The sequence below is a fragment of the Lysobacter oryzae DSM 21044 genome, assembly GCF_059568595.1.
On record NZ_JCANTQ010000010.1, the window covers coordinates 226,689 to 284,359 of the forward strand.

46 protein-coding genes, 1 other RNA gene, 2 pseudogenes and 1 riboswitch (2 of these 50 cut by a window edge) are annotated in these 57,671 nt (G+C 68.1%); of the genes and pseudogenes, 18 read left to right on the plus strand and 31 right to left on the minus strand.

Going from position 1 to position 57,671, the window contains the following annotated elements:
* On the minus strand, positions 1-519 hold the 5' portion of the coding sequence (clpB, locus tag BP05_RS07160) for an ATP-dependent chaperone ClpB (protein WP_496361912.1). The gene continues 2,067 nt to the left of window position 1, outside the view; only the first 519 of its 2,586 coding nucleotides appear in the window; the start codon lies at positions 517-519; its stop codon lies off the left edge, out of view.
* A gap of 131 nt (positions 520-650) precedes the next feature.
* Here clpB and otsB point away from each other — a divergent pair, with 131 nt between their 5' ends.
* Genes otsB through otsA form a run of 3 tightly spaced genes read left to right on the plus strand, consistent with a single transcriptional unit; the run spans position 651 to position 4,591 of the window.
* Positions 651-1,418 carry a trehalose-phosphatase gene (gene otsB / locus BP05_RS07165; protein ID WP_496361914.1) on the plus strand — a complete coding sequence of 256 codons (768 nt, stop codon included), beginning with the start codon at positions 651-653 and terminating at the stop codon, positions 1,416-1,418.
* Positions 1,419-1,457: 39 nt separating this feature from the next.
* Complete coding sequence (locus BP05_RS07170) at positions 1,458-3,230, plus strand: glycoside hydrolase family 15 protein (RefSeq protein ID WP_496361916.1); 1,773 nt, start codon at positions 1,458-1,460, stop codon at positions 3,228-3,230.
* On the plus strand, positions 3,227-4,591 hold the full coding sequence (gene otsA, locus BP05_RS07175) for an alpha,alpha-trehalose-phosphate synthase (UDP-forming) (RefSeq protein ID WP_496362322.1): 1,365 nt from the start codon (positions 3,227-3,229) through the stop codon (positions 4,589-4,591). The genes BP05_RS07170 and otsA overlap by 4 nt, the downstream gene beginning before the upstream one ends.
* Before the next feature lie 134 nt (positions 4,592-4,725).
* Here otsA and pgeF read toward each other — a convergent pair whose 3' ends face one another.
* Both pgeF and rluD read right to left on the minus strand, forming a co-directional pair.
* Entirely contained in the window at positions 4,726-5,499 is a 774-nt protein-coding gene (gene pgeF / locus BP05_RS07180; protein WP_496361918.1) for a peptidoglycan editing factor PgeF, read from the minus strand.
* A 4-nt stretch (positions 5,500-5,503) separates the two neighbouring features.
* On the minus strand, positions 5,504-6,478 hold the full coding sequence (rluD, locus tag BP05_RS07185) for a 23S rRNA pseudouridine(1911/1915/1917) synthase RluD (RefSeq protein WP_496361920.1): 975 nt from the start codon (positions 6,476-6,478) through the stop codon (positions 5,504-5,506).
* A 79-nt stretch (positions 6,479-6,557) separates the two neighbouring features.
* On the opposite strand from rluD, the gene BP05_RS07190 reads away from it, so the two are divergent.
* Positions 6,558-7,430 carry an outer membrane protein assembly factor BamD gene (locus BP05_RS07190; protein WP_496361922.1) on the plus strand — a complete coding sequence of 291 codons (873 nt, stop codon included), beginning with the start codon at positions 6,558-6,560 and terminating at the stop codon, positions 7,428-7,430.
* A gap of 155 nt (positions 7,431-7,585) precedes the next feature.
* Positions 7,586-8,437, plus strand: a complete 852-nt coding sequence (locus BP05_RS07195) for a PhzF family phenazine biosynthesis protein (protein ID WP_496361924.1) — start codon at positions 7,586-7,588, stop codon at positions 8,435-8,437.
* 67 nt (positions 8,438-8,504) lie between these two features.
* Here BP05_RS07195 and BP05_RS07200 read toward each other — a convergent pair whose 3' ends face one another.
* From BP05_RS07200 to sucC, 8 genes and pseudogenes are all read right to left on the minus strand, one after another.
* Entirely contained in the window at positions 8,505-10,169 is a 1,665-nt protein-coding gene (locus BP05_RS07200) for an NAD+ synthase (RefSeq protein WP_496361926.1), read from the minus strand.
* Between the two features lie 44 nt (positions 10,170-10,213).
* Complete coding sequence (locus tag BP05_RS07205; protein ID WP_496362337.1) at positions 10,214-10,354, minus strand: hypothetical protein; 141 nt, start codon at positions 10,352-10,354, stop codon at positions 10,214-10,216.
* 105 nt (positions 10,355-10,459) lie between these two features.
* Positions 10,460-10,552, minus strand: a pseudogene (locus tag BP05_RS07210) (acyl-CoA thioesterase); the annotation flags it as partial.
* Positions 10,553-10,848: 296 nt separating this feature from the next.
* The gene (locus tag BP05_RS07215; protein ID WP_496361928.1) at positions 10,849-11,883 is read right to left on the minus strand and encodes a ribonucleotide-diphosphate reductase subunit beta; all 1,035 of its coding nucleotides are present in this window, start codon (positions 11,881-11,883) and stop codon (positions 10,849-10,851) included.
* Between the two features lie 173 nt (positions 11,884-12,056).
* On the minus strand, positions 12,057-14,507 hold the full coding sequence (locus tag BP05_RS07220; RefSeq protein ID WP_496361930.1) for a ribonucleoside-diphosphate reductase subunit alpha: 2,451 nt from the start codon (positions 14,505-14,507) through the stop codon (positions 12,057-12,059).
* Positions 14,508-14,766: 259 nt separating this feature from the next.
* Positions 14,767-15,015, minus strand: a riboswitch (cobalamin riboswitch).
* A 57-nt stretch (positions 15,016-15,072) separates the two neighbouring features.
* Positions 15,073-16,134: a DNA topoisomerase IB gene (locus tag BP05_RS07225; RefSeq protein WP_496361932.1), complete on the minus strand. Its 1,062-nt coding sequence runs from the start codon at positions 16,132-16,134 to the stop codon at positions 15,073-15,075.
* A 436-nt stretch (positions 16,135-16,570) separates the two neighbouring features.
* A complete protein-coding gene (gene sucD, locus BP05_RS07230) occupies positions 16,571-17,446 on the minus strand; it encodes a succinate--CoA ligase subunit alpha (RefSeq protein ID WP_496361934.1) in 876 nt (291 codons plus the stop codon).
* Between the two features lie 14 nt (positions 17,447-17,460).
* Positions 17,461-18,627 (minus strand): ADP-forming succinate--CoA ligase subunit beta, encoded by a 1,167-nt coding sequence (sucC, locus tag BP05_RS07235; protein WP_496361935.1) that lies wholly within the window; start codon positions 18,625-18,627, stop codon positions 17,461-17,463.
* A 193-nt stretch (positions 18,628-18,820) separates the two neighbouring features.
* Here sucC and BP05_RS07240 point away from each other — a divergent pair, with 193 nt between their 5' ends.
* The 8 genes from BP05_RS07240 to coaE all read left to right on the plus strand — a co-directional run bounded on the left by BP05_RS07240 (position 18,821) and on the right by coaE (position 29,099).
* Positions 18,821-20,422 (plus strand): sensor histidine kinase, encoded by a 1,602-nt coding sequence (locus BP05_RS07240; RefSeq protein ID WP_496361937.1) that lies wholly within the window; start codon positions 18,821-18,823, stop codon positions 20,420-20,422.
* Positions 20,423-21,319: 897 nt separating this feature from the next.
* Positions 21,320-22,810 carry a sigma-54-dependent transcriptional regulator gene (locus tag BP05_RS07245; RefSeq protein ID WP_496361939.1) on the plus strand — a complete coding sequence of 497 codons (1,491 nt, stop codon included), beginning with the start codon at positions 21,320-21,322 and terminating at the stop codon, positions 22,808-22,810.
* Between the two features lie 146 nt (positions 22,811-22,956).
* A complete protein-coding gene (gene tfpZ / locus BP05_RS07250; RefSeq protein WP_496361941.1) occupies positions 22,957-23,733 on the plus strand; it encodes a TfpX/TfpZ family type IV pilin accessory protein in 777 nt (258 codons plus the stop codon).
* A 277-nt stretch (positions 23,734-24,010) separates the two neighbouring features.
* The gene (locus BP05_RS07255; RefSeq protein ID WP_496361943.1) at positions 24,011-24,424 is read left to right on the plus strand and encodes a pilin; all 414 of its coding nucleotides are present in this window, start codon (positions 24,011-24,013) and stop codon (positions 24,422-24,424) included.
* A gap of 145 nt (positions 24,425-24,569) precedes the next feature.
* Positions 24,570-26,288 carry a type IV-A pilus assembly ATPase PilB gene (gene pilB / locus BP05_RS07260; RefSeq protein WP_496361945.1) on the plus strand — a complete coding sequence of 573 codons (1,719 nt, stop codon included), beginning with the start codon at positions 24,570-24,572 and terminating at the stop codon, positions 26,286-26,288.
* 3 nt (positions 26,289-26,291) lie between these two features.
* Positions 26,292-27,539, plus strand: a complete 1,248-nt coding sequence (locus tag BP05_RS07265; protein ID WP_496361947.1) for a type II secretion system F family protein — start codon at positions 26,292-26,294, stop codon at positions 27,537-27,539.
* Positions 27,540-27,560: 21 nt separating this feature from the next.
* The gene (locus BP05_RS07270) at positions 27,561-28,427 is read left to right on the plus strand and encodes a prepilin peptidase (protein ID WP_496361949.1); all 867 of its coding nucleotides are present in this window, start codon (positions 27,561-27,563) and stop codon (positions 28,425-28,427) included.
* Between the two features lie 51 nt (positions 28,428-28,478).
* Positions 28,479-29,099: a dephospho-CoA kinase gene (coaE, locus tag BP05_RS07275; RefSeq protein ID WP_496361951.1), complete on the plus strand. Its 621-nt coding sequence runs from the start codon at positions 28,479-28,481 to the stop codon at positions 29,097-29,099.
* Positions 29,100-29,120: 21 nt separating this feature from the next.
* Here coaE and BP05_RS07280 read toward each other — a convergent pair whose 3' ends face one another.
* From BP05_RS07280 to BP05_RS07290, 3 genes are all read right to left on the minus strand, one after another.
* Positions 29,121-30,056: a Nudix family hydrolase gene (locus BP05_RS07280; RefSeq protein WP_496361953.1), complete on the minus strand. Its 936-nt coding sequence runs from the start codon at positions 30,054-30,056 to the stop codon at positions 29,121-29,123.
* A 179-nt stretch (positions 30,057-30,235) separates the two neighbouring features.
* The gene (gene secA, locus BP05_RS07285) at positions 30,236-32,962 is read right to left on the minus strand and encodes a preprotein translocase subunit SecA (protein WP_496361955.1); all 2,727 of its coding nucleotides are present in this window, start codon (positions 32,960-32,962) and stop codon (positions 30,236-30,238) included.
* Positions 32,963-33,191: 229 nt separating this feature from the next.
* Positions 33,192-34,109: a peptidoglycan DD-metalloendopeptidase family protein gene (locus BP05_RS07290; protein WP_496361957.1), complete on the minus strand. Its 918-nt coding sequence runs from the start codon at positions 34,107-34,109 to the stop codon at positions 33,192-33,194.
* Positions 34,110-34,131: 22 nt separating this feature from the next.
* Between BP05_RS07290 and BP05_RS07295 the strand changes: the two genes are divergently transcribed.
* Positions 34,132-34,584 (plus strand): DciA family protein, encoded by a 453-nt coding sequence (locus BP05_RS07295; RefSeq protein ID WP_496361959.1) that lies wholly within the window; start codon positions 34,132-34,134, stop codon positions 34,582-34,584.
* 303 nt (positions 34,585-34,887) lie between these two features.
* On the opposite strand, the gene lpxC is transcribed toward BP05_RS07295, so the two are convergent.
* From lpxC to rsmI, 17 genes are all read right to left on the minus strand, one after another.
* The gene (gene lpxC / locus BP05_RS07300) at positions 34,888-35,799 is read right to left on the minus strand and encodes a UDP-3-O-acyl-N-acetylglucosamine deacetylase (RefSeq protein ID WP_496361961.1); all 912 of its coding nucleotides are present in this window, start codon (positions 35,797-35,799) and stop codon (positions 34,888-34,890) included.
* A 420-nt stretch (positions 35,800-36,219) separates the two neighbouring features.
* A complete protein-coding gene (gene ftsZ, locus BP05_RS07305; protein WP_496361963.1) occupies positions 36,220-37,473 on the minus strand; it encodes a cell division protein FtsZ in 1,254 nt (417 codons plus the stop codon).
* A 125-nt stretch (positions 37,474-37,598) separates the two neighbouring features.
* Positions 37,599-38,834, minus strand: coding sequence for a cell division protein FtsA (ftsA, locus tag BP05_RS07310; RefSeq protein ID WP_496361965.1), 1,236 nt, complete (start codon positions 38,832-38,834; stop codon positions 37,599-37,601).
* Positions 38,831-39,574 (minus strand): cell division protein FtsQ/DivIB, encoded by a 744-nt coding sequence (locus BP05_RS07315; protein WP_496361967.1) that lies wholly within the window; start codon positions 39,572-39,574, stop codon positions 38,831-38,833. The genes ftsA and BP05_RS07315 overlap by 4 nt, the downstream gene beginning before the upstream one ends.
* Complete coding sequence (locus BP05_RS07320; protein ID WP_496362324.1) at positions 39,571-40,554, minus strand: D-alanine--D-alanine ligase; 984 nt, start codon at positions 40,552-40,554, stop codon at positions 39,571-39,573. The genes BP05_RS07315 and BP05_RS07320 overlap by 4 nt, the downstream gene beginning before the upstream one ends.
* Positions 40,555-40,574: 20 nt before the next feature.
* Positions 40,575-42,026 (minus strand): UDP-N-acetylmuramate--L-alanine ligase, encoded by a 1,452-nt coding sequence (gene murC, locus BP05_RS07325; protein ID WP_496361969.1) that lies wholly within the window; start codon positions 42,024-42,026, stop codon positions 40,575-40,577.
* The gene (gene murG, locus BP05_RS07330; protein ID WP_496361971.1) at positions 42,023-43,153 is read right to left on the minus strand and encodes an undecaprenyldiphospho-muramoylpentapeptide beta-N-acetylglucosaminyltransferase; all 1,131 of its coding nucleotides are present in this window, start codon (positions 43,151-43,153) and stop codon (positions 42,023-42,025) included. Before murG ends, murC begins: the two co-directional genes overlap by 4 nt.
* Entirely contained in the window at positions 43,150-44,457 is a 1,308-nt protein-coding gene (gene ftsW, locus BP05_RS07335; protein WP_496361973.1) for a putative lipid II flippase FtsW, read from the minus strand. Before ftsW ends, murG begins: the two co-directional genes overlap by 4 nt.
* Positions 44,457-45,554, minus strand: a complete 1,098-nt coding sequence (gene mraY / locus BP05_RS07340; RefSeq protein WP_496361975.1) for a phospho-N-acetylmuramoyl-pentapeptide-transferase — start codon at positions 45,552-45,554, stop codon at positions 44,457-44,459. Before mraY ends, ftsW begins: the two co-directional genes overlap by 1 nt.
* Positions 45,544-46,953 (minus strand): UDP-N-acetylmuramoyl-tripeptide--D-alanyl-D-alanine ligase, encoded by a 1,410-nt coding sequence (locus tag BP05_RS07345; protein WP_496361977.1) that lies wholly within the window; start codon positions 46,951-46,953, stop codon positions 45,544-45,546. The genes mraY and BP05_RS07345 overlap by 11 nt, the downstream gene beginning before the upstream one ends.
* A complete protein-coding gene (locus BP05_RS07350) occupies positions 46,950-48,422 on the minus strand; it encodes a UDP-N-acetylmuramoyl-L-alanyl-D-glutamate--2,6-diaminopimelate ligase (protein WP_496361978.1) in 1,473 nt (490 codons plus the stop codon). The genes BP05_RS07345 and BP05_RS07350 overlap by 4 nt, the downstream gene beginning before the upstream one ends.
* Positions 48,419-50,350 carry a peptidoglycan D,D-transpeptidase FtsI family protein gene (locus tag BP05_RS07355; protein ID WP_496361979.1) on the minus strand — a complete coding sequence of 644 codons (1,932 nt, stop codon included), beginning with the start codon at positions 50,348-50,350 and terminating at the stop codon, positions 48,419-48,421. The genes BP05_RS07350 and BP05_RS07355 overlap by 4 nt, the downstream gene beginning before the upstream one ends.
* A complete protein-coding gene (gene ftsL / locus BP05_RS07360) occupies positions 50,347-50,613 on the minus strand; it encodes a cell division protein FtsL (protein WP_496361981.1) in 267 nt (88 codons plus the stop codon). Before ftsL ends, BP05_RS07355 begins: the two co-directional genes overlap by 4 nt.
* Positions 50,610-51,563, minus strand: coding sequence for a 16S rRNA (cytosine(1402)-N(4))-methyltransferase RsmH (gene rsmH / locus BP05_RS07365; RefSeq protein WP_496361983.1), 954 nt, complete (start codon positions 51,561-51,563; stop codon positions 50,610-50,612). The genes ftsL and rsmH overlap by 4 nt, the downstream gene beginning before the upstream one ends.
* Entirely contained in the window at positions 51,560-52,006 is a 447-nt protein-coding gene (gene mraZ / locus BP05_RS07370; protein ID WP_496361985.1) for a division/cell wall cluster transcriptional repressor MraZ, read from the minus strand. The genes rsmH and mraZ overlap by 4 nt, the downstream gene beginning before the upstream one ends.
* 556 nt (positions 52,007-52,562) lie before the next feature.
* An RNA gene (gene rnpB / locus BP05_RS07375) (RNase P RNA component class A) lies at positions 52,563-52,911 on the minus strand.
* 36 nt (positions 52,912-52,947) lie between these two features.
* Positions 52,948-53,772: a 16S rRNA (cytidine(1402)-2'-O)-methyltransferase gene (gene rsmI / locus BP05_RS07380; protein WP_496361987.1), complete on the minus strand. Its 825-nt coding sequence runs from the start codon at positions 53,770-53,772 to the stop codon at positions 52,948-52,950.
* Positions 53,773-53,994: 222 nt separating this feature from the next.
* On the opposite strand from rsmI, the pseudogene BP05_RS07385 reads away from it, so the two are divergent.
* The 4 genes and pseudogenes from BP05_RS07385 to BP05_RS07400 form a co-directional block, all read left to right on the plus strand.
* Positions 53,995-55,206: pseudogene (locus BP05_RS07385) on the plus strand (penicillin-binding protein activator); the annotation flags it as partial.
* Between the two features lie 18 nt (positions 55,207-55,224).
* Positions 55,225-55,635, plus strand: a complete 411-nt coding sequence (locus tag BP05_RS07390) for a YraN family protein (RefSeq protein ID WP_496361989.1) — start codon at positions 55,225-55,227, stop codon at positions 55,633-55,635.
* A 39-nt stretch (positions 55,636-55,674) separates the two neighbouring features.
* Positions 55,675-57,072, plus strand: coding sequence for an FAD-binding oxidoreductase (locus tag BP05_RS07395; RefSeq protein WP_496361991.1), 1,398 nt, complete (start codon positions 55,675-55,677; stop codon positions 57,070-57,072).
* A 155-nt stretch (positions 57,073-57,227) separates the two neighbouring features.
* Positions 57,228-57,671 carry the beginning of a patatin-like phospholipase family protein gene (locus BP05_RS07400; protein WP_496361993.1) on the plus strand. 579 nt of this gene lie beyond the right edge of the window, so only the first 444 of its 1,023 coding nucleotides appear in the window; the start codon lies at positions 57,228-57,230; its stop codon lies beyond the right edge, outside the window.

Sequence of the window (57,671 nt, forward strand, 5' to 3'; positions counted from 1 at the left end):
CTCGGCGCGCGCGGTGAGGTCGATGGTGTACTTGTCGAGCGCCTGGCGCTGGTCCTCGGCGTTCTCCGACTGCACCGCCTCGCCGCCGCGGACCTTGTCGATCGCCGCCTCGAGCTTCTGCCTGCTCGCACCGGCGGCCTTGAGCGCGCGGCCGACTTCGCCGCTGTCGTCGAGCGCCGCGAGCACGAACAGCTCGGTGGCGATGAAGCCGTCGCCGCGCTGCTGGGCGAACTTGTCGGTGACGTTGAGCAGGCGCGCCAGGTCGTTGCCGACGCTGACATTGCCGGCCTGGCCGGTCACCTTCGGCAGCTTCTCCAGCGCCTCGCCCAGGCGCTCGCGCAGCAGCGGCACGTTCACCCCGGCTTGCGCCAGCAAGGGTCGCGTGCTGCCGCCGCTCTGCTCGAGCAGCGCGGTCATCAGGTGCACCGGCTCGATGACGCTGTGGTCGCGACCGACGGCGAGCGACTGCGCATCGCTCAGGGCCTGCTGGAAGCGCGATGTGAGCTTGTCCATCCGCATGGGAAACCTCTGGAAAAGTCGGGGCGGCGCCCGGCCGCAATGCTCCGGAAATGCGGCCGCGGCGCTGGCTTTCAAGCGCCCGGCCACCCCATCCACCTGACGCTTACATACCGGTCATCACAATGCCGTGCATGAGCGCAGACCCCGCCCGCCTGCCGCCGCCCCCGCCTCCCACCGCCCGGTGGGCCCTGTTCCTCGACGTCGACGGCACCCTGCTGGATCTGGCGAGCTCGCCCGAGGGCGTGCAGGTCCCTGCCGACCTCGTCGGCGACCTGCAACGCATGCACGCAGCGCTGGGCGGAGCGCTGGCACTGGTCAGCGGACGGCGGCTGGAGGCAATCGACGCCCTGTTCGCGCCATTGCGCCTGCCCGCGATCGGCCTGCACGGCCTGCAACGGCGCGAGGGCATCCGCGACGGGCATGCGCTTCCGCCCGCGTTCGCTTCGGTGCTCGCCGCCGCGCGCGACCTGGCCGCGAAATTCCCGGGCGCACTGGTGGAGGACAAAGGCATCACCATCGCCCTGCACTGGCGCAACGCACCCGTCGCCGAAGAGCCGCTGCACGAGTTCGCCAACTCGGCGCTGATCGACCTGCCCGGCTACTGCCTGCAACCCGGGCACGACGTGCTGGAACTGCGGCCCGATGGCCACGACAAGGGCGATGCGATCGTCGCGTTGCTGGAAAGTGACGGCTTCCGCGACCGCGTGCCGGTGTTCATCGGCGACGACCTGACCGACGAGCACGGCTTCGACGCGGTCAACGCGCGCCATGGCATCAGCGTGCTGGTTGGCACGCGGGCGGACAGCGCCGCCACGCACGCCCTGCACGACCCGAAGGCGGTGCGCGCGTGGTTGCGCGAAGCCGCATACGCGCTGTCGCCCGAGGAGGCGGCCGCCTGACCCACGGCCGCGGTGGCCCTCCGTCGAAAGGATTTGCGCATGTCCACGCTCGATCTCGGCATCATCGGCAACGGCAGCATCGCGGCACTGGTCGACGACCGTGCCCGCATCGTGTGGGGCTGCGTCCCCGCCTTCGACAGCGATCCGGCCTTCTGCGCGCTGCTCTCGCCCAGGATCGACGGCGGCGACTACACCATCGAGCTGCAGGACTGCGTCGCCGCCGAACAGCACTACCTGCCCAACACCGCGGTCCTGCGCACGGTGCTGCGCGACGGCAACGGCGGCGCGGTGGAGATCACCGACTTCGCCCCGCGCTGGCGCCACCACGACCGCTTCTTCCGCCCGGTGATGCTGATGCGGCGCGTGCGTCCGCTGTCGGGCAGCCCGCGCATCCGCGTGCTGCTGCGGCCGCTGGCCGACTACGGCGCGCGCATTCCCGAGATCACCTGGGGCAGCAACCACGTGCGCTATCTGCTCGCGGGCGTCACCCTGCGGCTCACCTGCGACGTGCCGGTGCGCATGGTGCGCGATGCCTTGCCGTTCGTGCTCGATCGCGACATCCACCTGGTGCTTGGGCCCGATGAAACGCTGACCCAACCGGTCGGGCCGTACGTGCGCCTGGCCGAGGAGCGCACGGTGGACTACTGGCGCGAATGGACGCGCTTCCTCTCGATTCCGCTGGAATGGCAGGAGGCGGTGATCCGCAGCGCGATCACGCTGAAGCTGTGCCAGTACGAGGACACCGGCGCGATAGTGGCGGCGATCACCACCTCGATCCCGGAAGCTGCGCATACGGTGCGCAACTGGGACTACCGGTATTGCTGGCTGCGCGACGCCGCCTTCGTGGTGCGGGCGCTCAACCGCCTGGGCGCCACGCGCACCATGGAGGACTACCTGCGCTACCTGTCCAACCTGGCGACGTTCGAGTCCGGTGCGTTGCAGCCGCTGTACGGCATCGGCTTCGAGACCGAACTGACCGAGGAGGAAGTGCCCTCGCTCGCGGGCTACCGCGGCATGGGCCCGGTGCGCCGCGGCAACCTGGCCTGGCTGCAGAAGCAGCACGACGTTTACGGCAGCGTGGTGCTGGCCTCGACCCAGCTGTTCTTCGACCAGCGCCTCAACCGCCCCGGTGACGCCACCAGCTTCGCGCGCCTTGAGCCGATCGGCGAGCGCGCGTTCGAACTCTATGAGCAACCCGACGCGGGCTTGTGGGAGTTCCGCGGCCGTGCCGAGACGCACACCTACTCCGCCGCCATGTGCTGGGCGGCCTGCGACCGCCTCGCCAAGATCGCGCTGCACCTGCGCCTGCCGGAGCGGGCCGCGTTCTGGCGCGTGCGCGCCGACCAGATGCACGTGCGCATCATGGACGCCGCGCTGGATGCCGAACGCGGCCACTTCGTCGACACCTTCGGCGGCCATCGCCTCGACGCGTCGCTGCTGTTGCTGGCGGACCTGGGCTTCATTGCCGCCGACGATCCGCGCTTCATCGCCACGGTCGAGGCCATCGGCCGCGACCTCAAGCGTGGCGACGCGCTATACCGCTACACCGCCGCCGACGACTTCGGCGTGCCGGAGACCAGCTTCACCATCTGCACGTTCTGGTACATCGATGCGCTGGCCGCGATCGGGCGCAAGGACGAGGCGCGCGGCATGTTCGAGCGGCTGCTGGCCAAGCGCAATCCGCTGGGCCTGCTGTCGGAGGACCTGGCCTTCGACGGCGAGCCGTGGGGCAATTTCCCGCAGACGTACTCGCACGTGGGCCTGATCATCGCGGCGATGCGCCTGTCGCGGCCATGGCGGGACGCGGTGTGAGCAGGCTGGTGATGGTGTCCAATCGCGTCGCCACGCCCGGCGAGGCGCGCGCCGGCGGCCTGGCCATCGCGCTGAAAGCCGCGATCGAGGAAGCCGGCGGGCTGTGGTTCGGCTGGAGCGGCCACGTCGCGGCGGAATCCGGGCGCATGCACGAAACCCTGGTCGGCAAGATCCGCTACGTCACCGTCGACCTGTCGGAACAGGACCGCGACGACTACTACCACGGCTTCGCCAACCGCACGCTGTGGCCGCTGCTGCACTTCCGCATGGACCTGGTCGACTACAGCCGCGAAATGTATGCGGGTTACCGCCGCGTCAATGCGCTGTTCGCGGAAAAGCTGGCGCCGTTGTTGCACGAGGACGACGTGGTCTGGGTGCACGACTACCACCTGATCCCGCTGGCGCAGTCGCTGCGCGAGCGCGGCATCCGCTGCCGGCTCGGTTTCTTCCTGCACGTGCCGATGCCGTCCTCGGACCTGCTCGCCGCGTTGCCCGACCATCGCCGCCTGTTCGAGGGCCTGTCGGCCTACGACCTCGTCGGCTTCCAGACCGAACGCGACCTCGAACGCTTCCAGGATTACGTGCGCCTGTTCGGCCGCGGCCGCGTGGTCGAGCACGGCGTGCTGGAAACCGCCGAAGGCCGCCGCCTGCGTGCCGGCGCGTTTCCGATCAGCATCGACACCGCGCGCATCAGCGAACTGGCCGCGCGTTCGGTCGGCAAGGCCAGCGCGAAGCGGCTGGCGGCGAGCCTGTCCGGGCGCGCGCTCGCGATCGGCGTGGACCGGCTGGACTATTCAAAGGGACTGCCCGAGCGCTTTCGCGCCTTCGAGCGCTACCTGGAGCGCCATCCCGAGCAGCGCGGGCGCATGACCTACCTGCAGATCGCGCCGGTCTCGCGCGGCGAGGTGCCGGAATACCGCACCCTGCGCCAGGAGCTGGAGCAGCTCGCCGGCCACATCAACGGCACCCACGCCGATGCCGACTGGACGCCGGTGCGCTACGTCAACCGCAACTATCCGCACGCGTCGCTGACCGGCTTCTACCGGCTCGCGCGGGTCGCGCTGGTGACGCCGCTGCGCGACGGCATGAACCTGGTGGCCAAGGAATTCGTCGCCGCGCAGGACGGCGCGGATCCGGGCGTGCTGGTGCTATCGAGCTTCGCCGGGGCCGCGCGCGAACTCCCGCAGGCGCTGCTGGTGAATCCCTACGACCTGGACGGCGTCGCCGATGCGATCGCGGCCGCGGTGACGATGCCGCTGGAAGAGCGGCGCGAACGCTGGCAGGCGATGATGGCCCAGCTGCGCCAGCACGACATCACCGCGTGGCGGCAGCATTTCCTCGCGACCTTGCGCGCGGCCTGACGATCAGGAAGCGATCTCGCGACCTCCGCGTCGCCGGCAAGGTGCTGGTGCAGGTGCAGCGCGCGTATTTGCCTCGGCAACGCAGCGAAGCGGTGGCCCGGCAAGGCCCGAAAGGGCAGCGTCGCCGCCCGGCGTCAGCGCGCGGGATCCATCCACACCAGCGACGCCATGCGCCCGGTGCGCTGGTCGCGGCGATGCGAATAGAACGACTGCGGATCGGCGATCGTGCACAGCGCGCCGCCGTGGATGTCGTGCGCGCGCAGGCCGGCCTTTTCCAGGCGGCGGTGGGCGAGCGCGTAAAGGTCGACGTGCCAGTGCTGCGGACGCGTGCTGGTGAAGGCGCGCCCTGCGCCCCAGTCGTTGGCCACGAACGCGTCGTAGACCTCGACCCCGACTTCGTAGCGCTGGGGGCCCGCGGCCGGACCGAGCCAGGCCAGGAGCCGATCCGGCGGCGTGCGCAGCCGGGCGATCGTGGCTTCCAGCACGCCGGCGGAGAGTCCGCGCCAGCCCGCGTGCGCGGCGCCGACTTCGCTGCCGTCCTTGGCCGCGAACAGCACCGGCATGCAGTCGGCGGTGAGGATGGCGAGTACCACGCCCGGGGTGGCGGTCACCGCGGCGTCGGCCTCGGGTTCGGCGGTCGCGTGCGTGCCATCGATGCGCACGTCATCGACGCGTACAACCCCGGTGCCGTGCACCTGGCGCAGCCAGTGCGGCGCGGACGGCAGGCGCGCGAACTCGGCCAGTTGCTGGCGGTTGCGGAGCACCGCGGTCTCGTCGTCGCCCGCGCGCAGGCCCAGGTTGAAACTGTCGAACGGCGCCTGCGACACCCCGGCGCCGTGGCGCAGCGTGGTGAAGCCATGCACCGACTTGGGCACGGGCCAGGCGGCCGGAAGGAAGGCGGGGTGCATGGCCTCAGCGACCGCCCTGCTTGGCGGCGACGGCGTCGTCATGCAGGGCGCGCACCAGCGCACGCATGTCGTCCGGCATGGGCGCACTGCAGCGCACCGCTTCGCCGCTGACCGGGTGGGTGAATTCGAGCACTTCGGCGTGCAGCGCCTGGCGGCGGAATCCGCGCAACGCCTCGATCAGCTCCGGCGTCGCGCCCTTGGGCAGCTTCAGCGGTCCGCCGTACAGCGGGTCGCCGACGATGGGATGCTTGAGGTGCTGCATGTGCACGCGGATCTGGTGGGTGCGGCCGGTTTCCAGCCTGCATTCGAGCAGGGTGTGCGCGCGGAAACGTTCGCGCAGGCGGAAGTGCGTCACCGCGTCCTTGCCATCGTCGCGCACGGCCATGCGGATGCGGTCGCGCGGATGGCGTTCGATCGGCGCGTTGGCGGTGCCGCCCGAAACGAGCGCGCCGACGACCACCGCGAGGTACTGGCGATGGACCTGGCGCGAGGACAACTGCTCGATCAGCGCGGTGTGCGCCGGCAGCGTGCGCGCCACGACCATGACGCCGGAGGTGTCCTTGTCGAGTCGGTGGACGATGCCCGCGCGCGGCAGCGCGTTGAGCGCGGGGTCGCGGTGCAGCAGCGCGTTCACCAGCGTGCCGGCGGGGTTGCCGGCGCCGGGATGCACGACCAGGCCCGCGGGCTTGTTGATGACGAAGACGTGCTCGTCCTCGTACAGCACGTCGAGCGCGATGTCCTCGGGCTCCGAATGCGTCTGGATCTCGAGCACCGCGGTCACGGTGACAAGCTCGCCGCCGCGCACTGGATCGCGCGGACGCGCTTGGTTGCCGTCGAGGCGGGCATCGCCGGACTTGATCCAGGCGGCCAGGCGCGAACGTGAGTAATCGGGAAAAAGATCCGCGAGCACGGCGTCGAAGCGACGGCCGGCGCTGCTGTCGGGAACGATGGCGGAAAGGGTTTCGGCGGAACCGCTCATGGGGGCGAAGGTTCAGGGGGCGGATCGCGGGGCTGCTATTATCCGGATTTCGTGCCTCCGGCGTCCGTCCAAGCCTGCCATGACCCCCAGCAGTAACCGTCCCGCTCCGCGCATCCTGTTCTGCCTGCTGCTGATCGCCGCCCTTGCCGGGTCGGGCTGCGCCCGGGTCAAGGGGATGTTCAAGGACGAAAACGCCAACGAAGGCCAGCCGGTCGCCGAGCTCTACGCCAAGGCGCACCGCCTGATGGTCCACGGCAACTGGGCCGGCGCGGAAGTGGTGTTCAAGCGCCTGGTCGCCCAGTACCCGTACGGCCCCTACACCGAGCAGGCGCTGGTGGAAACCGCATACGCGCAGTACAAGGCGGGCAAGCACGACGACGCGATCACCAGCATCGACCGCTTCATCCGCACCTACCCGACCCACCGCAACACCTCGTACATGTACTACCTGCGCGGCCTGGTCGACTCGACCCGCGAGACGGTGTTCATGCAGCGCGTGTGGCGCCTGGACCCGAGCCGCCGCGACCTGGCCACGCCGCAGCAGGCCTACAACGACTTCCAGATCGTCACCGAGCGCTACCCGAACAGCCGCTACGCCGAGGACGCGCGCCAGCGCATGGCGGACCTGCGCAACGTGTTCGCCCGCCACGACCTCGACGTCGCCCTGTACTACCTGCGCCGCACCGCCTACGTGGCCGCGGCCGACCGTGCCAAGCGCGTGCTCGAGACCTACCCGCAGAGCAAGTACCAGAACGACGCCGTCGCCACGCTGGCCGCTGCCTACACCGGCCTGGGCAACCAGACCCTGGCCGATGACGCCAAGCGCGTCCTGCAGCAGAACGATCCCAACCATCCGTACCTGCGTGGCGATTGGCCGGATTACCCCAGCAACCTGCGCAAGCTCAATCCGTTCGCCGGCGAGAAGTCCGCGCTCGACAACGACAAGCGCTGAGTCACCGGTTCCCGCGCGCACACACGCCGCCTTCGGGCGGCGTTTGCGTTTGCGGCACGTGCGCCACTCCATGCGCGGAACGCTGCGTGTCCACGGCGCCCGCCCGCGCCCGGCCAGGCGGAGCACACTCGCCCAACTCCCAGCGTGCCCCGACCATGACCGAACCCGAACTGCTTCGCTACGCCGCATTCACCGACCAGCCCGCGGGCGGCAACCCTGCCGGCGTGGTGCTGGATGCACGCGGCCTGGATGCCGCGCGGATGCAGGCGATCGCGGCCGAGATCGGCTATTCGGAAACCGCGTTCCTGTCCCCGCGCGAGGATGGCGGCTACGACACGCGCTACTACTCCCCGGAAAAGGAAATCACCTTCTGCGGCCATGCCACGATCGCGGCCGCGGTCGCGCTGGCGGAACGCACGGCGCCAGGCAGGCTGCGCCTGCATACCCGCGTCGGCGAGGTGGTCGTCGACACCCAGCGCGGCCAGGGCCGCACCACCGCGACGCTCACCAGCGTCGCGCCGCGCGTGGAGACGGTTCCCGACGCCGTCCTGGACCAGGCATTGGCGGCCCTGCGATGGTCGCCACCTGAGCTCGACCCGGCGTTGCCACCGCGCATCGGTTTCGCCGGCGCCCGGCACCTGATCCTGGCCGCGCGCACGCGCGAGCGCCTGCGCGATCTCGACTACGACTACGCGGCGCTGAAGCGGCTCATGCTGGCCAACGACCTCACCACGGTCGCGCTGCTATGGCGCGAATCGTCCACGCTGTTCCACGCGCGCAATCCCTTCCCGCCGGGCGGCGTGGTCGAGGATCCTGCGACCGGCGCGGCGGCCGCCGCGTTCGGCGCCTACCTGCGCGAACTGCGCCTGGTCGCGCTGCCCGCGACGGTGGCGATCCGCCAGGGCGTCGACATGGGGCGACCGAGCTTGCTCACCGTGGACATCGGCGAACACGGCGGAATCCGGGTCAGTGGAGAGGCGGTGCCGGTCGCGGCACAATCGATCTGACGCGGGGACGTCCGCGCCGCGACAGGCCATACGCGCGACGGACTCCATCGCGCCGCAGCGCGCCAACTCACTTGCCGTCCGCGTACCCATTGGTGATCGGATACCGCCGTTCCCGCCCGAACGCACGCCGTGACACCTTCGGCCCGGGCGCGGACTGGTGCCGCTTCCACTCGCTGATCCGCACCAACCTCAACACCCGATCCACCGTCGCCGCGTCAAAACCCGCCGCGATGATGTCCGCACCCGACTGCTCCAGGTCCACGTGCCGGTACAGGATCGCGTCGAGCACGTCGTACGGCGGCAGCGAATCCTGGTCCTTCTGGTTCTCGCGCAGTTCCGCCGAGGGTGGGCGATCGATCACGCCCTGCGGGATCACCAGGTCGCCGACGGTGTTGCGCCAGCCCGCCAGCGCGAACACCTCGGTCTTGTACAGGTCCTTCAGTGGCGCGTAGCCGCCGCACATGTCGCCGTAGATGGTGGCGTAACCCACCGCGTATTCGCTCTTGTTGCCGGTGGTCAGCAGCAGGCCGCCGAACTTGTTGCTCAGCGCCATCATGATCGCGCCGCGGCTGCGCGACTGCAGGTTCTCCTCGGCGATGTCGACCGGCTTGCCCGCGAACTGTTCCGACAGCGCGTCGAGGAAACCCTGGAACGGCTTTTCGATCGGCACGGTGACCATGCGCACGCCCTGGCGGCGGCACTGCTCGTCGGCCAGGTCGTTCGACAGCCCCGCGGTATAGCGCGAAGGCATGCGCACGGCGGTGACGTTCTGCGCGCCCAGGGCATCGACGGCGATGGCCAGCACCAGCGACGAATCGATGCCGCCGGAGAGCCCCAGCCAGGCGTGGGTAAATCCGTTCTTGGCGAAGTAGTCGCGGGTGCCGCGCACCACCGCGCGCCAGGCCAGCGCATCGCGGCTCTCGTCGCCGTCCTCCACCCACTGCACCGGCGCGAACTTGCGCGTGGCCGGATCGAAGTCGACCACCAGCCACTGGTCGGTGAACGCCGCCGCGGCCGGGTGCACGGTGCCGTCGCCATCGGCGACGACCGAGGCACCGTCGAACACCAGCGCGTCCTGCCCGCCCACGACGTTGAGGTAGGCGACGGCGGCACCGGTTTCCCCCACGCGTTGCGCCATGAGCTCGTCACGTTGCACGTGCTTGTCGCGCTCGAACGGCGACGCGTTCGGCACCAGCACCACCTGCGCTCCGGCAGCGACCGTCTGCGCGATCGGTTCGGGGAACCACAGGTCTTCGCAGATGATCAACCCGACCTTCACGCCCTTCGCCTCGAACACGCAGATATCGCGATCCGGATCCACGTCGAAGTAGCGGCGTTCGTCGAACACCGCGTAGTTGGGCAGCTCGCGCTTGCGATAGGTGTGGGCGATGCCGCCATCGCGCAGCACGCTGGCCGCGTTGTAGACGATCGCACCGGCCGCCTGCGGCCAACCGACGATGGCGACGATGCCGGTCGCCGCGCGGGCGACGCGTTCGATCGCCGCTTCGCAATCGGCGAGGAACGCGGGACGCAGCAGCAGGTCCTCCGGCGGGTAGCCGCTCAGCGCCAGCTCCGGGAACAGCACGACGTCGGCGCCGTATTCGTCCCGCGCCACCGCGATCATCTCGACGAGGCGGTCGGCGTTCCTGGCCACCGCGCCCACCGGGAAATCGAACTGCGCCATCGCGATCCGCAACGCCATGCCCTGCTCCGGCTTCAAACGTGCGCGCATTCTATCGCGCCGCGACATTGCGCTCGTTCCGGGAGGCCTGGAACCTACCGTCCCAGGATCCAGACGCTTGCCGTCGGCAGTGGTGTTCGGGGCGCCGGCTTGCCGTCGGCATCCAGGGCGATCATCACGAAGCGGCCGCGCGTGTACAGATGGCGCGTCCCTGCCTGCGCATCCTCGGCGTGCATTCGTGGGATGGGTTGAGCGCAGCGAAACCCATCAACCACGCTGGGGGAAGCATCGATGGGTTTTGCCTGCGGCTCAACCCATCCTACGTCGCTACGTCCCATGGTTCAGGCGTCTGCCGCCGCCAACGGTGCCACCGACGCCGGCTTGCCGTTGGCATCCAGGGCGATCATTACGAAGCGGCCGCGCGTGCACGGATGGCACGTTCCTGCCTGCGCACCCTCGACGTGCAGTGCGTAGGATGGGTTGAGCGCAGCGAAACCCATCAACCACGCTGGGGGAAAGCATTGATGGGTTTCGCCGATGGCTCAACCCATCCTACGTCGCTGGTCCGTTCGTGCCCGCACAACGGCACGGCGGGCGTAGTCCGTAGGATGGGTTGAGCGCAGCGAAACCCATCAGCCACGTCGCGGCGCTTGTCGATGGGAAAGACCGGTTGGCCTGGTCGGGAAACACGATTTCCCACGGGCGCGCTTCCAGTGGCGCGGCTGCATTTTCAGAACGCCTCCTCGAACGCCACCGCCCCGCTGATCCCCACCTGGTACGCGGAGACGCGGCGCTCGAAGAAGTTGGTCAGTTCCTGCACGTCCTGCAGGTCCATGAACGGAAACGGATTGCCCGCGCCGAACTCGGGCGCCAGGCCCAGTGCGGACAGCCGCAGGTCGGCGACGTACTCGAGGTACTGGCGCATCTCGCGCGGCGACAGGCCGAGCACGCCTTCCTGGAGCGGGCCACCGGAGAGCACGTCGTCGGCGAAGCAGGCTTCGACCTCGATCGCTTCGCGCAGCATCGCGCGCACCTCGCGCTCCATGCCCGCGTCGAACAGCCCCGGCTCCTCGCTGCGCACGGTGTGGATCACTTCCAGCGCGAACGCCATGTGCCCGGACTCGTCGCGGAACACCCAGTTGGTGCCCGCCGCCAGGCCCGGCAGCAGGCCGCGCGAACGCAGGAACCAGACGTAGGCGAAGGCGGCGAAGAAGAACAGGCCCTCGATGCAGCAGGCGAAGCAGATCAGGTTGAGCAGGAAGGCGCGGCGCTGCTCGCGCGTGTCCAGGCGTTGCACGGACTGGATCGAATCCATCCACTTGAAGCAGAACTCGGCCTTGGCCTTGATCGACGGAATGTTCTCGATCGCCGCGAAAGCCTCGCCGCGGCGCGCGGGGTCGGGGATGTAGGCATCCAGCAGCGTCAGGTAGAACTGCACGTGCAGCGCTTCCTCGTACAGCTGCCGCGACAGGTACATGCGCGCTTCGGGCGCGTTGATGTGCTGGTACAGGTTCAGCACCAGGTTGTTGGCCACGATCGAGTCGCCGGTGGCGAAGAACGCGACCAGGCGCTCGATCAGGTGGCGGTCGGCGGCGCTCAGCTTGTGCCGCAGGTCGTTGAGGTCGATGCCGAAGTCGATCTCCTCCACGGTCCAGGTATTGCGGATCGCGTCCTTGTACATCTCGTAGAACGCGGGATAGCGCATCGGCCGCAGGGTGAGGGCAAAGCCGGGATCGAGCAGGTGCGGTTGGTTCGCGGCGGACATGGAGCGCTCCGGAAGTAAGAAGCCCTTTCCCGCGGCGGGCATCCACGGCGTCGGGGGACGATCCGCCGGATGCCTGCGCGGGAAAGGGAAAAGGTCGGTGCGCTGGCGACCGCTCCTGCCTCCGTGCAGCGCTGCGTCCCTGCAGCGGCCACGGCGCCAGCGCCCCGGTTCGATTACTGGCAGGCCTCGCAGGCCTCCGGGTTTTCCAGCGAACAGGCGACGGCCTGCTGCGTGGTGTAGGCCGGCGCCGCGATCGTCGCCTTCGCGATCCGCGTCGCCGGCCGCGAGCGCAGGTAGTAGGTCGTCTTCAGCTTCGACTTCCACGCGTACATGTACATCGACGACAGGCGGCCGATGTTCGGGCTTTCCATGAACAGGTTGAGCGACTGCGACTGGTCGAGGTACGGCCCGCGCGCGGCGGCGAGGTCGATCAGCGCCTTCTGCGGCAGTTCCCACGCGGTGCGGTAGACGGCCTTGAGCGTGTCGGGAATGCCGGCGATGTTCTGGATCGAGCCTTCCGCGAGCTTGATCGCGTCGCGCGTCTGCGCGGTCCACAGGCCGAGCTTCTTCAACTCGTCCACCAGGTAGCGGTTGATCTGCAGGAAGTCGCCCGACAGGGTCTCGCGCTTGAACAGGTTGGACACCTGCGGCTCGATGCATTCGTAGCAGCCGGCGATCGAGGCGATCGTCGCGGTGGGGGCGATCGCGATCAGCAGCGAGTTGCGCAGGCCGTGCGCGGCGATGCGCTGCTTCAGCGCCTCCCACGCGGCGGTTTCGGTCGGCCTGACCCCCCACAGGTCGAACTGCAACGCGCCACCGGCCGCACGCGTCTCGGCGTAGCTCGGGTGCGCGCCGTGCTTCTCGGCCAGTTCGCACGAGGCTTCCAGCGCATGCAGGTAGATGCGCTCGGCGATCCGCGTCGACAACTGCAACGCCTCGGCCGAATCGAACGGCAGGCGCAGCTTGAAGAACACGTCCTGCAGGCCCATCACGCCCAGCCCGACCGGGCGCCAGCGCAGGTTGGAGCGGCGAGCGGTCTCGATCGGGTAGAAGTTGAGGTCGATGACGCGGTCGAGCTGGCGCACGGCGACGCGCACCGTTTCGGACAGCTTGTCGAAGTCGAAGGCGGCTTTGCCGTCGTCGAACTGGGCGACGTGCTGGGCCAGGTTGATCGAGCCGAGGTTGCATACCGCGGTCTCTTGCGCCGAGGTGACCTCGAGGATCTCGGTGCACAGGTTGGACAGGTGCACGGTGCGACCGGCCCCGACCTGGTTGCAGGTGCGATTGGACGCGTCCTTGAAGGTCATCCAGCCGTTACCGGTCTCGCCGAGCACCTTCATCATCCGCGCATACAACTCGCGCGCCTTGATCGTCCTGGCCGCGAGGCCCTGCTGCTCGGCCTGCACGTAGGCCTGCTCGAAGGCCTCGCCCCACAGGTCGACGAACTCCGGCACAACGTATGGATCGAACAGCGACCAGTCGCCGTCGGCTTCCACGCGCTGCATGAACAGGTCCGGCACCCAATTGGCCAGGTTGAGGTTGTGGGTGCGCCGCGCCTCGTCGCCGGTGTTCTCGCGTAGCTCGAGGAACTCCTCGATGTCGGCGTGCCAGGTTTCCAGGTAGATGCAGGCCGCGCCCTTGCGCTTGCCGCCCTGGTTCACCGCAGCGACCGACGCATCCAGCGTCTTCAGCCACGGCACGATGCCGTTGCTGCGGCCGTTGGTGGAGCGGATCAGCGAACCGCGCGAACGGATGCGCGAATACGCCTGGCCGATGCCGCCGCTGAACTTCGACAGTTGCGCCACGTCGCCGTAGCGCGCGTAGATGTCGGTCAGCGAATCCTGCGGCGAATCCAGCAGGAAGCACGACGACAGCTGCTCGTGGCGGGTGCCGGAGTTGAACAGCGTCGGCGAGCTGGGGATGTAGTCCAGCGACGCCATCAGCCGGTACAGCTCCAGTGCCGCCGACGGCGTCTCGGTCAAGGCCACCGCGATGCGCATGAAGAACTGCTGCGGCGTCTCGAGCACGCTGCGGCGCTGCGGATGCTTGAGCAGGTAGCGGTCGTACAGCGTGCGCAGTCCGAAGTACTCGAAGCGCTGGGTCTGCGCGGCATCGATCGCGTCGTTGAACTTGCGCGCGTTGGCTTCGACGGTGTCGCGGATGCGGTCGTTGATCAGGCCCAGCTCGTGGCCGAGCACGATCGACTGCGAGAACGAATGCACGCCCAGGCCCGCGACCTCCTTGTCGATGTACCCGGCGAGCAGGCGCGCGGCCAGGCGCGCGTACTGCGGCTCCTCGGCGGTGAAGGCGGCGGCGGTGCGGATCGACAGCTCGTCGAGTTCGCGCGTGCTCGCGCCGTCGAAGATGCCGGCGATGGTCTTGAGCGCGACCCGCATCGGGTCGATCTCGTTGAGGCCGTCGCAGCAGCGCGTCACCGCGCGCACGATCTTGGCGACGTCGACCGGTTCCCTGCGGCCGTCGCGCTTGGTGATGGTCATGGTCGCCGGGGCGTGCGGCGGGGTCAGGGCGAAGCTGGATTGCGCGGCCGGGCGCGATGGCGCCTCGGTCGCGACGTCGACCGTGTCCGCATCGGACGCTGCGATCGCATGGGTTTCGGTGTTCATGGCTGTCCTCTCCGGTGACTGTGGAGAAGAAGCGAAAGCGGTCGCACGCACTGCGATTGGGAGGGCCCGGCTCGCATCGCGCAGCAACCGGCCCCCGCCCCCTCGGGCGAGCCGGCTTCAACGCGAAGGAATGCGAACGGGCGACGGCACGGGACGGAGGCCCGGCGTGGTCGACCGTCGCTCCCCGCGGAGACGCCTGGCCAAGCGGAGGTATCCCGGGCTCTGATTTCGGCGCGATGCGCCTACATCCAGGGCGAACGGATCTCCTCCGGTCGTGGCAGGTTTTCGGGCTTCCGGTCATCGGCACGCGGGGTGCCATTCCTACTGCGCGTCGCTTCCCAGCTGCATCCCATTGCGGGACAGGCCAGTGCCATTGACGCGGGTCGTTACCAGTTACCGCTGCGGGGCAGCTCCGGAATCGGCCTGTCTCCTGTTGGAGCAGCGCCTCACCGGATTCCCTTTAAGCCTTCCCCGGGCGGGGTCGGCACCATCGACGACCACAAGATAGTGGGGCTGTCCGGATCGGTCAACACGAAATGTTGAGGGTGGGCGGACCGATCGTTCCCTACGACCTGCGCCGCGCGCCGCGCAACACGCGCAGCAGGGCCTGTTCCCACTGCCGCGGACCGCGGGCGCCACGCACGGCGCGGGCGAGCTGTCCCTGCTCCCAGCAGTCGAGTACCGCCGGGGCGATGTAGGACTTGCGACAGATCGCCGGGGTATTGCGCAGCGTGGCCGCGACCGCGGCGATCACCTCGTTGCGCACGGCGGCGACGCTGCGCCCATCGGCGTCCTCGCCGGGGCCAGCCTGGGCCGCCAGCAGTTGCAGGGCGCACAGGCTGGCGCCCCAGGTGCGGAAGTCCTTGGCGGTGAACTCCTCGCCCATCGCTTCGCGCAGGTAATCGTTCACCTCACCCGACTCCACCGGTTGCACCTCGCCTGCATCGTCGAGGTACTGGAAGAGCTGTTGCCCCGGCAATTGCTGGCAGCGGCGCACGAGCCGGGCGAGCCGCGCATCGTCCAGCGCCACATCGTGTTCCTTGCCGCCCTTGCCGCGGAAGCGGAAGCGCAGGCCGCCGCCGCGCAGGAACTGCACGTGCCGGTTGCGCAACGTCGTCAGCCCGAACGACTGGTTCTCGCGCGCGTACTCGTCGTTGCCGATGCGCACCAGGGTGTCGGCCATCACCGCCACGACCATCGCGAGCACGCGCTCGCGCGGGAGCCCGCTCCGTGCGAGGTCGGCGCGCACGCGGCGGCGCAGGTGCGGCAAGGCCGCGCCAAAGGCCAGCATGCGATCGAACTTCGCCGCGTCGCGCACCTGCCGCCAACGCGGGTGGTAGCGGTACTGCTTGCGCCCGCGCGCATCGCGACCGGTCGCCTGCAGGTGGCCGTTGGCGCGCGTGCAGATCCAGACGTCGCGGTACGCCGGCGGGATCGCCAGCGCGCGGATCCGTTCCAGCGTGGCGCGATTGCGGACCCGGCGGCCGCGCGCGTCGAGATAGACGAAGCCGCGGCCCGCGCGCTGCCGCCGCAGGCCCGGCTCGGTGTCGCTGACATAGCTCAGGCGGCCCTGTGCCGCGGCCTGGGTGGCGGCGTCGTCGTTGGCGGGGCGCCTGGTCGCTGGCATCGGCGGAGTTTCCGATGCCGCACGTCAAGGCAATGCCTCGGCGGAGACTCAGGCGCAGCGGCGCACCGCCGTAGGATGGGTTGAGCCAAAGGCGAAACCCATCGACTCGCCACGCCGCGTGACAGATGGGTTTCGCTGCGCTCAACCCATCCTACGGGCTGCGCCGAAACAGCGTCGTGGGATGGGTTGAGCCGAAGGCGAAACGCATCGACTCCCTACGCCGCGTCACAGATGGGTTTCGCTGCGCTCAACTCATCCTACGGGCTGCGCCGAAACAGCGTCGTAGGATGCGTTGAGCCGAAGGCGAAACCCATCGACTCCCCCGTCGCGTGACAGATGGGTTTCGCTGCGCTCAACCCATCCTACGAATTGCTCCGGCGCGAACCAAAACAAAAGGCCGCCCGGAGGCGGCCTTCTGCATCGCGTTTGCGAGCGCTTACTTGGCGAGGCGCTTGGCGATCGCCGCGCCGAGGTCGCCCGGCGACTTCACCGTGGTGACACCGGCGGCTTCCATCGCCGCGAACTTGCCTTCGGCCGTGCCCGAACCGCCCGATGCGATCGCACCGGCATGGCCCATGCGCTTGCCCTTCGGCGCAGAGGCGCCGGCGATGAAGCCGACCACCGGCTTGGTCACGTACTTGCTGATGAACTCGGCCGCTTCTTCCTCGGCCGAACCGCCGATCTCGCCGACCATGATGATGCCTTCGGTCTGCGGGTCGTCCTGGAACCACTTCAGCGCGTCGATGAAGTTGGTGCCGTTGATCGGGTCGCCGCCGATGCCGATGCAGGTCGACTGGCCGAGGCCGACGTCGGTGGTCTGCTTCACGGCTTCATACGTCAGCGTGCCGGAGCGCGACACGATGCCGACCTTGCCCGGCATGTGGATGTGGCCCGGCATGATGCCGATCTTGCACTCGCCCGGCGTTATCACGCCGGGGCAGTTCGGGCCGACCAGCACGACGTCGTCGTAGCCGTTGAGGGTGTTCTTCACCCGCAGCATGTCGAGGACCGGAATGCCCTCGGTGATGCATACGATGACCTTGATGCCGGCATCGGCCGCTTCGAGGATCGCGTCGGCCGCGAACGGCGGCGGCACGTAGATGACGGAGGCATCGGCGCCGGTCTCGGCGACGGCTTCGGCCACGGTGTTGAAGACCGGCAGGCCCAGGTGCGTGGTGCCGCCCTTGCCCGGGGTCACGCCACCGACGACCTTGGTGCCGTAGTCGAGCATCTGCTCGGCGTGGAAGGTGCCCTGCGAGCCGGTGAAGCCCTGCACGATCACCTTGGTGTTCTTGTTGATCAAAACGCTCATGGGATCGTTATTCCTTACTTGCCGGCGACGGCCGCAACGGCCTTCTTCGCGCCGTCGTTGATGTCGTCGGCCGGGGTGATCGCGAGACCGGAGTTCTTCAGCAGCTCCTTGCCGGCTTCCACGTTCGTGCCTTCCAGGCGGACGATGACCGGGACCTTGACGTCGACTTCCTTCACCGCGGCGATGATGCCCTCGGCGATCATGTCGCAGCGGACGATGCCGCCGAAGATGTTGACGAAGATCGCCTTCACCTTGTCGCTCGACAGGATCAGCTTGAAGGCTTCGGTCACGCGTTCCTTGGTGGCGCCGCCGCCGACGTCGAGGAAGTTGGCCGGCGAGCCGCCATTGAGCGAGATCACGTCCATCGTGGCCATCGCCAGGCCGGCGCCGTTGACCATGCAGCCGATGTTGCCGTCCATCGTGACGTAGTTGAGGTCGTGCTGGCTGGCCTTGACCTCGGTTTCGTCTTCCTGGCGGATGTCGCGCATCGCGGCCAGTTCGGCGTGGCGGAAGGTCGCGTTGTCGTCGGAGTTGATCTTGCCGTCGAGCACGGCGAGGTCGCCGCTGGTCATGATCGCGAGCGGGTTGAGCTCGACCAGGGCCAGGTCCTTCTCGTGGAACAGCTTGAACAGGCCGAGCATGATCTTGGTCAGCTGGCTGACCTGCTTGGCGTTGAGGCCCATGGCGAAGCCGAGGTCACGGCACTGGTAGGGCTGCAGGCCCTGCACGTAGTTGACGTGCAGCGTGTGGATCGCTTCGGGCTTCTCGTGCGCGACCTGCTCGATGTCCATGCCGCCTTCGGCGGAGGCGATGAAGGTGACCGACTGGGTGCTGCGGTCGACCAGCACCGACAGGTACAGCTCCTTGGCGATGTCGGTGGCCTGGGTGACCAGGACGCTGTCGACGGGCAGTTCCACGCCGGCGGTCTGGTAGGTCGCCATCTTCGTGCCGAGCATGCCCTTGGCGTACTCGCGGACCTCATCCAGGGTCTTGGACAGCTTCACGCCGCCGGCCTTGCCGCGGCCGCCCGCGTGGATCTGGGCCTTGACCACCCAGAAGTCGCCACCGATGGCCTTGGCGGCATCGACCGCCTCTTCCGGCGTGCGCGCAACGCGCCCGGCCGGCACCGCAATGCCGTAATCGGCAAAGAGCTGCTTTGCCTGGTATTCGTGGAAATTCATGCGTCACCGAGGGGAAGTAGAGAACCCGCGCCTGGAATTCGCGGCCGTGGGCCGCCGCGCGAGGGGGCGCATTGTCGCCGATCGGGGCGGTCGGGGCAAAACGCGGGAATCCCCCTTTGGTCGAAGCTGGCCCGCGTTTGCCGCATTTGCCGCCTGCCTATACTCGTGCCGCCCCCTGCCCCCGGAGTTCCGCTTGGCCAGCCGCCCCGCCGCCGAAGCCGACAGCGCGTTACGTCGCGAGCTGCACTTCTTCACCCTGTACCGGCTGCTCGAAGCGGCCCTGCTGACCTTCCTGTTGTTCAGTCCGGTGCGCGAGTACCTCAGCGCGCCGCGCGACGAGGTCCTCGCCCAAACGGCGTCGGTCTCCTACCTGTTCGTGGGCCTGGTCCTGTTCGTCATCCGCAAGCGCGGCGACCTGCGCCTGCAGGCAATGACCGGGATCGCCTTCGACCTGTTCTTCTGCATCCTCGCCGTGTACGCGATGCCGGGCACGCGCACCGGCATCGTGCTGATGCTGATGTTCAACGTCGGCGCGGCGACCCTGCTGCTGCCGACGCGGCTTGGCCTGGGCATCGCCGCGGTGGCCGCCGCCGCCCTCTTCGGGGAGTACTTCCTCACTGCCCCGGGCGAGGCCGGGCGCGGCATTGGCGAGCCGCTGATGTTCGCCACCGGGTATCTCGCCGTCGCCACGCTCACCAACATCCTCGGGCGGCAGATGCGCGAGAGCGTGGACCTGGCCGAGCAGCGCGGCGCGGATGCCGCCTCGTTGGCCGAGGTCAACGAGCTGATCATCCGCCGCCTGCGCACGGGGGTGCTGCTGGTGGACGGCCGCAACCAGCTGCGCCTGGCCAACGAGGCGGCCATGCTGCTGCTGAGCGATCCCGGCAACCATCCCGGCGAAGGTCGCAACCTGTCCCTGGCGGCGCCGGCCCTGGCCAAGCGCCTCGCAGCCTGGCGCGAGACCGGTCGCGCCGACGACACGGCGCTGCAGCTAGCCCCGGACCTGCCGGAAGTGGTGCCGCGCTTCACCCGGCTGCGCGCCGGTAGCGACCAGGTGCTGATCTTCCTCGACGACACCAGCATCGTTTCCCGCCAGGCCGAGTCCATGACCCTGGCTACGCTCGGCCGCTTCTCGGCCAGCCTCGCCCACGAGATCCGCAATCCGCTGGCCGCGATCAACTACGCGGTGCAGCTGCTGGAGGAATCCAAGGACCTGCCTACTTCCGACCAGCGCCTGCTCGAGATCGTGCGCCAGCAGGGCCAGCGCATGAACGGGATCGTCGACAACGTGCTGGGCCTGGCGCGCCGCGACTCGGCCAAGCCCGAACACGTCGAACTGATGGGCTTTGCCCGGCGCTTCGTCGAGGACTACGCGGCCAGCCACCCGCTGGAGCATGACACCTTGCGGGTCACCGGCTCGGCGACCGCGGTGAACATCCTGGTCGACCCGCGCCAGCTGCATCAAGTACTTACGGCCCTGGTCTACAACGCCCTGACCTACGGACGCATGCCGGGCCAGCCGGCCCAGGTCACGGTGCACGTGGCCGTCGATGGCGCCGGCGCTGCCCAGATCGACGTCCGCGACCGCGGGCCGGGCATCCCGGAGGCGGTGGCCAGCCAGCTGTTCCGGCCCTTCTACACCACCTCCAGCCACGGCACGGGCCTGGGCCTCTACATCGCCCGCGAGCTGTGCCGGGCGAACCAGGCCACGCTGGATTACGTCGCCATGCCGGGCGGCGGCGCCTGTTTCCGCATCGGGCTGTCCGCGCCCAGCCCGTTGATGGGCGGACGCTAGGCCGGTCTCGGCGGCACCCGCCCGGGCCGGGTCTCGAGCGCGGGTGAGTTCCGGTCGTGGCCAAGTGATTTCCAATCGAGCGCGCGTGCACTCGGTTGGGCGCGAGTGGATTCCGGTCGAGCGCCAGTGAATTCCAGTCATGCCCGGGTGATTTCCACTCGAACGCGAGTGCACTCCGGTCGGACGCGAGTGGATTCCGCTCGCGCGCCAGTGAATGCCAGTCGTGCCCGGGTGATTTCCACTCGAACGCGAGTGCGCTCCGGTCGGACGCGAGTGGATTCCGGTCGAGCGCCAGTGAATGCCAGTCGTGCCCGGGTGATTTCCGGTCGAACGCGAGTGCGCTCCGGTCGGGCGCGAGTGGATTCCGGTCGCGCGCCAGTGAATTCCAGTCGTGCCCGGGTGATTTCCAGTCGAACGCGAGTGCGCTCCGGTCGGGCGCAAGTGGATTCCGGTCGGGCGCCAGTGAATGCCAGTCGTGACCAGGTGATTTCCGGTCGAACGCGAGTGCGCTCCGGTCGGACGCGAGTGGATTCCGGTCGAGCGCCAGTGAATGCCGGTCGTGCACGGGTGATTTCCACTCGAACGCGAGTGCGCTCCGCTCGGACGCGAGTGGATTCCGGTCGAGCGCCAGTGAATTCCAGTCGTGCCCCCTAATGATTTCCGGTCGAGCGTAAGGGACCTGTTCCGCTTGGGGCGGCGGTTCCCGCTCGCACCCGGTTAGCGCCCGGGAGCTCGCGCGCCGGGACCGCCACCAATGCACGAGCCTGCCCCGGTTGGCGTCGCCGAGCCGGCGCCCCAACCGTTCAGCTTCATCGACCCACGGGTGGAACCTGTAACGGCCGTCGCTTGGCCCTTCCCCGGCGGTTCCGCTATCGTGTACGCCGCGCGGAGGACCGGATGACCGAAACACGTAGTGCACTGATAGTCGACGACGAGCGCGATATCCGCGAGCTGCTCGTCATGACGCTGGGCCGCATGGGCCTGCGTTGCGACACCGCCGCCACCCTGGGCGATGCCCGGGCCCAGCTCGCGCGGAATACCTACGACCTGTGCCTGACCGACATGCGCCTGCCGGACGGTTCGGGCATGGACCTGATCGCCGAGATCGCGCAGAAGCACCCCAACACCCCGGTAGCGATGATCACCGCCTTCGGCAACGTCGAAGCCGCGGTGGAAGCGCTCAAGGCCGGCGCCTTCGACTTCGTCGCGAAACCGGTGGACCTGCCGGTGCTGCGCGATCTGGTGCGCCACGCCCTGGACCTGCGGGAAAAGAAGCGCGCGCCCGCCGCCGCCGATCCGGTCGCCGCCCGCTTCTTCGGCGACTCGCCCGCGATCGCCACCCTGCGCCAGACCATCGCCAAGGTCGCCCGCAGCCAGGCCCCGGTCTACATCGCCGGCGAGTCCGGCGTGGGCAAGGAACTGACTGCCCGCACCATCCACGAGCAGGGTCCGCGCGCAAACGGCCCCTTCATCCCGGTCAACTGCGGCGCGATCCCGGCCGAGCTGATGGAGAGCGAGTTCTTCGGCCACAAGAAGGGCAGTTTCACCGGCGCCCATGTCGACAAGCCCGGCCTGTTCCAGGCCGCGGACGGCGGCACCCTGTTCCTGGACGAGGTCGCCGAACTGCCGCTCCCGATGCAGGTCAAGCTGCTGCGCGCGATCCAGGAAAAATCGATCCGCCCGGTCGGCGCCAATAGTGAAGTGAACGTCGACGTCCGCATCCTCTCGGCGACCCACAAGAACCTCGCCGCGCTGACCGAAGACGGCCGCTTCCGCCACGACCTCTACTACCGCATCAACGTCATCGAGCTGCGCGTGCCGCCGCTGCGCGAACGCCTCGAAGACCTCCCCGGCCTGGCCGAGCGGGTGCTGACCCGCTTGGCCGGCGCGCAGGGCCGGGTCGTGCCCTCGCTGTCGCCGGAAGCGCTGGATGCCCTGCGCAGCCACCCCTTCCCGGGCAACGTGCGCGAACTGGAAAACATCCTCGAGCGCGCCCTCGCCCTCGCCGATGGCGACCTCATCGACGCCGACGACCTGCGCCTGCCCAAGCCGCAGCCGGCGACGTCGGCGGCCATTGCGGCCGGCCATTCGCCGGTGTTCGGCGCGGCGCCCAGCGGGCTGACGTCGCATTCCCCGGCCTACCCGCCGGGCTCCGCTGCAAACTCCAATCCACGGGCGACCGGCACCCATGCCGCCATCGACCCCCGCGCCCTCAACCCGCGCGACACCGCCAGCAGCCGCCTGCCCGAATACATCGAGCAGATGGAGCGCCAGGCCATCGAACAGGCGCTGCAGGAAAACCGCTTCAACAAGACCCGTACCGCCGCGGCACTGGGGATTACGTTCCGCGCGCTGCGGTACAAGCTGAAGAAGCTGGGGATCGACTGAGCGTTCGGGCGCGATGCGCGCCCGATGCCGCCGACCACCGCACGCGAAGGGCCGCCACAACTGGCGGCCCTTTGTCTATTTTATCGGCCGCGTCTTCCGGACCTTGCCCGGACGCACCATTCCATCCGACCGACACGCACACCGCCATGACCCGCTGGAAAGCCTCCGCCATCCATCTCGCCCTGAGCGTCCTCGTCCTCGCCACGATCGGCGCCATCCTGGTCTGGCGCTGGTACCCGCCCGGCCTGTTTCAGATGGCCCATGCCGACAAACTGCTGCTGATCATTGCCGGCGTCGACGTGGCAATGGGCCCGCTGCTCACCTTGATCGTCTACAAGCAGGGCAAGAAGAGCCTGAAATTCGACCTGGCCGTGATCGCCCTGCTGCAGCTGGCAGCGATGGGCTACGGCCTGCATACGGTGTGGCAGTCGCGGCCTGTGTACATGGTCGCGGTCATCGACCGATTTAATCTTGTGTTTGCAAGCGATATGGACCCCGCGGACGTACAGGCAGCGACGGACGAGTACAGGCAGCTTCCCTGGTTGACGGTGAGGACCGTCGCAGCGGTGTTGCCGGAGGATCCGAAGCTGCGCACCGAATTTCTCAAGCGGTCGTCCGAAACCGGGTACGACATTCACCTCATGCCCCGGTACTACGCCCCCTACCGCAAGGCCGTAGCCCAGTTGCTTGCGCACTCCGCAACCACCGACTCGTTTGCCGCCAGGCTTGCGCCTGACCAGGCAGCTGACTTCGCCTCGGCGGTAGCCGCGACGGGCCGGGATCCCGGGCAGCTTCGCGTGGTTCCCGTCAGCTCGACCCGTGGCGACGCCACCATGCTCATCGATGCCCAAACCGGCGATCCCCTGAAGCCGGTTGCACTGGACCCTTGGCCGGGCATCTCGCCCCAACGCTCTCCCAAGTAACCTACGTCAGGCCCAAAACGCTTGCGGACGCCGAAAATAGTGCCGCAATACGTCACCGAGTGACCTGCCGCGTCAGGTCAGTTTGTTTCGATCCGGTGAAACCGGCCTTGGGGACGTGATCGCTCACCCAGTTTGAGAACTGGAGTTCCGCCGGATGACATTGGCACGCACCATGCGTATACATTTCCTGCACGTGCAGCGTTGCACGGCTGCCCATCGGATCCGGAACGCCGGCCATGCGGCACGTGAAAGTCAAACCACTCCTAGGGGAAACACCATGAAGAAGCAGCAGGGCTTTACGCTGATCGAACTGATGATCGTGATCGCGATCATCGCCATCCTGGCCGCCATCGCGCTGCCGGCCTACCAGGACTACACGACCCGCGCCAAGGTCACCGAAGTCATCAACATGATGGCCCCGGCCAAGCTCGCCGTTGCCGAGACCTCGTCTTCGGTCGGCGGTCTCGCCAACGTCACCGTCGCCAACAGCGGTTACACCTTCCCAGGCGCCACCGCTTATGTCAGCAACATCGCCATCACCCCGGCTACCGGCGTCGTGACCGCTACTTCGAGCGTGCCGAATGCCGCCGGCAACATCGTCCTGACGCCGACCGACGTCGGCTCGGGCCAGCTGACCTGGGATTGCACCACGACCATCGCCACGAAGTACGTTCCTGCTGACTGCCGTTAATCGGCCCTCCGCAGGCGCAATCGAAACCCGGCTTCGGCCGGGTTTCTTTTTTGGCCGACCTGTCCCGATAAACGTGCGCGGCGTCCGCTAACCAGACCATGTTTGCGTTACAGTTCACTGGGGCTAGAAAGTCAAGGGATCGCGTATGAACGCGCTTACCGCCAATCTGGCGGGCATAACGGGTATCGCCCGCCGCTTAGTTCTGGACGGGGCGCTGGATGAACAGCCCGCCCGTGATGCTATGTTGGCCGCTACTGCCGAACGCAAGCCGCTAGCGATCTATTTGGCGGAAAAGCGCTTGGTCAGCATGGCGCAACTGGCAGCAGCCAACTCGCACGAGTTTGGCGTACCGCTGTTCGATGTTGCCGCCCTCGACCCCAACCAGTCCGCCATCAAGCTGATCGATGAGGAATTGGTACGCAAGCACAGCGTGCTTCCGCTATTCAAGCGCGGCAACAAGCTGTTCGTGGGGATCGCCGACCCAACCAACACACAGGCGCTGGACGAGATCAAGTTCCAGAGCAACATGGCGGTCGAGGCCATCCTCGTCGACGCCGACAAGATCCATCGCACCATCGAACAATGGCTTGCGTCCGCGGATTCGCTGGCCGAGACGATGGGCGACTCCGAGGACCTCGACAAGCTCGATGTCAGTGGCGGCGAGGACGAGATAGGCGAGAGCGGCGTCGACGCCAAGGGCGACGACACGCCCGTCGTCAAGTTCATCAACAAGGTGCTGGTCGATGCGATCCGCCGCGGCGCGTCTGACATCCACTTCGAGCCCTACGAAACCGAGTACCGGGTGCGCCTACGCATCGACGGCCTGCTCAAGCAGGTCGCGAAGGTGCCGGTCAAACTGTCCCAGCGCATCGCCGCGCGCCTGAAGGTCATGGCGCAGTTGGACATCGCTGAAAAGCGTGTCCCCCAAGATGGTCGCATCAAGCTCAACCTCAGCAAGACCAAACAGATCGACTTCCGCGTCAGCACCCTGCCGACATTGTTCGGCGAGAAGATCGTGCTACGTATCCTCGACGCCAGTGCCGCCAAGCTCGGCATCGATAAGCTGGGCTACGAGGAAGACCAGAAGAGACTGTTCATCGACGCGGTGATGAAGCCGTACGGCATGGTGCTGGTGACGGGCCCAACCGGTTCGGGCAAGACCGTGTCGCTGTATACGGCGCTGAACATCCTCAACGACGAGCAGCGCAACATCTCCACGGTCGAAGATCCGGTCGAAATCCGAGTGCCTGGCATCAACCAGGTGCAGATGAACGTCAAGCGCGGCATGACTTTCGCCGCCGCGCTGCGCAGCTTCCTGCGCCAGGATCCTGACGTCATCATGGTCGGCGAAATTCGCGACCTGGAAACGGCCGAGATCGGCGTCAAGGCCGCGCAGACCGGCCACATGGTCCTGTCGACACTCCATACCAACGATGCGCCGCAGACCATCGCCCGTCTGATGAACATGGGCGTCGCACCCTTCAACATCACCTCGTCGGTCACACTCGTGATCGCACAGCGACTCGCACGCCGCCTGCACGACTGCAAGCGCGAAGTGCAGTTGCCCGAGCACGCACTGCTGGCCGAAGGCTTCACCCATGAAGAGATTGCGGCCGGCCTGAAGATCTTCGATGCAGTTGGTTGCCCCGATTGCACTGAAGGCTACAAGGGCCGCACCGGCATCTACCAAGTGATGCCGATGACGGAGGAAATCCAGTCGATCGTCTTGGAGGGTGGCAGCGCCCTGAAGATCGCCGAAGCCGCCCAGAAGGCCGGCATCCGTGACCTGCGCGCGTCCGCCCTGCTCAAGGTCAAGAACGGCATCACCAGTCTCGCCGAAATCAACCGAGTCACCAAGGACTAAACCATGTCCGCATCCCGTACCGCCGCCAAAATCAACCGCCTGGACACCGCCCAGATCTTCGTGTGGGAGGGAACCGACAAGCGCGGTGTCGTCATGAAGGGCGAGCAGTCCGCCAAGACCGCCAACATCGTCCGCGCGGAACTCCGCCGCCAGGGCATCACGCCCAAGGTCGTCAAGGTCAAGGGCAAGCCGCTGTTCGGCGGCGCCGGCAAGACGATCTCGCCAAACGACATCGCAGTGTTCGCCCGCCAGATCGCGACAATGATCAAGTCGGGCGTTCCCATTGTCCAGGCCCTGGAAATTATCAGCGGGGGCCAGAAGAACCCGAAGATGAAGAACCTAGTGAATGCGCTGCGCGCCGATATCGAAGGCGGGACCTCGTTCCATGAGGCCCTGGGCAAGCACCCGGTCCAGTTCGACGAACTATTCCGCCATCTGGTCAAGGCCGGCGAAGCGGCGGGTGTGCTGGAAACAGTGCTCGACACGATCGCCACGTACAAGGAAAACATCGAAGGCCTGAAGAAGAAGATCAAGAAGGCCCTGTTCTACCCGATGATGGTTATGGCGGTGGCGCTGATCGTTAGCGGCATCCTGCTGATCTTCGTCGTGCCGACCTTCGAGGATGTGTTCAAGCAGTTCGGCGCGGACTTGCCGGCTCCCACGCAGGTCGTCGTCAACCTGAGTCGCTTCGCAGTCAGCTGGTGGTGGTTGATCCTGCTGGTCATCGTCGGCGCCATCACTGCCCTAATTGCATTCAAGAAGCGCTCCGTGAAGTTCTCGCAGTTCCTTGACCGGACGATGCTCAAATTGCCTGTGCTGGGACAAATCCTGCACAACTCGGCCATCGCGCGTTTTTCCCGCACGCTGGGCGTGACCTTCCGTGCCGGCGTACCGTTGGTCGAAGCTCTTGATTCGGTCGCCGGCGCTACCGGTAGCACGGTGTACGAACAGGCGGTGCATCGCATCCGCGACGACGTCTCCGTCGGTTACCAGCTCAACCTGGCTATGAAGCAGGTCAACCTGTTCCCGAACATGGTGATCCAGATGGCTGCGATCGGCGAAGAAGCCGGTGCACTCGACACCATGTTGTTCAAGGTGGCGGAGTTCTACGAAACCGAGGTCAACAACTCCGTCGACGCGCTTTCGAGCCTGATCGAGCCCTTCATCATGATTTTCCTGGGCGTGGTCATCGGCGGCATGGTCATCGCCATGTATCTGCCGATCTTCAAGCTCGGCGCCGTCGTCGGCTGATCGCAGGGACCCCTCCTCAAGATGGCATTCCTCGACCAGAACCCCGCCATCGGCTATCCGCTGGTGGCGGGCTTCGGGCTGCTGGTGGGCAGCTTCCTCAACGTGGTGATCCTGCGCCTGCCCAAGCGGCTGGAGTGGGAGTGGAAGCGCGATGCGCGCGACGTGCTCGAGCAGCCGGAGGTCTATGACCCGCCGCCGCCCGGCATCGTCGTCGAGCGCTCGCATTGCCCGCACTGCAAGCACCAGCTGAGCTGGTACGAGAACATCCCGGTCTTCAGCTGGCTGGCGCTGCGCGGCAAGTGCCGCAACTGCAAGGCGCCGATTTCGATCCAGTACCCGCTGGTCGAGTTGCTGACCATGCTGCTGTTCGTCGCCGCCGTGTGGCGGTTCGGCTTCGGCTGGCAGGGCTTCGGGGCGATCGTCTTCAGTGGCTTCCTGATCTCGATGTCGGGCATCGACCTGCGCACGCAATTGCTGCCGGACAGCCTGACACTGCCGCTGATGTGGCTGGGACTGATCGCGGCCTCGGACAACCTCTACATGCCGGTGAAGCCGGCATTGCTCGGCGCGGTCGCGGGATACGTAAGCCTTTGGTCGGTGTGGTGGGTGTTCAAGCAGCTCACTGGCAAGGAAGGCATGGGCCACGGCGACTTCAAGCTGCTCGCCGCCATCGGCGCGTGGACCGGGCTCAAGGGCGTGTTGCCAACGATCTTGCTGTCCTCGCTGGTCGGCGCGATCGTTGGCTCGATCTACCTGGCAGTGAAGGGACGCGACCGCTCGGTGCCGATCCCGTTCGGGCCTTACCTCGCGATCGCGGGCTGGATCGTGTTCTTCTGGGGCCAGAAGATGATCGATGCCTACCTGCGCATCTCTGGCCTGAGCATCTGACCCGTTACCGGCGTCGCGCGCATTCGAAGCCACACTGGGGACAGTCCCCGCATGAGCCACTTCATCATCGGCGTCACCGGTGGCATCGCCTCGGGCAAGAGCGAAGTCACGAAACGCTTCGAGCAATTGGGCGTCGTGGTTGCCGATGCCGACCTGGCGGCGCGGGCTGCAGTTGCGCCGGGCTCCATTGGGCTCGCGGCGGTCGCGGAAGCCTTCGGCGCATCGGTGCTCGCTGCGGACGGCAGCCTCGACCGCGCGGCGATGCGTCAGCGCGTGTTCGGCGACGAAGGTGCGCGCAGGCGCCTGGAATCCATCGTCCATCCGTTGGTTCGCGCCGAACTGCACCGCCAGTGCGAAAGCGCGGCCAGTGCCTATGCGATCGCCGCGATTCCGCTGCTTGCTGAAGGTGGAGGCCGCGATGCATATCCGTGGCTGCAGCGCATCCTGGTGGTGGACACGACGGTCGATGTCCAGCGTGCGCGATTGATGCAGCGCGACGGGATCGACGCGGCGCTAGCCGATCGCATGATTGCCGCGCAGGCCTCGCGCGATCAGCGACTCGCGATCGCCGACGACGTGATCGTGAACGACGGCGACCTGGCCGCGCTGGACGCGCAGGTGGGCGCGCTCGATCGCCTGTATCGCCGGTTGGCGGCACCTGTCGCGACTTGAGCCGGCTTCATACGGCCGCGCTTACTCCTGCGGCCACAAACTCCGGATCGCCGCGACTCCCTGCGCGCCATGGCGGCGCGCTTCGCCGATGTCGTCCGGCGAGAGCCCGCCAATCGCATAGATCGGCAGCGACACGGCCTCGCGCAATGCGGCGAAACCGTCCCAACCGATGGGTTGGCCATCCGGGTGCGTCGCCGTTGCCTTGATCGGACCAACGACGGCGAAGTCGCAACCCAGCGCTTGTGCGGCGCGCAATTCGTCGAGCACGTGGCAGGACGCGGCGACCGGCGTCCCGACAGGCAGCGGGCGCTCGCTGAATTCGCGCAACTGCGAGGCGCGCAGGTGCAGGCCCGTGCCCAGGGTCTGCGCCAGCTCGATGTCGGCATTGACCAGCACCTGCGCTTGCGCCTGCCGGCAGCGCAAGACGGCTTGTGCGGCCAAGGCGCGCCAACGGGTCGGTTCGCACTTTGGTGCGCGCAACTGCACCCGGCGCGCCCCGCCCCGCAGCGCGCACTCGAGCGCCGCCAGCCATTGGTCGTCGTCGTCGCCGGGTTCGGGCGTCACCAGATACCGATCGGGTTGCAGCAGTGCCGCGACTACCGGGACGTCGGCCGGCGGCATCGGATAGTCGGCCAGTTTGTGCGGCGGCACCCAGGCAAGCGCCTGGCCTTCCAGCCCGCGCACGCTGCCGTGCCACGCCTTGATGTCGTGGACATCCAGGTAGAGCCGCTTGTCCGGGTAGGCCTGGGGAACGCGGATAACCGCCGCACCGATCTCGATGTCGATGCCCAGCTCCTCGCGGAGTTCGCGCTTGAGCGCCGCTTCCGCGCTTTCGCCAGCCTCGTGCTTGCCGCCGGGAAATTCCCACAGGCCGGCCAGGTCGCGCCCCTCGGTACGGCGAGCCAGCAGGATGCGGCCGCGCCGGTCGCGGATCACCCCGGCGACCACTTCGATCATGCGTGGGGCGCGGCCCCCTGCGGGGCAATCGCGCGGATCAGCGGAGGACGATGCTGGTTCGGAGACTGGCATGGCGTCGCGGCGGGCGTTCCGTTTCGACCCTTATCCGTCCTTGGGGCACCTGCTCCCCACGGGCGGGAGCAGGCTATCCGGGAGCCGGTGACCGGCTCCCAGTGGCATCAGGCCAGCTGGCCGTGGCAGTGCTTGTACTTCTTGCCGCTGCCGCACGGGCACGGGTCGTTGCGGCCAATGTTGGCGAACGCGGCATTGGCGGTGGCGGCCTGCGCCTGCGCGGCTTCCTCGTCGGCGCCGAAACCGCCCATGTCCGGATGCTGGAACTGCATCTGCCGGGCCTGCGCCTCGGCGGCCGCACGCTCCTGCGCTTCCATCTGCGCGATTTCTTCCTCGCTGCGGATGCGCACGCGCGACAACAGCGTCACGACTTCGCGCTTGACCTTCTCCAGCATGTCGCTGAAGAGCTCGAAGGCTTCCTTCTTGTATTCCTGCTTCGGCTGCTTCTGCGCATACCCGCGCAGATGGATGCCCTGGCGCAGGTAGTCCATGCGGGCCAGGTGCTCCTTCCAGTTCTGGTCGAGCACGTTGAGCATGATGTGCTTCTCGAGCAGGCGCATCGTCTCCGGCCCCAGCTGCTGCTCGCGCTCGCTGAAATGCGCGGCGACGGCATCCTGCACGCGACGCAGGATGGTCTCCGCATCCATTTCCTTGGCCGCGTTGATCTCGTCCACCAGCGGCAGCGACAGGCCGAACTCCTGCTCGATCGCCGCCTGCAGGCCCGGCAGGTCCCACTGCTCATCGATGGATTCGGCCGGCACGAAGCGGGTCACGATCTCGCTGACGACATCCTCGCGGATGCCTTCGATGTTCTCCTGCACGCTCTCGGCTTCCAGCAACTCGTCGCGCTGGCCGTAGATCACCTTGCGCTGGTCGTTGTTGACATCGTCGAAGTCGAGCAGGTTCTTGCGGATGTCGAAGTTGTGGGCCTCGACCTTGCGCTGCGCACCGGCGATCTGCTTGGTGACCAGGCCCGACTCGATGACGTCGTCTTCCTTCAGCCCCATGCGCGCCATTGCCTTCTGCACCCAGTCGGCGGCGAAGATGCGCATCAGGTTGTCTTCGAGCGACAGGTAGAAGCGCGAGGAGCCCGGGTCGCCCTGGCGGCCGGAGCGGCCGCGCAGCTGGTTGTCGATGCGGCGCGATTCGTGGCGCTCGGTGCCGACGATGTGCAGTCCGCCGGCGGCCTTGACCGCGTCGTGGCGGGCCTGCCATTCGGACTTCATGCGCTGCCTGGTCACCTCGTCGATCTCACCGTTGGCGGCTTCGTAGGCGGCGATCTCGGCTTCGAGAGAACCGCCCAGCACGATGTCGGTGCCGCGGCCGGCCATGTTGGTGGCGATCGTCACCGCGCCCGGGCGTCCGGCCTGGGCGACGATGTGCGCCTCGCGCTCGTGCTGCTTCGCGTTGAGGACTTCATGCGGGATGCCGGCGGCCTGGAGCTGCTCGCTGAGCATCTCCGACACTTCGATCGAAGTCGTGCCGACCAGCACCGGCTGCTGGCGCTTGTTCGCTTCGCGGATCTCGTTGATCACCGCGCGGTACTTGCCGTTGCGGTTGAGGAACACCGCATCCGAATGGTCCTTGCGGATCATCGGGCGGTGGGTCGGGATCACGATCACTTCCAGGCCATAGATGCTCTGGAATTCGTAGGCTTCGGTGTCCGCCGTACCGGTCATGCCGGACAGCTTCTTGTACATGCGGAACAGGTTCTGGAAGGTGATGCTGGCGAGCGTCTGGTTCTCGCGCTGCACCGGCACGCCTTCCTTCGCTTCCACGGCCTGGTGCAGGCCGTCGGACCAGCGGCGGCCCGCAAGCGTGCGGCCGGTGAACTCGTCGACGATGATGACTTCACCGTCGCGCACGATGTAATCGACATCGCGCTGGTAGATCGCGTGCGCGCGCAGCGCGGCGTTCAGGTGGTGGACGACGCTGAGGTTCTGCGCGCCGTACAGGCTGTCTTCGTCACCCTGCAGGATGCCGGCCTTGCGCAGCAGTTCCTCGGCATGCTCCTGGCCCGCTTCGGACAAGTGGACCTGCTTGCCCTTCTCGTCGACCCAGTAGTCGCCCTCGCCTTCTTCCGTGGCCTGCTTGGTGAGCGAAGGCACGATGCGGTTGACCTTGATGTACAGCTCCGGCGATTCGTCGGCCGGGCCGGAGATGATCAGCGGCGTGCGCGCCTCGTCGATCAGGATCGAGTCGACTTCGTCGACGATCGCGTAATGCAGGCCACGCTGGAAGCGGTCTTCCTTCGACAGCGCCATGTTGTCGCGCAGGTAGTCGAAGCCGAATTCATTGTTGGTGCCGTAGGTGATGTCGGCGGCGTAGGCGGCGTGCTTGTCCGCATGCGGCATGCCCGGATAGACGACGCCGACGCTCAGGCCCAGCCAGTTGTACAGCTTGCCCATCCAGGCCGCGTCGCGGCGGGCCAGGTAGTCGTTCACGGTGATGACGTGGACGCCCTTGCCTTCCAGCGCGTTGAGATAAGTCGGAAGGGTGGCGACCAGGGTCTTGCCTTCGCCGGTGCGCATCTCGGCGATCTTGCCCAGGTGCAGGACCATGCCGCCGATCAGCTGCACGTCGTAGTGGCGCATGCCGAGGACGCGCTGGGCGGCTTCGCGGCAGACCGCGAAGGCCTCGGGCAGGATCTTGTCGAGGGACTCGCCGGCCTGGACGCGCTGCTGGAACTCGGGAGTCTTGGCCTGCAGTTCGGCATCGGACAGCTTCTGCATCTCCGCCTCGAGGGCGTTGATCTTGTTGACCGAGCGTTGCAACTGGCGGAGCAGGCGTTCGTTACGGCTACCGAAGACACGGGTAAGCAGGCTGTTGAGCATGGTGGGTTGGGGCCGGTTCTGATTCTTGGGTCGGGTTTCGATGCGGCGTCGCGCCGTTCGTTCCCGCAAAAAGGAAAAAGGGCGCCGGGCGCCCTTTCTGGCACGTCGATTGTAGCTGGTGGCGGCCCCGGACGGTTGCAAGGGCACGGCCGTCACCAATTTGAACAGGCCCCGAGGGCGCAAAAGAAAACGGCGCGCCAAGGGCGCGCCGTCTCCGAAATCTGGTCGCTCAGCCGTTGACGAGCGGCGAATGCTGGCTGAGGAAGTTGCGCGGATTCACCGCCTGCCCGTTCTTCCATACTTCCAGGTGCACGTGGGCGCCGGTGGAGCGGCCGGTGGAACCGGCCTTGGCGACTTCCTGGCCGGCACGCACGAGTTCGCCGACATGGCGCTCCAGGCGCGAGTTGTGGGCATAACGGGTCACGTAACCGTTGCCGTGGTCGATCTCGATCACGTTGCCGTAGCCCGAGCGCGCGCCCGAGTAGCTGACGACGCCGTCCGCCACGGCCAGCACGGGATCGCCGACGTCGGCTTCGAAATCGATGCCCTTGTGGAACTGGCTGCCGCCGACGATCGGGTCGACGCGACGACCAAAGCCGGAGGTGATGTAGCTGTCCTTGATCGGCTCGCGCGAGGGCACGGAGTTCATGTCGAGCTGGCGGTTGAACAGCATCGACTCGAGCACCGACAGCTGCTCGCCACTGTCGGCGAACTGCCGGTTGAGGGTGTCCAGGCCTTCGCGCAACTCCGGTGCGGAGATGTCGCGGACCGGGCCGGTACCACCGACGCCGACCGGCTTTTCGAAATTGAATTCGCCGTCCTGCAACTGGCCGATGCGGGTCAGGCGCTCGCCGAGGGCATTGAGGCGGTTGGCTTCGGCCTGCAGCTCGCCCAGGCGGGCGGCCAGCGCATTGATTTCGCGCTGCGATTCGCGGTGCGCCGCGGCCAACTGCGCCTGCTGGCTACCGAGCTCGATGCGCAGGCCGGCGGTGCCGACCAGGCCGGCCGCACCACCGGCAAGGAAGCCCACGCCCAGCAGGGCGCCGACGACCAGGGCCGGCCGGCGGCTGCCGAGGCTGCTGATCGAGTCGGCGAAGCGCGCGAGGGGCTTCTTGCGGAATTTGTTTACGATGAGTGGATGGGTCATTTCTACGATTTCGGTTCTTGACGTGTCCAAACCTTCCGTGCCGCGTCGCCCCTCCGCCCCGCAGGCCGCGCTGGAAGCGCTGCTTGCCGAACCGGCTGGCGACCCGATCCGAAGAGCCCTGTGGCTCGACGGCTTGGACCGTCAGTTGCGTCCCCTCCTGCCGCCGACGCTGGCGCCGCATGCGCGGCTGGCCAACTTCGAGCGCGGCAGGCTCGTTTTCGTCGTGGATGCTCCGGTGTGGCGAGCCAAACTGCGGCTCGTTGCCCCCGAAATCCTCGACGCAGCCCAATCCATCGGACTTGAAGCGACCGAACTCGTGGTCAAGACGACCCCGAATCCGCCGGCCGGTGCAGCCTCGCCACCCCTGGCGAACGCCCGCTCCCGACCGATGTCGAAGACGGCTCGCGATGCCTTGCAGGCCGCCCTGGCGTCCCTTCAACAGCCCGACTCTCCGGGCTCCGATGACGCCTCTTGACCGCTTCTTGACCGGTTCTCCGTTCTACTTCCGAACCGGCCTCTCTACGGACCGGGCGCATGCTAGCGGCCTAATCCCCTGATTTTGTTAAGAATCGGGAAGCGAGTTGGCAGATTCGCGTTAGCGTTCCGTTAAAGGCCCACCGGGCATTCACCTCTGTGACCGGGGTCGCGCTGAGGGAATACCCCTACGGCCGAGAGCGTATGGTCGGCAGGTCCGCAGAGGGACCGAGGCAGGTGCAAGGCGCGATTTGCTGCGTTGCGCCAGGAGCCGGCGCGCCGGATACGCCCACGCAAATCGGCGTCAGACGGTGAGCGGCGAGCCGTAGGCGACCGGGGCGGGATGACCTTCGTCGACGAAGGTCACTTCTTCCCAGGCGGATCGTTCGGCCAGCAGGGCCCGCACCAGCTTGTTGTTGAGGGCGTGGCCGGACTTGTAGCCCTCGTACGCGCCGATGATGGGTCGGCCGGCGAGGTACAGGTCGCCGACCGCATCGAGGATCTTGTGGCGGACGAACTCGTCGGCGTAACGCAGGCCGTCGTCGTTGAGGACGCGGAATTCGTCCAGCACGATCGCGTTGTCCATCGAGCCGCCCAGGCCGAGGTTGCGTTCGCGCATGTACTCGAGGTCACGCATGAAACCGAAGGTGCGCGCGCGGCTCACTTCCTTGACGTAGGAAGCAGTGGAGAACTCCACCTCGGCACGCGACTGCGACGCCGGGATCGCGGGATGGTCGAACACCACCGTGAAGCCGATGCGGTAGCCGTCATGCGGCTCGAAACTGGCGACCTTGTCGCCCTCCCGCACTTCGATCGGGCGCTTGATGCGGATGAAGCGCTTGGGCGCTTCCTGTTCCTTGATGCCTGCCGACTGCAGCAGGAACACGAAGGGACCCGCCGAGCCATCCATGATCGGGACTTCCGGCGCGGACAGGTCGATGTAGCAGTTGTCGATGCCGAGGCCGGCCAACGCCGACAGCAGGTGCTCGACGGTCATGACCCGGCCGGCACCGCAACTCAAGCCGGTGCAGAGCACGGTCTCGCTCACCAGGTCCGCGCGCGCGGGAATTTCGACCACCGGATCGAGGTCGATCCGGCGGAACACGATGCCGGCGTCCACGGGAGCCGGGCGCAGCGTGAGAAACACTTTCTCGCCGCTATGCAGGCCAACGCCGGTGGCGCGGATCACGTTCTTGAGGGTGCGCTGGCGAAGCATCGGATCGGTGTCAGCCCTTGGATCGGGGGATCGGGACTTTTTCTTGAGGCGCTACGGGTTGCGGAGGGGTCCGCAACGGGGGCGCAAGGTTAACACGCAGTGCGCTGAACCTTAACGGAAAAGAGATTCCCATGAAACGACTTTCCCAGTGATTGTCACGTTTTTCGCGGCGCCCCCGGATGGGGGATGCCTACCGGGAAAAAGCCGGTCGGCTGGTGCCGACCGGCGCAAGATCCCCGGGCGCAGGCAGCCCGGAGCCTAGGGTCGATCCGGCCGGGGACGAGTCCGGCCGGGTGTGGCGTCACGCTTTCGAAGCATTGCCAAGTACGTCGCCAACGCCCGGCCGTGACTGGCCGGGCAGGACTTGCTTTGGAGCGGGCCGGTCCCGCCATCGAAGGCCGCGACCTCCCGCCCCGCTCCTCAATCCGCCTGGCGGCGCAGGAATGCCGGGATATCCAGGTAGCTGTCGCTGCCGCCGAAATCGGCCACCGCCGGGGTCGACGGTTCGCTCACGCGGCTGCCGCCGCGCAGGCTACCGGCGAACGACGGCGGGCCGCCTTGGAAACCACCCTCGGCGACTGCATCGATCGGCAGGCCGGTAGTGCCGTCGCGCTTTACCTGGGTGCGCACCAGTTCCACCTGCGGGCGGCGCGAAGGCAGCTCGTCGAAGCTCGCGCGCTCCATGCCGGTACGGATCGGCTGGCGGGCGACCGCGCGGTTGAGCCCGGTGGCCACCACGGTGACCTTGACCTCGTCCTGCATGTCCGGATCGAGCACGGTGCCGATGACCACGGTGGCGTCTTCCGAGGCGAAGTTTTCGATCGTGCGGCCGACTTCGTCGAACTCGGCCATGGTGAAGTCCGGGCCGGCGGTGATGTTGACCAGGATGCCGTTGGCGCCCGACAGGTTGACGTCGTCGAGCAGCGGGTTCTGGATCGCGGCTTCGGCCGCCGCCTGCGCGCGATCGTCGCCGCGCGCGGTGCCGGTGCCCATCATGGCCAGGCCCATCTCGCTCATCACGGTGCGCACGTCGGCGAAGTCGACGTTGATCAGGCCCGGACGCACGATCAGGTCGGCGATGCCCTGGACCGCGCCGAGCAGCACGTCGTTGGCGGCGCGGAACGCCTGGATCATGGTGGCGTTGCGGCCGAGCACGGTGATCAGCTTCTCGTTGGGGATCGTGATCAGCGAATCGCAGTGGTGCGACAGCTCCTCGATGCCCTTGAGCGCGACCTGCATGCGGCGGCGGCCTTCGAACGGGAACGGCTTGGTCACCACGGCGACGGTCAGGATGCCCATCTCCTTCGCCAGCTGCGCCACGACCGGCGCGGCGCCGGTGCCGGTGCCGCCGCCCATGCCGGCGGTGATGAACACCATGTCGGCGCCGGTCAGCGCGTCCATGATGCGTTCGCGGTCTTCCAGCGCGGCCTGGCGCCCCACTTCCGGATTCGCGCCCGCACCCAGGCCCTTGGTGACGTTGCTGCCGAGCTGCAGCTGCAGCTTCGCGCCGCAGTTCTTGATCGCCTGCGCGTCGGTGTTGGCGGTGATGAACTCAACGCCGTCGACGCTGCCGTTGACCATGTGCGCCACGGCGTTGCCGCCGCCACCGCCGACGCCGACGACCTTGATCACCGCGTTCGGGGCCATCTTTTCCATCAATTCGAAATGTGCCATGTCCTCGTCCTCTTGTTATGTGTTGCTAGTGATTGATCGGGGATACCAGTACTTGCCTATCCAAAACCTGCAGCTCGCCCTGCCACCTGCCACCACCCGGCCGCGCCTTCGCGGCCGCGCGCAAATCAGAATTCGCCCCGGTACCAGCTCTTCAAGCGGTTGAAGAGGCTGCCCGCGCGTCCCGTCACGATCGTCGGGCGCCGCGGGTTCTCGATCTGGCTGCCCATCAGCAGCAGGCCGACGCCGGTGGCGTGCACCGGGTTGCCCACTACCTCGCCCAGCCCGGTCACGTGCTGCGGAATGCCCACGCGCACCGGCATCTGCAGCATTTCCTCGGCCAGTTCGACCACGCCTTCCATCTTCGCGGCGCCGCCGGTGAGCACCATGCCGGCGCGCACGTGCTGCTCGAATCCGCTGCGGCGCAGCTCCGCCTGGATCATTTCGAAGATCTCTTCGTAGCGCGCCTGCACCGCCTGCGCCAGCGACGCGCGCGGCATGCGCCGCGGCGGACGGTCGCCTACGCTCGGCACCTGGATCGACTCTTCCGCGGTCGCCATCTGCGCCAGCGCGCACGCGTAGCGGACCTTGATCTGTTCGGCTTCCGGCGTCGGCGTACGCAGCATGTGCGCGATGTCCTCGGTGACCTTGTCGCCGGCGATCGGCAGGCTCGCGCTGTGCGCGATCGCACCCTGCACGAACACGGCGATGTCGGTGGTGCCGGCGCCGATGTCGACCAGCACCACGCCCAGTTCGCGCTCGTCGCTGGTCAGCACCGCGGTGCTCGAGGCGAGCACGCTCAGCACCAGGTCGTCGACCTGGAGGCCGCAGCGCTGCACGCACTTGCTGATGTTGGCGGCGGCCGACTGCGCGCACACGACCAGGTGCGCGTGCACTTCCAGGCGCACGCCGGTCATGCCAACCGGGTTGCGGATGCCTTCCTGCGAGTCGTCGAGCACGTAGTCGCGCGGGATCGCGTGCAGGATCTTCTGGTCGGCCGGGATGGCGACGGCTTTGGCCGCTTCGAGCACGCGGTCCAGGTCGGCGTAGGACACCTCGCCATCGCGGATCGGGGCGATGCCCTGCGAGTTGCGGCACTGGATGTGGCTGCCGGAGATCGAGGCGTAGACCGAACGGATCTCGCAGCCTGCCATCAGCTCGGCTTCCTCGATCGCGCGCTGGATCGACTGCACGGTGGACTCGATGTCGACCACCACGCCGCGCTTGAGGCCGCGCGATTCGTGCGATCCGATGCCGATCACTTCGATCGGAGCGCCGGGCGAATACTCGCCCACCAGCGCCACCACCTTGGAGGTGCCGATGTCGAGTCCCACGATCAGCGATTTGTCGCCCTTGCGATTCATGTATTTCCCTGCACTTGCGGCGCATTGGCGGGAACGGGGGCCGGAGCCGGCTTCCACGTCAGCGCGAAACCATTGGTGTAACGAAGATCGGCACGCGCCAGTTGCTGCGTGTTCTGCGTCAGCAACTGCGGCAGCAGGCGCACGAAGCGATCGAGCCGCGCCCGCGCCTCGGTGCGCCCGACCACCACTACCGCGCCGTTGTCGAGACCGAGCCGCCAGCTGCCGCGCGGATCCAGCACGACTTCGCGCACGCCGATGCCGACCTTGGCGAAGAGTTCGCGCGACTGGTTGTAGAGCTCGACCACATCGCGCGTGCGCGCCTCGGGGCCATCGAACTGCGGCAGGTTGGCCGGCACGGTGATGCCTTCGGATGGGAACACGCGGCCGTGCTCGGACAGCAGGCGCTGTGCGCCCCAGCGCGCGAACGGCTTGTGCTCGACCACGCGGACTTCCAGCACGTCCGGCCAGCGCTTGCGGACCTCCGCGGTTTCGACCCACGGCAGGCGCGCGACGGCGTCCTGCGCGGCCTCGAGGTCGACGGCGAAGAAGCCGCGCTTCGCATACGGCAGCAGGGTCTGGCGCAGCAGCGCGCCATCGACGCGATGGAACTCGCCGGTCGCCTGCAGGCGGGTGAGCGGCCAGTGGTTGGCGCCGACCCAGCCGTTGAGCACGGCGACGACCGGCAGCACGACCAGCGCGACCGCGAGGACCCAGCCGACGATGCGCAGCAGCGCGTTCACTTCGGCGCGGCCTCCACGGTCGGGTTCTGCACGGTCTGCTCGAGGATCCGCCAGCACAGTTCCTCGAAGCCAATGCCGACCTGGCGCGCCGCCTTGGGCACCAGCGAATGGCTGGTCATGCCGGGTGCGGTGTTCACTTCCAGCAGGTAGAACGAGCCGGTTTCGCGGTCGCGCATGACATCGACGCGTCCCCAACCGGTGCAGCCGGCGGCGAGGAACGCGGCCAGCGCGATGCGGCGGATTTCCGCTTCCGCTTCGCCTTCCAGGCCCGGACACAGGTACTGCGTGTCCTCGGCGATGTACTTGGCGTTGTAGTCGTACCACTCGCCCTTGGGCACGATCCGGATCGATGGCAGCGCCTGGTGCGTGGCGCCATCGCCGAGGATGCCCACGGTGAGCTCGTCGCCCACGACCATCTGCTCCATCAGCAGCTCGCCGGGATAGCGGGCGGCGAGCTCGACGGCCGACTCGAGGCCCGCATCGTCGAATACGCGCGACACGCCGACACTGGAACCTTCGCTGGACGGCTTCACGATCACCGGCAATCCGATGCCGCGCGCGGCGGCATGCACGTCGGCGCCCTTGGGCAGGCGCGCGTAGCGCGGCGTCGGCAACCCGAGCGACAGCCACACCTGCTTGGTGCGGATCTTGTCCATCGCCAGCGCGGAACCGAGCACGTTCGAGCCGGTGTAGGCCACGCCCAGCGCCTCCAGCAGGCCCTGCAGGGTGCCGTCCTCGCCTCCGCCCTTGTTGCCGTGGAGGATGTTGAACACGCGGTCGACGGCGCCGCGACGGATCTCCTCGATCAATGCGGGGATGCCGTCGACCGCGAACGCGTCGACATTCCGGGCGCGCAATGCCTCCAGCACGTTGCGGCCGGAATCGAGCGAGACCTCGCGTTCGGCGCTGGTGCCGCCCATCAGCACGGCCACGCGGCCGAACACGGCCGGATCGGTCACGCGCGGGGCGGCAAATGAAATGGTGGTGGAAGCCGGCACGTTCACTTCGCTTCTCCAAATCCGTGGGCCGCGATCTGCTGCGCGGCATGGCCGATGTCGCCGGCGCCCATCATCAGCAGCAGGTCGCCATCGTTGAGGACGTCAGGCAGCACGGTCGCCAGGTCGGCAGCGCCGCTGACCACGATCGGATCGATCCGGCCGCGGGTGCGGATGGCGCGCGCGAGCGACTTGGCGTCGGCGCCGGCGATCGGTGCCTCGCCTGCCGGGTACACCTCGGTCAGCACCAGCGTGTCGACCGTCGATAGGACCGCGGCGAACTCGTCGAACAGATCGCGGGTGCGGCTGTAGCGGTGCGGCTGGAACGCGACCACCAGGCGGCGATCCGGCCAACCGCCGCGCGCGGCGGCGAACACCGCTTCCAGTTCCTTGGGATGGTGGCCGTAGTCGTCGACCAGTTGCACCGTCGCGCCCTTCGCCGTGGTGGGCTGCGCCAGCAGGTTGAAACGGCGGCCGATGCCGGCGAACTTCTGCAGCGCGCGCGCGATCGCATCGCTGCCGATCCCCAGCTGCCAGGCCACTGCGGCGGCGGCTAGCGAGTTCTGCACGTTGTGGCGGCCGGGCAGCGCGAGTTCCACGAGGGTGCGCGAGCCGTCCGGCAGGCACAGCGTGTAGCGCATCGCGCCGCCGTGCTGGGTCACTTCTTCCGCGCGCACGTCGGCGTGGTCGGCGAAGCCGTAGGTCATTACGTGGCGCGTGGTGTTGGTCGCGAGCGCGGCGACTTCGGGGTCATCGATGCACAGCACCGCCAGTCCATAGAACGGCAGGTGGTGCAGGAATTCGTCGAACGCGGCCTTTACCTTGGCGAAGTCGCCACCGTAGTTCTCCAGGTGGTCGGCGTCGATGTTGGTGACGATGGCGATCTGCGGGTTCAGTCGCAGGAAGCTGCCGTCGCTCTCGTCGGCCTCGGCCACCAGCCAGTCGCCCTTGCCCAGCCGCGCGTTGGCGCCGGCGGCGAGCAGCTTGCCGCCGATCACGAAGGTCGGGTCGATGCCACCCTCGCCCAGCACGCTGGCCAGCAACGAGGTGGTGGTGGTCTTGCCATGCGTGCCCGCGACCGCGATGCCGCGCTTGAAGCGCATCAACTCGGCCAGCATCTCGGCGCGCGGCACGATCGGGATGCGCTGGGCGCGGGCCTCCATCAGCTCGGGGTTGTCGGCCTTGATCGCCGAGGACACCACGATGCAGTCGGCGCCGAGCACATTGGCGGCGACGTGGCCGCGCATGACGTTGATGCCGAGCGAGGCCAGGCGGCGCGTCACCGCGTTGTCGGCCATGTCCGAACCCGACACCTGGTAGCCGAGCGTGCACAGCACCTCGGCAATGCCGCTCATGCCCACGCCGCCGATGCCGACGAAGTGGACGCGCGCGCCGGCGCCGCCACTGGCGATCAGGTCCCCGGCGTGCTGCATGCGGTGGCGGGCTTGGGGAGTCATGCGCGGTTCTCTCGGGAATGTTCTTGGTTCGATTGTTCGAGCACGATCGTCGCGACGCGCTCGGCGGCATCGGGCCGGGCCAGGGCGCGGGCGGCCTTCGCCATCGGCAGCAGCAGCTCGCGCTCGCCCAGGATTTCCAGGGTTGCCGACAGGCGCTGCGCGAGCTCGTCGACGTCGCTGCCCTGCGGCAGCAGTTGCGCGGCGTTGCGTTCGACCAGGAACTGCGCGTTCTTGGTCTGGTGGTCGTCCACCGCCTGCGGGAACGGCACCAGCACGCTGCCCACGCCGACCGCGCACAGCTCGGCGAGCGTGAGTGCACCGGCGCGGCAGATCACGATGTCGGCCCAGGCATACGCCGATGCCATGTCGGCGATGAAGGGCTCGACCGAGGCCTCGACGCTTGCGTCGGCGTAGGCACGCACCGCGTCCTCGCGCATGCGCTCGCCGCACTGGTGGCGCACTTCGAAGCGCAGGCCGCGCGGCAAGGCGGCGATGGCCTTGGGCACGGCCGCGTTGAGCGCGCGGGCGCCCTGGCTGCCGCCCAGCACGAGCAGGCGCAGCGGGCCTTCGCGGCCGGCGAAACGCTGTTCCGGCGGCGGCACCGCGGCGATCTCGGCGCGCACGGGATTGCCGACCACGTCCTCGTTGGCGAACGTCTGCGGAAAGCCGGTGAGCACACGCTTGGCGAACCGGGCCAGCACGCGGTTGGTCATGCCCGGCGCGCGGTTCTGCTCGTGCACGATCAACGGGATGCCGGCAAGCCTGGCGGCCAGGCCGCCGGGACCGGCGGCGAAGCCGCCGAAGCTCACCACCGCGCGCGGCTGGCGCTGGCGCAGGGTCTGGCGCGCGGCATTCACCGCAGCGAGCAGCTTGAAGGGCGCCGCGAGCAGCGTCGCCACGCCCTTGCCGCGCACGCCCCGCACCGCGATGGTGTCGATTGGGATGTCGTGCTGCGGGACCAGGCGTGTTTCCATGCCGCCTTCGCTTCCCAGCCACAGCACCGGCACGTCGCGCGCGCGCAGGGCCTTGGCCACCGCGAGGCCAGGGAAGATGTGTCCGCCGGTGCCGCCGGCGAGGATCATCACCGGATGCAGGTCGGAGTCGGTGGCGGCGGTCGTCATGTTCATGCCGTCCTCCCGAAAGCCCGGTCGAGCACCGGCTCCACGCGCTGGCGCAGGCGGCTGGTGCCGCGCGCTTCGGCGGCGAGCCCCGGCAATGGCTGCGCAGTGGCGGGCATCGCCGCGGTCGGCATCGCGGCCTCGCCGCGCAGGCGCGCGACCTGGCGCTGCGCGCGATCCAGTTCGAACGACACCCGCAGCAGCACGCCCAGCGCCGCACAGGTGAGCAGCACGCTGGAACCGCCCGAGGAAATCAGGGGCAGGGTCAGGCCCTTGGTCGGCAGCAGGCCGAGGTTCACGCCGATCGAGACGAAGCTTTGCAGCGACATCCACAGGGCGATGCCGAAGGCGACGTAGCCGGCGAAATGGCGGCGCATCTCCACGCACTTCAGCCCGATCCAGAAGGCGCGGCCGGCGAGCCCGGCGTACAGCGCGATGATCGCGAACACGCCGACGAAACCGAGTTCCTCGGCGATGACCGCCAGGATGAAGTCGGTATGCGCTTCCGGTAGGTACGACAGCTTCTGCACCGAGGCGCCCAGGCCGACGCCGAACCATTCACCGCGGCCGACCGCCATCAAGGCGTTGGTGAGCTGGTAGCCGCTGCCGAACGGATCCGCCCACGGGTCGCGGTACGACACCAGCCGCTGCACCCGGTACGGCTCCATCAGGATCATCAGCGCCAGCATCGGCAGCACGCACAGCACCGGCAGCAGCATGCGCGGCAGGTTGGCGCCACCGAGCACCAGCATGCCGGCGGTGATCGCGAGCAGCAGCGCCGACGAACCGAAGTCCTTGTGGATCACCAGCAGGATGCCGACCAGCAGGCCGGCCACCGCTAGCACCTTGAACATGGCGCGCCAGGTCGCGCTCACCTCGTCGCGGAAGCGCGCCAGGTAGCTCGACAGCCAGACGATCAGCATGAGCTTGACCGCTTCCACCGGCTGGAACGTCAGCACGCCCAGGTTGAGCCAGCGCCGCGCGCCCTTGGCGGTTACGCCGATGCCCGGAACCACGACCAGCAACAGCAGCACGAGCGCCACCAGCGGCAACCACTGACTGTGCTGCTCCACGGTCTTCATCTCCGTGCGCATCGCGGCGCACGCAAGACCGACGCCGAAGCCGAGGAACACCAAGTGGCGGATCAGGTAGTGGAACGGACCGGCATCGCGGCCTTCCGCGATCGCGATCGAGGCAGAACCGACCATCACCACGCCCAGGCACGCGAGCACGCAGGCGATACCGAGCAGCCACGGATCGTAGCGGCCGCCGATTTCGTCGAGTCGTGTTGCCTGGCGCGAGAGGTCGTTCATCAACGTACCTTCAGCGTGGCGAGGCCGATCAGGACCAGGATCACCGAGATGATCCAGAACCGCACGATCACGCGCGGCTCCGGCCAGCCCTTCAGCTCGAAATGATGGTGGATCGGCGCCATGCGGAACACGCGCTTGCCGGTGAGCTTGAACGAGGCGACCTGGATCATCACCGAGAGCGTCTCGATGACGAAGATGCCGCCCATGATCACCAGCACCAGCTCTTGGCGCACGATCACCGCGATGCTGCCGAGCACGGCGCCCAGCGCCAGCGCGCCGATGTCACCCATGAACACCATCGCCGGGTAGGTGTTGAACCACAGGAAGCCCAGCCCCGCGCCGGCGATCGCGGCGCATATGATCACCAGCTCGCCGGCGCCCGGCACCTGCGGGATCTGCAAGTACTCGGAGAACACCGCGTTGCCCGAGGCGTAGGCGAACACGCCCAGTGCGCAGGCAACCAGCACGGTCGGCATGATCGCCAAACCGTCGAGTCCGTCGGTCAGGTTCACCGCGTTGGAGAAGCCGACGATCCACAGGTAGACGATGGCGATGAAGAAGACGGTGCCGCCGATGCCCACGAGCGGCAACGCCACGTTCTTGAAGAACGGGATGTACAGCGTGGTCGCCGACTGCACGTCGGCGGTGTAGTACAGGAACAGACCGGCGCCCAGGCCGATCACCGATTGCAGGAAGTACTTGGTGCGCGAACGCATGCCGTTCGGGTCGCGCTTGACGATCTTGATCCAGTCGTCCCACCAGCCGATCGCGCCGCAGGCGACCATCACCGCCAGCACCAGCCACACGTAGCGGTTGCGCAGGTCGCCCCACAGCAGCACCGAGGCGAGGATGGTGAGCAGGATCAGCGCACCGCCCATGGTCGGCGTGCCGGCCTTGGAGAAGTGGGACTGCGGGCCTTCCTTGCGGATTGGTTGCCCACCCTTGAGCTGGGCGAGGCGGCGGATCACCGCCGGGCCCCACCACAACGACAGGAACAGCGCCGTCAGCGCGGCGAGGATGCCGCGGAAGGTGAGGTAGCCGAACAGCCCGAACAGGCTTTGCAGTTGTTCGAGCCAGCGGAACAGTTCAAGAAGCATGCGTCGAGCCCTCCCCGGCCGCCATGTCGGACGCGATCAGCGCCTTCACGATCTTGTCCATCGCGCTGCCGCGCGAACCTTTCACCAGCACGCGCACGCCGTCGCGCAGTTCCTTGCGCAGGGCGGCGATCAACGCGTCGTGGTTGTCGTACGCGGCAGCGCCTTCGCCGAAGGCCTGGCCGGCGGCGGCGCTGAGTTCGCCCAGCGTGTACAGGCGGCGGATGCCGGCGGCCTTGGCGCGACGCCCCATTTCCGCGTGCATCTGCTGGGCGTCGGCACCCAGTTCACGCATGTCGCCCAGCACCAGCCAGCCTTCGCCACCGCGGCTGGATTCGGCGAGGGTGTCGATGGCGGCGGCGAGCGATCCGGGATTCGCGTTGTAGCTGTCGTCGATCACGACCGCACCGTTACCCAGGCGGTTGGCGATCAGGCGGCCCGCGACGGGCTCGGCGGCATTGAGGCCGGCGGCGACGATATCGAGCGCCACGCCCAGGCCCAGCGCGATCGAGGCCGCGGCCAGCGCGTTGCGGATGTTGTGGCGCCCGGGCATGGCCAGGTCGACCGCGGCTTCGCCCTGCGGGGTCACCAGGACGAAGCGCGAACCGCCATCGGTTGGCGTGATCCCGCGCGCGGTGATGTCGGCCGTTGCATCCAGGCCGAAGCGGATCAGGCGATGGCCATGCGAGCGCTCGGCGAAGAACGGGGCGAACGCCTCGTCGGCATTGATCACGGCGACGCCGTCTTCCGGCAGAGCGTCGTAGATCGCGCCCTTGGTATCGGCGACGCCGAGCAGGCTGCCCATGCGTTCCAGATGCGCCGGAGCGATGTTGTTGACGATCGCCACGTCGGGTCGTGCGATCGCGGTGAGATAGGCGATGTCGCCCGGCTTGCCGGCACCCATTTCGTAGATGGCGAACTCTGCATCCTCGGGGGCTTCCAGCACCGCCAGGGGCAGCCCGATCTCGTTGTTGCGGTTGCCAGGATTGGCGTAGGCGCGGCCGGCACGCGACAGGATCGCCAGCACCAGTGTCTTCACGCTGGTCTTGCCGTTGCTGCCGGTGATGCCAACGACCTTGACCTGGCCACGCTCGCGCTGCACCGCCGCGGCGAAGTCGGCCAGCGCGCGCTCGGTGTCGGCGACGACGACCTGCGGCAGCGCGCCGCTGGCGGTCGACGCATCGATCACCCGCGACACCAAGGCCGCGGCCACGCCGGCCTGGGCGGCGGCGCCGACGTGGTCGTGGCCATCGAAGCGTTCGCCCTTGAGCGCGATGAACAGGGTGCGGCCGCCAACCAGCAGCGCCCGCGTATCGGTGGCCAGCGCGTCGATGACCACGTCCTCGCCATGCAGGCGGCCGCCGGTCATGCGCGCGATGTCGGAGAGCCGCAGCGGCTTCATGCGCGCGCCTCCAGTTCTTTCCGGGCGACTTCGGTGTCGTCGAAGGGATGCTGCACGCCGTTGATTTCCTGGTACGGCTCATGGCCCTTGCCGGCGATGAGCACGATGTCGTTCGGGCCGGCCTCGCCGATGGCGCGCGCGATCGCGGCGGCGCGGTCGCGCTGCACGATCGCCGCGGTGGCGTTGGCGAAGCCGGCGAGGATGTCGGTGACGATCTGGTCGCCGTCTTCGCCGCGCGGGTTGTCGTCGGTGACGATCACGCGGTCGGCGTTGGCTTCCGCGATCGCGGCCATCTGCGGCCGCTTGCCGCGGTCGCGTTCGCCGCCGCACCCGAACACGCAGACCAGGCGCGCCTGCGCATGCGCGCGCAGCGACTTCAGCGCCTGTTCCAGTGCATCGGGCGTGTGCGCGTAATCGATGACGACCAGCGGCGCGGCGCCGTCGCCGCCGAGGCGGTTCATGCGGCCGTGGATCGGCTGCAGGCGCGACAGGGTTGCGGCGATCTCCGCCGGCGATTCACCCAGCGCGTGCAACGCACCGGCCACGGCCAGCAGGTTGTCGACGTTGAAGCGGCCCAACAGCGGCGAGCGTACCGGGTGCGATTCGGTCGCCGCGACCAGATCGAAGGAAATACCGGCGCTGTCCAGCCGCAGCGAGTCGGCGCGCAGGGTGGCGCCCGCCGCATCGCGCGAGCTCAGGCCGATCGCCCGGACGGTCGCAGGCAGGCGCGCGTACAGGTCGCGGCCGTATTCGTCGTCGAGGTTGATCGCTGCCGCCTTCAGTCCCGGCCACGTGAACAGGCGCGCCTTGGCCGCGCCATAGCTGTCCATGTCGCCGTGGTAGTCGAGGTGGTCGCGGGTGAGGTTGGTGAACACCCCGACGTCGAAATGCACGCCGTCCACGCGGCCCTGGTCGAGCGCGTGCGAGCTGACTTCCATCGCCACGGCCTGCGCACCGGCATCGTGCATGCGTGCAAGCAGGTCGTGCAGCTTCAGCACCAGCGGCGTCGTGAAGCCGGTCGGCGTGATCTGGCCGTAAAGGCCCGCGCCGAGAGTGCCCACCGTGCCGCTGCGGATGCCGCGCAGGGTCCAGGCCTGGGCAAGCAACTGCACGGTGGAAGTCTTGCCGTTGGTGCCGGTCACGCCAACCACGGTCATCGCATGGGTGACGCCGCCGTGGAAACGGTCGGCCAGATCGCCCAGGCGCGCGCGCAGGTTCGGCACCGCGATCGCGTCGGCCGGCGCAGGCATGTCCACGGGTGCCGGCGCTTCGAACAGGATCGCGCTCGCGCCCGCGGCCCGCGCCTGCTCGACGAACTTCAGGCCATGCGCACCGAAGCCGGCGATGGCGACGAAGGCAGCGCCCGGCGCCACCTCGCGGCTATCCATCACCAGGCCGCTGATGCGCAGATCGCCGGGGATGCCGGCGACGTCGGGCAGCAGTTCACGCAGGAGCATGCTGCGGCTCATTGCGCGCCTCCGTTCACCGGAACCGGCAAGGTTGCATCCGCCAGCGCCGCCGCCGTCGCATCGGGCAGGACCGGTCCTTCTTCGCCGCGCAGTTCGTTGGCGTGCTGCGCCTGGTTCTGCGCCGCGATCCAGGTGTCGATGTCGTCGGGCGGCACGTCCATCAGGCGCAGCGCGCCGTCCATGACGTTGCGGAACACGGGCGCCGACACCAGGCCGCCGAAGTAGCCGCGCTCGGGATCCGGATCGTTGATCACCACGACCATCGAGAAGCGCGGGTTCTGCACCGGCACGACGCCGGCGAAGTACGACAGGTAGCGGCGCGTGTAGCCGCCGGTCTCGCTGAACTTGCGCGCCGTGCCGGTCTTGCCGGCGACGTGATAGCCGAGGATCGCGGCCTGCGTCGCGGTGCCGCCGGTCTCGGTCACCGTCTGCATCATCTTCATCACTTCGTGCGCGATCTGCGGGTCGAGCACCTGCCTGGGCTCGTGGCGCTCGCCCTTCACGAAAGTCGGCGTGATCAGCTTGCCCCCGTTGCCGAGCGATGCGTACACCATCGCGATCTGCAGCGGCGTGGCCGACATGCCATAGCCATACGACATCGTGGCCTTGGTGGTGCCGCTCCAGCGCGCTGGCGGCGCCAGCACGCCGGCGGATTCGCCGGGGAAGCCACTGCCCGGCTTCTGGCCGTAACCGAACTGGCGCACGAAGTCGTAGAAGTACTGGTCGTTCATCCGCGCGGCGAGCTTGGCCGCGCCGATATTGGAGCTCTTGGTGATGATCCCGGTGATCGTCTGCACGCCGTAGTTGTTGTGGTCGCGTACTGTGTACTTGCGATCCAGCTGCATGTAGCCCGGATTGAGGTCGATCCGCGTGTCGGGCGTGACCAGCCGCGCGTTGAGCGCGGCGGCGACCGTGATCGGCTTCATCGTCGAACCCGGCTCGAACACGTCGGTCACCGCGCGGTTGCGGTGCGTGTCCATCGTGCCCATCGCCGCGGCGTTCGGGTTGTAGCTGGGCAGGTTGACCATGGCGAGTACTTCGCCGCTGGCGATGTCGAGGATCACCGCCGAGCCGCTGGTCGCTCCGGTTTTGACCAACTGGTTGCGCAGTTCGCGGTAAGCGAGGAACTGGATGCGGCGGTCGATGGTGAGGGTCAGGTCCTGGCCTGGCTGGGCAGCCTCGATCAGGTCCACGCTCTCGACGATGCGTCCCTGCCCGTCGCGGATGACGCGCTTGGAGCCGGGCGTGCCGCTGAGGATGTGGTCGAAGGACAGCTCAAGCCCTTCCTGGCCGCGGTCGTCGACGTTGGTGAAGCCCAGCACGTGCGCCATCGCCTCCCCTTGCGGGTAGAAGCGGCGGAATTCGCGCTGCGAGAACACCCCCGGGATGTTGTGCGCAAGGATGCGCCGCGACTGCTCGGGGCTGATGCGGCGCTTGAGGTACAGGAATTCCTTGCCCGATCGCTGCGTGAGCTTGCGCGTGAGCACGTCTGCCGGCACGCCCAGCGCGGCGGCGAGCTCGGGGATGCGCTGCGGATTTTCCAGCAACTCCTTGGGATTGCCCCATACCGACTCGACCGGCGTCGACACCGCCAGCGGCTCGCCATTGCGGTCGGTGATCATGCCGCGCGAAGTCGGGATCGGGATCTCGCGCAACGAGCGCGCCTGGCCCTGCTGCAGGTAGAAGTCGTTGCTCACCACCTGCACGTCGAAAGCGCGCACCACGAGCGCCAGCGAACCCAGCCCGAGCGCGCCGGCGACGATCAGCAGGCGCTTGCGCAGGTCGAGCCCGCCACGCTGGTTGCGCGCACGCGCCCCGCCGCCTGCCGACGGCTGGGCGGCGATGCGGGCCCGCAGCGCGTCGGCAACCTTGCCGACGAGATGCTGGCGGCGTTCGTTGGGAAAACCGCGGTCGTTGCGCGCGCTCATGGACGGATCACCACGGTCTCGGCGCCTTCGGGAAATTTCATGCCAAGCCGGTCGCGCGCCACCTGGTCGATGCGGTTGCTCTCGGCCCAGGTCGCCTGCTCCAGTTGCAGGCGGCCGAATTCGATATTGAGCTCGTCACGGGCTTTTTCCAGCCGCGTCGCCTGCACGAAGAGCTGGCGGTGCTGGTGGCGCGCCAGAACCACGGCCAGCGCGGTAGCGACGTTCGCCACGATCAGGACGGTAAGCAGCAGGCGCCAGGTCATGCCGCCTCCGCGAGCTTTTCGGCCACGCGCAGCACGGCGCTGCGGGCGCGCGGATTGCTGGCCGTTTCGGCGGCATCCGCCTTCTGCGCCTCGCCGATCATCTTCAGCGTCGGCGTGAAGGCGACTTCGACCGGCATGCGGCGATTGGCGGGCGGCGCCTTGGCGTGGCGGGCGATGAACTGCTTGACGATGCGGTCTTCCAGCGAGTGGAAGCTGATAACGGCCAGGCGCCCGCCCGGCTTGAGGCGCGCCAGCGCGGCATCCAGGCCGTCTTCGAGGTCGGCCAGCTCGCGATTGATGAAGATGCGGATGGCCTGGAAGCTGCGGGTCGCCGGATGGATCTTCTGGTCGCCGCGCGGCACCACCGACGCGATCAGGTCCGCCAGCTGCGCGGTACGCACCAGCGGCTGCTCGCCGCGGCGGGCCACGATGGCGCGCGCGATCCGCCGGCTCTGGCGTTCCTCGCCGTAGGTCCACAGGACATCGGCGATCTCCTTCTCCCCTGCCGTAGCCAGCCACTGCGCGGCGCTTTGGCCGGCATCGGGGTCCATGCGCATGTCCAGCGGGCCGTCCTTGCCGAAACTGAAGCCGCGTTCGGCGACGTCCAGCTGCGGCGACGACACGCCCAGGTCCAGCAACACGCCATCGAGCCCACCGGCAGTAGCGTCCCAGCCCGCAAGCTGGGCGAAGCTGCCGCGGAAGATCGCCACGCGCGCGTCGGCGCCGAACTCGCGTTCGGCAACGGCGATCGCTTCGGGATCCTTGTCCATGACCAGCAGCCGGCCTCCGGGGCCCAGTTGTTGCAACACGCCGCGCGCGTGACCGCCGCGCCCGAACGTGCCATCGAGATACGTTCCTTCCGCTTTGACCTGCAGGGCTTCCAGGCACTGCCGGTACATCACGGGAAGGTGGCCGGACGCCGCTTCGCGTCCGCTGCCACCCGCCGTCACAGCTGCAGCTCGAGCAGCTCCTCGCTCAGATCCTCGTCGGACACCGTCTGACGGATCTGCGCGTGGTGCGCTTGCTCGCTCCACAACTCGAACTTGTCGCCCATGCCGAGCAGAACGGCCTTCTTCTCGATGCCGACCGCCGCGCGATGGCTGGCGGGAATGCTGATGCGGCCGTTGCCGTCGAGTTCCACGAACTCGGCGGCGCCGACCAGCTTCAGCTGCATCGAGCGGTTGACCTTCTTCGCCTTCGGCAGGGCATTGACCTGGTCGCGCACGCGCTCCCAGACCGACAGCGGGTATAGCCAGAGGGAACCGGATTCGAAGGGGTTGTAGGTGATGACCAGGCGGTTGCCGCACGCGCGCGCGACCAGGTCGCGGTAGGCGGTGGGCACCGCCAGCCGGCCCTTGTCGTCGATCGTGATGGCGGTTTCGCCTTGGAACATTCGCCTGCCTGCCACGTTTTCCGCCTCTTACCGGGCGGTTTAGGGGTCACCTTCGTTGGAAAAACCACAAAAAACCCGGTTTTCCCTCTGATGCCCACCTTAGCACCGGCCAATGGCTTGTCAACGCTTTTGTGGAGGCAATTTCACTTTGCGGATCAAAGGCTTGCGACGAACTTCATAGTCTTGATCAACAGTTCTTCCCTAAGCCTTGTTTAGTCTCATTTTTTGAGACTGGCGGCCCGCCCGGACGGTCGGTTCGAAGGTGGAGTGCGCAGCCAGTGCCGCATGCTGCGCCGCAGCAAATGGAGGCCCAAGGCTTCGGCTCGACGCTTCGCGCGTGTCAATTGCGGACGAGCGGCTGCCCCGTTCACCCTCCGCGCGCTTTTCCGCGAGCGGACTACCGAAGGCGCGATGCGCCTGTGGGCAGGGGTCCTCCAGGCCGATGCCAACGGCGATGCCCGGCGGCTCGCGGGATCGAAGCCAAGGCCGGGCGCGGTTTTCGAGGCCCGGCCCGATTGTCGGTGCGCTTCCCAGCGCGCGAGCGTGTCTTGAAAAAAGGCGGAGCCGGCCTGTAAGCCGGGTTCTGTCGTGGACAGTCATTCCTCTAGGCGCATCGTCGCCGATACGCTCAAGCAACCTACCCGGAGACACCGCGGGCCGCGGCATTGCCTCCCTATTTGGTCTTGCTCCCGGTGGGGTTTGCCGTGCCGGTCCGTTACCGGACTCGCGGTGCGCTCTTACCGCACCATTTCACCCTTGCCTGATCTCCGAAGAGCCATCGGCGGTATCTTTCTGTTGCACTTTCCGTCGGCTCGCGCCGCCCAGGCGTTACCTGGCACCGTGCCCTGTGGAGCCCGGACTTTCCTCGGCATGCTTGCGCATGACGCGACTGCCCGGCCGACTCCGCCGCGCGCATTGTCGCACGCACAACGCGACGCGGCTTATTCGCCGCCGTAGAGCGCCTTGCGGGGCGCGCCGCTCAGCTCGGCGGCGAGCTTGGCCGCCTGCGAGGGCTTGAGGTATTCGCTGAGTCTTGCGTACAAGCGCTGGCCCTCGGCGATCTTTGCATCGGCATCCTCGCCTGCACCCTCCACGATCACCACGAATTCGCCCTTGCGCTGGTCGGCGTCGGCGGCGACGCGCGCCTGCAGTTCCGCGAGCGGGCCATCGAGGATGGTCTCGAACAGCTTGGTGAGTTCGCGCGCGATCACCGCGCGCCGCGTCGGGCCAAAGGCCGCCGCCATGTCGCTGAGTGCTTCCTCGATGCGGTGCGCCGATTCGTAGAACATCACCGTGCGCGTCTCGCCCGCCAGCCGGGCCAGGCGTTCGCGCCGCGCCGAGGCCTTGGCCGGAAGGAAGCCTTCGAACACGAAGCGGTCGCTGGGCAATCCCGCCACGCTCAACGCCGCAATCGCCGCGCACGCGCCGGGTACCGGGGAGACACGGATGCCCGCCGCACGCGCCGCGCTGACCAGTCGGAAGCCCGGATCGCTGACCAGCGGCGTGCCCGCGTCGGACACCAGTGCCAGCGAATCGCCGGCCAGCAGGCGTGCCACCAGTTGCGCGGCCTGCGCGTCCTCGTTGTGCTGGTGCAGCGCCAGCAGCGGCCGCTCGAGGCCGAAGTGGGACAGCAGGTGGCGCGTGTGCCGGGTGTCCTCCGCGCAGATCGCCGCCACGCTGCGCAGCGTCTGCTGTGCGCGCGGCGAAAGGTCGCCAAGGTTGCCGATCGGAGTGGCGACGACGTGGAGGGTGCCGGGAGTCTGCATCGTGAGGGAATCAGCGGGACGGTTAGAATCCTACCCGGTCCCCCAAGGAATCCCGCGCCGATGAGCCTGTCGAAGTCCTCGCCCGCCAGCCAACGCTCGTTCGCACGAGTGCTCATTGCGATGCTGCTGCTACTGCTGGCCGGTTGCGCCTCGGTACCGACCGGCGGCGCGCCCGCGAGTCGCGGCCCGCGCAGCGAAGCCATGGTGCAGGCCGAGGCGCTGGCGCGGCAGGCGGTGTCCCAGGCCGGCGCGGAACGCGTGCAGACCGAGAAGCAGATCGAGACGCTGCTGGCCGCGCTCGACAACGCCAGCCTGCAACGCGAGGCCGCCTCGCTGGCTGTCGGCGATCCCCTGTACAACTACGCCGGTCGCGCCCTGCTGCGCCGCGGGCTGCCGCTGCCGCGCCCGTTCGATCGCAGCGCGTGGAAGTTCAACGCCGGCAATCGACCGCCGGCCGAACGTGACGGCTACCGCCCTCCGGTGAAGCTGGCCGTGCTGCTGCCGCTGTCGGGCAGCCTCGCGACCGCCGCCGCGCCGGTGCGCGACGGCTTCCTCACCGGGTACTACGGCGAGACGCGCCGTCGCCCCGAAGTCAACTTCTACGACACGTCCACCGGCGCCGCCGAGGCGTACGACCGCGCCGTGACCGAGGGCAACGATTTCGTCGTGGGACCGCTCAGCCGCGACGACGTCGGCGCGCTGTTCAATCGCGGCACCCTGCCGGTGCCGCTGCTGGCGCTCAATCGCACGACGGCCCCGCCGCCGGCGGGCAATGCGAGTTTCTCGCTGTCGCCCGAAGACGAAGGGATCGCCGCCGCGGAATTCCTGCTCGATCGCGGCGCTCGCCGCGTCCTGGTGATCGGCGCCGAGGACCGCGCCGTCGCGGCGCTACGCGAACGCCTCGGCGAGCGCGGCGGCAAGGTCACCGACGTCGTCGGCGAAGGCACCGTCGATTTCACACCGTTCGCGGCGAAAGATGGCGGCGTCGACGCGATCTTCCTTGCGATCAAGGGCAGTGCGGCGCGCCAGGTGCTGCCACGCCTGGCCCTGGCCGGCCTCGCCGGCAAGCCGCGCGTGGCGACATCGCAATTGCTGTCGGGCACCGGCAAGCCCGAAGACGATCGCGTGCTCGATGGCATTGCCTTCCCGAGCGAGAGCTGGACCACCCGCGGCGTACGCGGCCTGCCCTCGCCAACCAGCGCCGCGGCCATGCTCCCCAACGCCAAGGGACCGGCTGCGCGCCTGTTCGCGTTCGGCTACGACGCCTGGCTGATCACTGCTTACCTCGAGCACCTGGCGACCTCCGCCGACGGCATCGAGGGCGCCACCGGCGTGCTGCGCATCGACGGCTTCGGCAACGTGCAACGCACGCCGGCGTGGTCCACGTTCAGTGGCGGCGTGTCCGTGCCGCTGGCGGACGCGGCGCGGCGCTAGTCCGCGCCATCCCGGCTTATGGACGAGCCGCTTCCCGACAAGCCGACCGGCGATCGCCGCGCCCTGGGCGCGGCCATCGAAGCCGCCGCGCGCGCGCACCTGGCGCGCTCAGGCCTGCGCGAGGTGGCGACGAATGCGAACTACCGCTTCGGCGAACTCGACCTGGTAATGCTCGATGGCGCCGGCCACGATGCCGCGCTGGTGTTCGTGGAAGTCCGCTACCGCCGCAACTCACGCTTCGGCGGCGGCGCGGCGTCGGTCGACGCCCACAAGCGCCGCCGGATCGTGCGGGCGGCGCAGGCCTTCCTGGCCGCGCATCCGCGCCTGGCCAGCCTCGCCTGCCGCTTCGACGTGATCGAAGCCGACGGCGATCCGGGCGCGCCGCGATTCAACTGGCTGCGCGATGCGTTCCGCGCCGACGACTGCTGAGCGGTCTGCACCGCGGCGACCGGCGCGCATAATCCACGCATGCCCCTGCCCAGCGACCTGCAACGCGACCTTGCCGCCCTGCTCGCTCCAGGCACCGGCTGGCTGACCGATCCGGGCGAACGCCTCGCCTACGCCTACGACAATTCGCGCCGCGAATCGCTGCCCGATGCCGTGGCCCTGCCGGTGACGGCCGAACAGGTGCAGGCGCTGGTGCGCGCGTGCTTCGCGCACCGGGTGCCCGTGGTGGCGCGCGGCCGCGGCACCAACACCACCGGCGCATCGGTGCCGGTGCAGGGCGGCGTGGTGGTGTCGTTCGAGCGCATGAACCGCATCCTCGACGTGCGGCCCGGCGACCGTTGCGCGGTGGTCGAGGCGGGCGTACTCAATGGCGAACTGCAGGCCGCATTGCAGCCGCATGGACTGTTCTGGCCGCCAGATCCCACCAGCGCGGCGTTCAGCACCATCGGCGGCAACCTCGCCTGCAACGCCGGCGGACCGCGCGCGGTGAAGTACGGCGCCAGCCGCGACAACGTGCTCGCCCTCACGGCCGTCACCGGCACCGGCGACCTCATCCACTGCGGCAGCGCGACCACGAAGGGAGCGACGGGTTACGACCTGCAGCGCCTGCTCGTCGGCAGCGAAGGCACGCTCGCGCTGATCGTCGAAGCCACGCTCCGGCTCACGCCGTTGCCGCCGCAGCGGCGCGCCCTGCGTGCGCTCTATCGCGATGTCGCCGCGGCCGCGCAGGCCGTCGCGCGGCTGATGGCGCAACCGGTCACGCCTTCGATGCTCGAATTCATGGACGGCGATTGCGTCCGCCTGGCGCGCGATGTCGGCGGCGCCGATCTGCCCGGCGACGCCGGTGCGCTGCTGATGATCGAAGCGGACGGCGACGCGGAGACCCTGCCCCACGCGATCGAGGCCCTGATGCGCGCCGCCGAAGGCGAAGGCCTGGTGGCACTGGACGACGCCGCCGACGAAGCCGCGCGCGAGCAGTTGTGGTCCGCGCGCAAGGCGCTGTCGCCGGCGCTGCGTACGCTCGCTCCGGGCAAGATCAACGAGGACGTGGTCGTGCCGGTGTCGCGGATCCCGCAGCTGGTCGCCGGCGTGCGTGCGCTCGCCGCGGAATTCGCGCTGCCGATCGTCGCCTTCGGCCATGCCGGCAACGGCAACCTGCACGTCAACATCCTGTTCGATCCGGCCGATGCGGCGCAGGGCGAACGTGCGAAGGCCGCCTTGGCGCGCGTGTTCACGTTCACGCTCGGGCTCGGCGGCACGCTGTCGGGCGAACACGGCATCGGCCTGGCCAAGCGCGCCTTCATGCCCCTGGCCATCGATCCGGCGACACTGGCGCTGATGCACCAGGTCAAGGCCGCCTTCGACCCGGCGGGCATCCTCAATCCGGGCAAGCTGCTGCCGGCCCGCGAGGGGTCATGAGCAGCCCACGCTGAACCGGAAGCCCGAGGTGGCGCGTCGGGTTGATCACCCGCATCAGCGAGATCTGAACCGAACGGCTCGCGATGCCACCGCTGCCGCAAAAACCGGCGTCCGGCGACGGTATCCTGCGCGCCTCGCGTCCATTCCGTTTCCGCATGTCCCTCCGCGCCCGTCCGCTGTCGTTCCTCGCCACGTTCTCCCTGACCCTGCTGCTGGCCGCCTGCGCCAGCGGCGGCGACAGCCGGCCCACGCCCGAGGCCATCGCGCCCAAGCCTTTGCCGGTGCCGGTCAAGCCGGTCCGCATCGGCATCGCGCTCGGTGGCGGCGCGGCCAAGGGCTTCGCCCACATCGGCGTGATCAAGATGCTGGAAGCCAACGGCATCGTTCCCGACGTGGTGTCCGGCACCAGCGCCGGCAGCGTGGTCGGCGCGCTGTATGCCAGCGGCATGGATGCGTTCCAGATGCAGAAGACCGCGTTCGGCCTCGACGAAGCGGAGATCCGCGACGTCAGCCTGTTCTCCGGCGGCGTGGTGAAGGGGCAGAAGCTGCAGGACTACGTCAACCAGCTGGTCGCCAACCGTCCGCTGGAGCGGATGAAG

What these genes read in the sequence shown, in the direction of transcription:
- BP05_RS07265 (WP_496361947.1), top strand. Translation starts at nt 26,292, where the DNA reads ATGTCCGCATCCCGTACCGCCGCCAAAATCAACCGCCTGGACACCGCC.
- rsmI (WP_496361987.1), bottom strand. Translation starts at nt 53,772, where the DNA reads ATGCAGACTCCCGGCACCCTCCACGTCGTCGCCACTCCGATCGGCAAC.
- BP05_RS07215 (WP_496361928.1), bottom strand. Translation starts at nt 11,883, where the DNA reads ATGTCCGCCGCGAACCAACCGCACCTGCTCGATCCCGGCTTTGCCCTC.
- mraZ (WP_496361985.1), bottom strand. Translation starts at nt 52,006, where the DNA reads ATGTTCCAAGGCGAAACCGCCATCACGATCGACGACAAGGGCCGGCTG.
- pgeF (WP_496361918.1), bottom strand. Translation starts at nt 5,499, where the DNA reads ATGCACCCCGCCTTCCTTCCGGCCGCCTGGCCCGTGCCCAAGTCGGTG.
- BP05_RS07245 (WP_496361939.1), top strand. Translation starts at nt 21,320, where the DNA reads ATGACCGAAACACGTAGTGCACTGATAGTCGACGACGAGCGCGATATC.
- sucC (WP_496361935.1), bottom strand. Translation starts at nt 18,627, where the DNA reads ATGAATTTCCACGAATACCAGGCAAAGCAGCTCTTTGCCGATTACGGC.
- pilB (WP_496361945.1), top strand. Translation starts at nt 24,570, where the DNA reads ATGAACGCGCTTACCGCCAATCTGGCGGGCATAACGGGTATCGCCCGC.
- tfpZ (WP_496361941.1), top strand. Translation starts at nt 22,957, where the DNA reads ATGACCCGCTGGAAAGCCTCCGCCATCCATCTCGCCCTGAGCGTCCTC.
- BP05_RS07195 (WP_496361924.1), top strand. Translation starts at nt 7,586, where the DNA reads ATGACCGAACCCGAACTGCTTCGCTACGCCGCATTCACCGACCAGCCC.
- murG (WP_496361971.1), bottom strand. Translation starts at nt 43,153, where the DNA reads ATGAACATGACGACCGCCGCCACCGACTCCGACCTGCATCCGGTGATG.
- murC (WP_496361969.1), bottom strand. Translation starts at nt 42,026, where the DNA reads ATGACTCCCCAAGCCCGCCACCGCATGCAGCACGCCGGGGACCTGATC.
- ftsW (WP_496361973.1), bottom strand. Translation starts at nt 44,457, where the DNA reads ATGAACGACCTCTCGCGCCAGGCAACACGACTCGACGAAATCGGCGGC.
- ftsZ (WP_496361963.1), bottom strand. Translation starts at nt 37,473, where the DNA reads ATGGCACATTTCGAATTGATGGAAAAGATGGCCCCGAACGCGGTGATC.
- sucD (WP_496361934.1), bottom strand. Translation starts at nt 17,446, where the DNA reads ATGAGCGTTTTGATCAACAAGAACACCAAGGTGATCGTGCAGGGCTTC.
- secA (WP_496361955.1), bottom strand. Translation starts at nt 32,962, where the DNA reads ATGCTCAACAGCCTGCTTACCCGTGTCTTCGGTAGCCGTAACGAACGC.
- BP05_RS07190 (WP_496361922.1), top strand. Translation starts at nt 6,558, where the DNA reads ATGACCCCCAGCAGTAACCGTCCCGCTCCGCGCATCCTGTTCTGCCTG.
- BP05_RS07170 (WP_496361916.1), top strand. Translation starts at nt 1,458, where the DNA reads ATGTCCACGCTCGATCTCGGCATCATCGGCAACGGCAGCATCGCGGCA.
- lpxC (WP_496361961.1), bottom strand. Translation starts at nt 35,799, where the DNA reads ATGCTTCGCCAGCGCACCCTCAAGAACGTGATCCGCGCCACCGGCGTT.
- BP05_RS07225 (WP_496361932.1), bottom strand. Translation starts at nt 16,134, where the DNA reads ATGCCAGCGACCAGGCGCCCCGCCAACGACGACGCCGCCACCCAGGCC.
- BP05_RS07270 (WP_496361949.1), top strand. Translation starts at nt 27,561, where the DNA reads ATGGCATTCCTCGACCAGAACCCCGCCATCGGCTATCCGCTGGTGGCG.
- BP05_RS07345 (WP_496361977.1), bottom strand. Translation starts at nt 46,953, where the DNA reads ATGAAGCCGCTGCGGCTCTCCGACATCGCGCGCATGACCGGCGGCCGC.
- ftsL (WP_496361981.1), bottom strand. Translation starts at nt 50,613, where the DNA reads ATGACCTGGCGCCTGCTGCTTACCGTCCTGATCGTGGCGAACGTCGCT.
- otsB (WP_496361914.1), top strand. Translation starts at nt 651, where the DNA reads ATGAGCGCAGACCCCGCCCGCCTGCCGCCGCCCCCGCCTCCCACCGCC.
- rluD (WP_496361920.1), bottom strand. Translation starts at nt 6,478, where the DNA reads ATGAGCGGTTCCGCCGAAACCCTTTCCGCCATCGTTCCCGACAGCAGC.
- mraY (WP_496361975.1), bottom strand. Translation starts at nt 45,554, where the DNA reads ATGCTTCTTGAACTGTTCCGCTGGCTCGAACAACTGCAAAGCCTGTTC.
- BP05_RS07390 (WP_496361989.1), top strand. Translation starts at nt 55,225, where the DNA reads ATGGACGAGCCGCTTCCCGACAAGCCGACCGGCGATCGCCGCGCCCTG.
- BP05_RS07355 (WP_496361979.1), bottom strand. Translation starts at nt 50,350, where the DNA reads ATGAGCGCGCGCAACGACCGCGGTTTTCCCAACGAACGCCGCCAGCAT.
- BP05_RS07395 (WP_496361991.1), top strand. Translation starts at nt 55,675, where the DNA reads ATGCCCCTGCCCAGCGACCTGCAACGCGACCTTGCCGCCCTGCTCGCT.
- ftsA (WP_496361965.1), bottom strand. Translation starts at nt 38,834, where the DNA reads ATGAATCGCAAGGGCGACAAATCGCTGATCGTGGGACTCGACATCGGC.
- BP05_RS07350 (WP_496361978.1), bottom strand. Translation starts at nt 48,422, where the DNA reads ATGAGCCGCAGCATGCTCCTGCGTGAACTGCTGCCCGACGTCGCCGGC.
- BP05_RS07200 (WP_496361926.1), bottom strand. Translation starts at nt 10,169, where the DNA reads ATGCGCGCACGTTTGAAGCCGGAGCAGGGCATGGCGTTGCGGATCGCG.
- BP05_RS07205 (WP_496362337.1), bottom strand. Translation starts at nt 10,354, where the DNA reads ATGCACGCCGAGGATGCGCAGGCAGGGACGCGCCATCTGTACACGCGC.
- BP05_RS07290 (WP_496361957.1), bottom strand. Translation starts at nt 34,109, where the DNA reads ATGACCCATCCACTCATCGTAAACAAATTCCGCAAGAAGCCCCTCGCG.
- BP05_RS07220 (WP_496361930.1), bottom strand. Translation starts at nt 14,507, where the DNA reads ATGAACACCGAAACCCATGCGATCGCAGCGTCCGATGCGGACACGGTC.
- BP05_RS07280 (WP_496361953.1), bottom strand. Translation starts at nt 30,056, where the DNA reads ATGATCGAAGTGGTCGCCGGGGTGATCCGCGACCGGCGCGGCCGCATC.
- BP05_RS07255 (WP_496361943.1), top strand. Translation starts at nt 24,011, where the DNA reads ATGAAGAAGCAGCAGGGCTTTACGCTGATCGAACTGATGATCGTGATC.
- coaE (WP_496361951.1), top strand. Translation starts at nt 28,479, where the DNA reads ATGAGCCACTTCATCATCGGCGTCACCGGTGGCATCGCCTCGGGCAAG.